Consider the following 55,970-nt stretch of genomic DNA (forward strand, 5'->3'; position numbering starts at 1 on the left):
CTCCGACACCGCCACCTCCGGCGGCGGCACCGGCGCGTCCGACTCCGATACCACCACCTCCAGCGGCGGCGCCTGCGCGCCCAACCCCACCGCCGCCTCCGCCACCGGCGGCAGCTCCCGCTGCGCCGAAGCAGCCGGCGACACCCACGCCGACGCCTCCACCCCCTTCCTCCCAGAAGGGAACGCCGTCTCCCGTGCCGCCGCCCCCGCCGGCCGGCGCAAGGCCTTCGCCGGCGCCGACCGCCACGCCGGCGGCACCGGCTCCAACTACGTCGCCGACGACCGCCCCTCCGCCCGGCGGAAGCACGGCCGCCCCGCCGCGCCCTGGCGCACCGCCCGCAACGCCTCCGGCTGCGGGTGCGCCTACGGCTGCGCCAACCGCGCCGACGGCGCGTCCCGGCACGCCGCCTCCGGGTGCGCCCAGCGGAGCGACGACGACACCCGCGCCGACAACGAGTCCTGCACCCAGTGCCGGAGCCCCCGCCGCGCCGGGCACCACGACCGCTCCCGCAGCACCGACCGCCGTGCCAGGTGCTCCGGCCGCCACGCCGCCGGCCGGCCGGGCCCAGAACGCACCGCCGACCGTTGCGCCGGCCTTCCAGCGTGCACCTCAGGTCACGGCACCATTGCCGGCACCTCCTCCGCCTCAAGAGGGGCTCAGGGTGATCGCCCCGGGCACCCAGGCTACAGGACCGCAGCGCCTCGACGACTTCCGCGGCCAGCGCCGCGAAGTTCAGCAAGGCGGCCGCACGGTCATTACCGAACCCGGCCGGATCATCGTTCGCGATCCCGGCGGACAGGCATATGTCCGTCATAACGAGCTGGAGCGCTTCCGCTATGGCGCACGTGATATCCAGACCCAGACCGTCGGCGGCGAGACCCGCACCGTCGTCATCAGACCCGACGGCACCCAGGTCATCACCGTGATGGGCCGCGACGGCGAGTTGCTGCGCCGGATCCGTCGCGACCAGCGCGGCCGCGAGATTATCATCATCGACAACAGCTACCGCGATCCGCGCGCGGTCGGCGGCTTCTATGTCGCGCTGCCGCCGCCGACGATCCGGATCCCCTACAACCGCTACATCGTCGACGCCGAGGAAGCGGCACCGGAGGTGATCTATGACACCTTGATGGCGCCGCCGGTGGACCGGATCGAACGGCGTTATACGCTGGACGAAATCCGCTACAGCCCGACCGTGCGCCAGCGCATGCCGAGCATCGACGTCAACACCATCAACTTCGAAACCGGATCGTGGGAAATCCCGCCCGATCAGGCGGCGAAGCTGCAGGTGATTGCCGACGGCCTCAACCGGGCGATCCAGCAGAATCCGCGGGCGGTGTTCCTGATCGAGGGTCACACCGACGCGGTCGGGAACGACGTCGACAATCTGTCGCTGTCGGATCGCCGCGCGGAATCCGCGGCCACCTTGCTGACGCAGCAGTTCAACGTGCCGGCGGAAAACCTGACCTCGCAGGGCTACGGCGAGCAGTACCTGAAGGAGCAGACCGACGGGCCGAGCGCGATCAACCGGCGCGTCACCATCCGCAACATCACGCCGCTGCTCAACGGCGGGCAGGCCTCGCTGCCGCCGCCCCCGCCCGGCACCGCGCCGCCGCGCTGAGGCATGCGGTTACAAAATGAAAATGGCCGGGAGCAATCCCGGCTATTTTTATTCGTCATTGCGAGATTCGTAGACCCGTAGCCGGATGGAGCGAAGCGCAATCCGGGGCAGATCGATCCGCATATGCAGAACCCCGGATTTCGCGGAGCCTGTCATCGGGCGCGCATTCGCGCGACCCGTTGGCTCCATCCGGGCTACTGCCGTGAAACTCAGCGCCCGCCTCAGCTCTTGTCGCTCTCGAGCTTGAAGATGTCGGAGCCTTCCGCAGCTGACAGCAAGCCGGTGTCTCCGTAGAGCTTCAGCTTGGCTCTGGTATCCGCGATGTCGAGGTTGCGCATGGTGAGCTGGCCGATACGATCGGCCGGCGAGAACGCGGCATCCTCGACCTTCTCCATGCTCAGCCGCTCCGGCTGATAGGTCAGATTGGGGCTCTCGGTGTTCAGGATCGAATAGTCGTTGCCGCGGCGCAATTCGAGCGTCACCTCGCCGGTGACCGCGCGCGCCACCCAGCGCTGGGCGGTTTCGCGCAGCATGAGAGCCTGCGAATCGAACCATCGCCCCTGATAGAGCAACCGGCCAAGGCGCATGCCGCTGATCCGGTACTGCTCGATGGTGTCTTCGTTGTGGATGCCGGTGACCAGGCGCTCGTAGGCGATGTGCAGCAGCGCCATACCGGGCGCCTCGTAGATGCCGCGGCTCTTGGCCTCGATGATCCGGTTCTCGATCTGGTCGCTCATGCCGAGGCCATGCCGGCCGCCGATGGTGTTGGCTTCGAGAAACAGCGCGACCGGGTCAGTGAATGTCTGGCCGTTCAGCGCGACGGGCTGGCCCTCCTCAAAACGCACGACGACCTGTTCGGTCGTGACGGCGCAGTCGTCGCGCCAGAACGGCACGCCCATGATCGGGTTGACGATCTTGATGCCGCTGTCGAGACGCTCGAGATCCTTGGCCTCGTGGGTAGCACCGAGAATGTTGCTGTCGGTCGAATACGCCTTTTCGGCGCTCATCTTGTAGGCGAATCCGTTGGCGGTCATGAACGCCGACATTTCCGCGCGGCCGCCGAGTTCGTCGATGAACTGCTGGTCGAGCCAAGGCTTGTAAATTCGCAAGCTCGGATTGGTCAGCAGGCCGTAGCGATAAAACCGCTCGATATCATTGCCCTTGAAGGTGGAGCCATCACCCCAGATGTTGACGCCGTCCTCCTTCATGGCCGCCACCAGCATCGTGCCGGTCACGGCGCGGCCGAGCGGCGTCGTGTTGAAATACGCGATGCCGCCGGTAGAGACGTGGAAGGCGCCGGACTGGATGGCGGCAATCCCTTCGTGGACCAATTGGGTACGGCAATCCACGAGCCGGGCCTTTTCGCCGCCGAATTCGAGCGCCTTGCGCGGGATCTCGTCGTAGTCCGCTTCGTCAGGCTGGCCGAGGTTCGCGGTATAGGCAAAGACGCGCGCGCCCTTTTGCTTCATCCAGAGCAATGCCGCGCTGGTATCGAGGCCGCCGGAGAAAGCGATGCCGACTTTTTCCCCCTTGGGCAGGCTTTTCAGGATGGTACTCATCGAGCTTCCAATCGGTCGAAATGGCGGATGTGGTTTGCGGCTTGAGGGCGCGAATATCAAATTTCGCGCTGCTGGGCACGCGTTTAATGGCGTGTCGCGGCTGAGGTCGGGTTATCCCGCCTCGCGGCCGCGCCAGCGCTGCCATAGGCGATAGCCGGGCCGGCCCCAGCGCGCCAGCGCGGCTTCGATTTGCGCATCCGTGAGCCTCGTCGACGGCCAGCGGTAAATCCAGGCATAGGCCAGCCAGATCACAAAAAAACTGACGAGGCCAGCGGCTGCAACATCGGTGAAGAAATGCCCGCCGAACGCCATTCGCAGCACAGAGGTCGTGACACCGAACAGGGTCGCCGCCGCGTAGGCCAAGGGCCGCCAGGCGGGCGGCGTCAGGGCTGCGGGTGCGTAAGTCCAGAACGCTGTGGCGCCCTCGCCAGAGAAGAACGAGCAGTTGCGCCCGCAGGCGCCGCGCGGATCCCACCACGGCTTGAATTCCCAGGGACCGTCGAATTCCGTCACCACCACCGGCCGCGGCCGGCCCCAATAGCTCTTGAAGGTGAGGTTGGTCAGCACGACCGCCGATAGCAGTATCGTGACCAGCAGGAATACCGCCGCGCGTCCCGGAACCAGCATCGGCCGGTCCGGCCGCAGCAGCTTCGCGATGATCGCGATCAGGGCCGGCAGCGCCAGCGCCCACGCGACCCACATCGCTGCATCGCGCGCAAATGCGGCAATCCCGCGTCCCTTCAACGGAAACGAGGCGCTCGCGGCATCGTAAAACAACGCCGCCAGCTTCAGATCGAGTTCGGGAAAAATTCCAAACAGCAGTCCGATGACGAGCGACAAGCCCAACGCGATAATAAGTCCGGTACGGTTCATGGCGCGGGGTTTAGCCGAGGCGATTGGGGATGAAAACCCCCGTCATTGCGAGCGAAGCGAAGCAATCCATTTCCTCATCCGCAGACAGAATTGACTGCTTCCGGCCTCGCTCTTCGAGCTAGGCAGACAAGTCGTCGCTGTCGCTCCTTGCAATGACGGCCGTACTCTGCATCACGACAGCGGCCGCGAGTTCGACGGCAATGGCGGCGGAGGCCGCAACGGAGGCGGCGGTTTGCGCCAGGCGCCGGCGGATCGGCCCGCGATCATCCAGTAGACGACACCTGCCACAATGCCGGCTCCGGTCATGATTTCGAGGTGGCGGTGCACGATGCCGTCGAAGCGCAGCGTTTCGGCGTCGAAGGGAATGAGCCCGAGATAGCAGGCCGCGCCGACGATTGCGCCGCCGACCGCGTAAGCGAGTACGCTGCGGATATGGAACGCTTCGGTGATGAGCACGACCACCAGCGCCGGCAGCAGCGCAAAGCCGGACAGGAAGATGAAGCCGAAGCCGAGCACGACATTCAGTGCGCCCTGATCGATCGGTCCGCCGCCGAGATCGCTGAACTCAGGATACAGCACGGCGCCGACCACGATCATGCCCGCCACGAAGCAGGCGGCGAGGAAAGCGAACAGGACGAGGAAGATGCGGCCGATTAGTGCCATGGCATACGCAGCGTCATTGCGAGGAGCGCAAGCGACGAAGCAATCCAGCTCTCGGCGCGCGGAGAGATGGATTGCTTCGCTTCGCTCGCAATGACGGCGGGACCCATCTCAATCCGTCATCGCCATGGCGCGTAGCGCCTGGCGTTCGCGGGCGGACAGTTTTTCCGTCTCCGACTTCAACTGTCCGCAAGCGGCGAGGATGTCGCGACCGCGCGGCGTGCGCACCGGCGAGGAATAGCCGGCGTTGAAGATATATTCGGAGAACTTTTCGATCTGCTCCCAGTCCGAGCACTCGTAACGCGAACCCGGCCACGGGTTGAACGGGATCAGGTTGATCTTGGCCGGAATGCCCTTGAGCAGTTTGACCAGCAGCTTGGCGTCGTCAAGGGAGTCGTTGACGCCCTTGAGCATCACATATTCGAAGGTGATGCGCCGCGCGTTCGACGAGCCCGGGTAATCGCGGCAGGCCTGCAGCAATTCGGCAATCGGATATTTTCGGTTCAGCGGCACCAGCTCGTTGCGCAACTCGTCGCGCACCGCATGTAGCGAGATCGCCAGCATGACGCCGATTTCCTCGCCGGTGCGGATGATGTTCGGCACCACGCCCGAGGTAGACAGCGTGATGCGCCGGCGGGAAATGCCGATGCCTTCGTTGTCGGCCGTGATCAGCAGCGCATCGCGCACCGCGTCGAAATTATAAAGCGGCTCGCCCATCCCCATCATGACGACGTTGGTGACGAGGCGGCTGCCGGTCGGCGTCTCGCGATCGGCCCAGTCGTTGAGACGGTCGCGCGCCACCATGATCTGGCCGACGATTTCGCCCGCGGTGAGATTGCGCACCAGCCGTTGCGTGCCGGTGTGACAGAACGAGCAGTTCAGCGTACAGCCGACCTGCGAGGAAACGCAGAGCGTGCCGCGATCGGTTTCGGGAATGTAGACGCATTCGACCTCATGCGCCTTCTGGAACGTGTCGCCGCTCGGCAGGCGCAACAGCCATTTGCGGGTGCCGTCATTGGAGATCTGCTCGGCGACCACCTCGGGGCGGTCGACGGTAAAATGCTGCTCGAGCTGCGCGCGCATGTCCCTGGAGACGCTGGTCATCTCCGCAAAGGATTTGGCGCCGCGAAAATACATCCAGTGCCAGAGCTGTTGCGTGCGCATCTTGCGTTGCGCAGGCGCTACGCCGATCTCGCCGAGGCGGTCGGCGATCTCGGCGCGCGACAGCCCGATCAGCGAGGGTTTTGCCGGCGGCACGTAGGTTTCGAGCGGAACCTTCTCCAGCGGCGCCACGGAAGATGAAAGCGTCATTAATTCACACGAGATGTTCGGGCGGCGTAGGGTGGGCAAAGCCACCGGGTCGCGCGAATGCGCGCCCGATGATAAACTCCGCAGTGCCCACCGCAAATATTAATGGTGGGCACGGCGCTTCGCGCCTTTGGCCCACTCTACGAAGCACTTAAATAGGCCTTCCAGAGCCCACAAACAACGTCATTCCGGGTTTAAAAGCCGTCTAGCGCTTGCAATCCTGGGCCAGCCGGTCGAGCGCCTGGGACAGCCCCTTCAGCGAGAACACGTCCGTAGTCTCGGTGCCCTTGGCAGAGATGCCCTTGACGGTGACCTCGGCGGATTTGCGCATGGCATTGACCATCTGCTCTTCCTCCGCGGCGTTCTTGATCCAGAGCCCATCGCCCTGGGTATACATCGCATAGGACGAGCCGCCGACCTCGAGAGAGGATTCCGAGCCCGGCTTCAGCGCGTAGCCGATCATGATCGAAACCTCGTTGAAGACCTTTTCTGCCGGACGCGTCGAGACGAAGGCGTAGGCGGGATCGCGCGGACGATTCGGCGGATTGGTTTTCGACGAGGACGGCTTCGCCAGCGCGAAGCAAACCTTCCTGCCATTCGGCGTCGCCGTGTAGGCGCCCCAGGTGCCGTACTGACCGATCAAGTTAGGCTCGGCGCCGCCTGCGGCCGCGGCTGCAGCCGGTTCCTGCTTCGAAGGTTTGGCGGTCGTTGGCTTTGCCGCCGGTGCGGGCGCGGGCTTGGGCGCTTCCTTGGCCGTTTCCTTGGCGCCCTTCGAAGCAGCGCCCTGTGCCTTTGCGTGGGAGGTCATCCCACACAACGCCGCAATCGCAACCAGAAATGTCAGTATTCGCAACACGGACAACTGGTTCCCTCATCATTGTGACTGGAAGATGGCCCGAGAGCGCATCGCGCCGAGCGGAAATGGATAGCCGGGAAATGCTTTTTTGGGAAGCAGTTACCATGTTACTCACCGCCGTGGTGACCCATCGTCACAAGTCTCTTCAAATTCAGAGCGCAGGTTTCAACTCAGTCCTTGGAACGGCGCTCGCGCTGCTTCTGCCACTGCGCATCGGTCCATTGCAGCAGATCCTCCGCACCGGAACTGCGCAAATGCGCGCCGCCATCCTGCACTACCATCTCGCCATTGATGTAGCCGGCCTGATCCGAAATCAGAAAGCTCGCCAGGTCAGCAAGTTCGCCATGCTCGCCGGCGCGGCCTAGAGGATTACGTTGCGACCAGCTTTCGTCGCGGCCTTCAGGACGAAGCTGACCCGAAGCGCCGGGCGTCGGAAACGCGCCGGGCGCGATCGCGACCGTACGCACACCCTTGGGTCCCCATTCCACCGCGAGGCTTTTGGTCAGCGCGAGCACCGCTGACTTCGCCATCGCCGACGGCACCGTGAAGGCGCGGCCGGTGATCGTCGAAGTCGAGAGTATGCTCAGCACTACACCTTTGCGTTTTCCGTCGATCCAGCGCCTGCCCGCGGCGAGCGTGCAATACATCGTGCCGTGCAGCGTCGGCGCCAGGATCGCATCCGCGGCGCGGAACGACAGGTGCTCGGACTGCGCGATGAAGGTCGCGGCGGCATTGTTGACCAGCACGTCGATCGGCGCCTCACGCCATATCTCTTCCATCATGGCATCGACCGCGGCGCCGTCGCGGATATCGCATTGCGCTACTATGACCTTGCCGCCGAGTTCCGCGCGCATCTGCGCGGCAGTTGCCTCGAGCAATTCGAGCCGTCGGCCGCAGATGACGAGCTCGGCGCCGAGTTCGACGAAGCGGCGTCCCATCGCAGCACCAAGCCCCGAGCCGCCACCGGTGACCAATATCCGCTTTCCCGCCAGCAGACCTTTTTCAAACATCGTTTGAACCCCCTTCACCGGCGCGAGTCATGCGTCCGAATCGGATTGTAGCCCGGCTTCAAATCCGGCATGAAGCAGTCAGCTCCTTGTTGGTCCGAAATCAGGTGTATCCATGAAAGCCATTCTCTGCTCGCAATATTGCCAACCGGACGATCTCGTGCTGGCCGACGTGCCCGATCCCGTAGCCGAACCGGGACAGGCCGTGATCGCGATCAAGGCCGCAGCGTTGAATTTCTTCGATATCCTGATGATCCAAGGCAAGTACCAGATCAAGCCGCCGTTCCCGTTTTCGCCGGCCGCCGAAGTCGCCGGCGTGATCGAAAGCGTCGGCGCTGGTGTGGGCGATCTGAGGGTTGGCGACCGCGTGGTGGCGTCGTGCGGCCATAACGGCGCACGTGAAAAGATCGCGCTGCCGGCAAATTCCATCGTGAAGATTCCCGACAATCTGGATTTTGATCGCGCCGCCGGCATCATCATCATCTACGGCACCGCGCTGCACGCCCTGGAAGATCGCGCCAGCCCGAAACCCGGCGAGACGCTTGCCGTGCTGGGCGCTGCCGGCGGCACCGGCCTTGCGGCCTGCGAGCTCGGCAAGCTGATGGGCCTGAAGGTGATCGCCTGCGCATCGTCGGACGAGAAACTCGAATTTGCCAAGGCGCATGGCGCCGAGCTGACGCTGAACTACAGCAAGGAAGACCTGAAAGAAGGCCTGCGTCGGCTCACCGGAGGCAAGGGCGTCGACATCATCTTCGATCCGGTCGGCGGCACATACGCCGAAGCCGCCTTGCGCTCGATCGCCTGGGAAGGCCGCTTCCTGGTGATCGGCTTTGCGGCGGGCGACATTCCGAAGATGCCGCTCAACCTGGCGCTGCTCAAGGGCTGCGATATCCGCGGCGTGTTCTGGGGCGCCTGGACCAGGGTCAATCCCGAGAAGAACCGCGCCAACCTGGAAAAGCTCGTGAAGTGGACGGCGGAAGGCAAGATCTCCTCGCATGTCGACCGCACCTTTCCGCTGGCGCAAACCGCCGAAGCACTGAAAGTGCTCGCCGGCCGCAAAGCGATGGGCAAGGTGATCCTGCATCCCTGAGGTGCGGGATCAGCTGTCGAATTTGGTCGTTCACTCGGAAGAGGGGGGCGGTCCGTGCGATGCGCGGACCAGCGACGCATGTCTCTTTTCGCGTCAACGGCACGAATTTCATCTCACCGATATAGTTTCTCGGTAACAATGCGTGTTCTGAAACGGCAGGATGCCGCTTCTTCGCCTCAATCATACCAAAATATCTCCCAATTCGCACCGGTTACCGTCGTTTTTTGAACCCATTCCGTGTGCGACTTTACGGGCGGTAAAGGGGCCCCTGTACGTCAACAAGAGCAAGAAGCAGGTGCAGGGGACGCCCGTCGGTTGCGTAAGGTAATGGGGAGCATCACCATGGTGGAGAATACCAGGCCCGTTCAGGCAAGGGATCCGTTCGACAGGTTCGACGAAGCCATCAGCGATCCTCGGTTGTATGAGGCCGATCAATCTCGTTACGAACAGCTTCGGTACGAGCAGCCCCGATACGAACAGCCGCAATACGAACAGTCTCAATATGAGCAGCCCCAATATGCGCAGCCTTTTGCGCCGTCGTTTGAGCGAACCGATGTGCTGCCGGACGAGCTCCCGCCACACGAGCCGGTGCCGCTTTTCCTCTCCAACTACGAGGAGGAGTCGCACCAGCAGCTTTCCGAATATACGTTCGGCAGCGGCAGGTTCGGCAGCGGCGGGTTGAAAAAGGCGCGCGCCGGACGCATCGTGACCGGTGTCGTGGTGGTATCGGCGATCGCGGCCGTTCTCGCACTGTTTTCGATCGACTCGACGCGTGCCGTCATCTTCAACGCCTCGCTCGGCGGCGGTGTCGGCAGCGCCCCGCCAGCCGCCCAGCTCGCCGCGGCGGTACCGGAGCCGGCACCGCAGCCGCGCGTGGCCGCGCCGCCGCTCGCCGCCGAACCATCCGGCGCGGAGATGGCAGCCGCTCGCCGCACGCCGCCCACCGCCCTGGCATCGGCGTCACCGACGCGCGACGAAATTACCGCCGCCTATCAGAGCGCACTGAAGGGCAAGGTCGCCGTGCCTGAGCCGGTGGCGCGCGAGGCTGCCCGTGAGGCATCTCCGGCGACCCCGGTGGCCGCGGTCGCTCCGGCGGTGCGTGAGCCCGTTCCGGTGGCACGCGAGGTGGCTCCGGCGAGACGCATCGATCCGGACGAACTGGCGGCGCTGTTGAACCGGGCGAAGAGCCTGCTTGCGATCGGTGACATCACCTCCGCCCGGCTGCTGCTCGAACGGGCTGCGGACGCGCAGGAGGTGGAGGCCGCGCTGATGCTCGCGGGAACGTATGATCCGCAGGTGCTGGGCAGCCAGGATTTGCGGAGCGTCACGCCCGATCCGGCGCAGGCGAAGCTCTGGTATCAGAAAGCCGCGCAGCTCGGTTCGGCCGATGCGAGGCGGCGACTAGGTCAATTACAGAACTAATCAATCACTCTAGATCAGCGCAGAGGGATACATGCGACAGTTGTTTGGAGTGGCATTGCTTGCCATGACCATAGCTTGCGGCCCGACGGCCCAGGCCGCGGAGACGGAATACGATCCGGCCAAGGTCAGCGAAAGTCTTAAAGCCATTTTCCAGTTCGGTTCGGTCGCAACCAAGCAGGCGCTGAACGCCAATACAGTTACGCTGATCTCGGGAACGATCGGCGGCACCTATGTGCAGTTCGGTGCCGACCTCGCTTCCGTGCTCGACGACGGAAACAAGTTACGCGTACTTCCGATCGTCGGGCGCGGCTCCGTGCAGAGCGTAGCCGACATCCTGTTCCTGCAGGGCGTCGACCTCGGTATCGTCCGTGCCGACACGCTCGACTATCTCGAGAAGAAGGGCTTCGCCAAGGACATCAAGAAGCAATTCACCTACGTGACGAAGCTCTACAATGAAGAGATGTACGTCATCGCGTCGAAATCGGTGACCAACATCAGCCAGCTCAACGGCAAGAAGGTCAGCGTCGACCTTCCCAACGGCGGCACCTTCGTGACCGCCGCGGTCGTGTTCGAACGGCTCGGCCTCAAGCCGAACTTCGTCTACATCGAGCAGCGCATCGCGATGGAGAAAATGCGGGCCGGCGAGATTGACGCAGTGATTGCCGTCGGCGGCAAGCCGTACAAATCGGTCAGCAATTTCAATGACAATCGCTTCCACCTGGTTCCGGTCGACTATGCGCGGCCGTTGCAGGGCGACTATCTGCCCGCGGTACTGACCTCGAAGGACTATCCCAACCTGATCGCCGAAGGAGCGAAGGTCGACACCATTGCCGTCCCTGCAGTGCTCGCAGCCTATAACTGGGCACCCAACACCGACCGCTACCGCAAGCTGGCCCTGTTCGTGGACGCCTTTTTCACAAAGTTTCCGACGTTCCAAAACCCGCCGTTCCATCCGAAATGGAAAGAAGTCTCGCTGGCCGCGCCGTTGCCGGACTGGCAGCGCCTGCCGGTCGCCGAGCAATGGCTGAAGAGCCACAACGTCGAAGCCGTGACGCGCGCCAGGTTCGATGAATTCCTGAAACAGAGCCCGGCCACGGCGGCAAACGTGAAGACGGACGCGGACAAGGAAGCCCTGTTCAAGCAGTTCCAGGCCTGGGAAGCCGAGCGCAATGCCAAGGCGCAGGTCCACTCGCGCTAGCTGGGCGTTGCTATTCCGTCGCTTCAGCAGTGTCGATCCCGCGCTTCAGCGCAGCGCGGGCGGCATCGCGATGCTCCTCGGTGATGTGGCCCGCGACCATGCGGATGGCGGTGGCCAGCACAGCGGCATCATCGGTAAAGCCCAACAACGGCAGCACGTCCGGCATAAAATCGAACGGCAGGATGAAGTAGGCGACAGCGCCGAGCAGCGCCGCCTGCACGTGACGTGGCGTCTCTTTGTCGAACGCACAATAGTAAGCCGCGAGCAAATCCTCGGCGAAGGGAAGCTGCGCCACCACCCGCTTGAGCTTGATCCAGAAGCGCCGGCGCACACTCTCGCGGTCCTGCGCCAGCCGGTCGGCCGGCTCAAAACCCACGGTGTGATCGGACGATGCCATCGCGGCGCTCCCCTCGCATCCGGCGCGGCAGATCGCCGCGGCCAACATGTATGGACGAAGAATTGGGGATGTCCGGCCGCCGCCGCAAGATCGCGGCGAGGTGACCTCAGGTGACTCCCAATTGCCCGGCGATGGCGTTCATGGCCTTGGCCAGATTGATATCGCGCCTGGTGACGCCGCCGGCGTCATGGGTCGCCAGCACCACTTCCACCGTCTTGTAGATGTTCTTCCATTCCGGATGATGGTCGTTCTTTTCCGCCACCAGCGCGGCGCGGGACATGAATCCGAACGCTTCGTTGAAGTCCCTGAAAGTGAACGTGCGGGCAATCGCCTCGCGGCCGGCCGTTTCCGACCAGCCAGGCAGTTCCGCCAGCGCCGATTTTCGCGCTTCCGCCGACAGCCGTTCCGCCATGATCGCCTCCGCGCTTGATCAGCCTGCCACCCTAACACCCAAGGCCGCTTCGGGGATCCCACTCCCAAATAGGCAAGCAAGGCACGTCCAGTGGGGTCCCGCACCCCGGTAACCATGACAGAGATGTAACAAAGGTTCCGCGAGAAAATTTGCTAGAATGCGCGCCGAAGCGTGCCGGCTGCGTAAAATTTCACCCTCAAACGTACAGGGATTGATGACCGACGGCCCCCATTCTGCGGAAACGCCGGCCGCACCCTCGCTCCGCTCTGCGAAAAGACGGCTGACATTCGTGACGCTGGCCGGCGTGCTGGCCGTCATCGGCGCGCTGGCCGCCGGCTATTACTTTGCGATGCGGCCAGTGACGTTGCGCATCGCGGTCGGCCCTGCCAACAGCGATGATCTCAAGGTCGTCCAGAATCTAGCGCAGGCCTTCAATAATCCTCGAAACAGCCAGGTCCGGCTGCGTCCGGTGCAAACTGACGGCGCGCTCGCGAGCGCCAATCTGCTCGGCGAAGGCAAAGCTGATCTCGCCATCATCCGCGGCGATCTCGATGTGCCGAAGAACGCGCAGGCTGTGGCAACGCTGCGCAAGAACGTCGCGGTGTTATGGGTGCCGTCAACCGGCAAGGTCAAGGCTGCCAAGGGCAAGAAGGGCGCGGCCGAAATCACGAAGATTACGCAGCTCACCGGCCGTCGCATCGGCGTGGTCGGCCGCACCCAGGCCAATGTCAATTTACTCAAGGTGATCCTGCGGCAATACGGCGTCGATCCCGACAAGGTCGAGATCGTTCAGTTTCCGGCCAACGAGGCCGCGGAAGCCATTCGCAACCAGAAGGCGGATGCCTATCTCGCGGCCGGCCCGGTCAACAGCAAAATCACTTCGGACGCGATCGCGGCTTCGACGCGCGACGGCGGCACGCCGAAATTCCTGGCGATCGATTCGGCGGAGGCGATTGCGCAGAACCACCCCGCCTACGAGGCTTCCGAAATTCCCGCCGGGACCTTTGGCGGCGCGCCGGACAAGCCCGAGGCAGAGGTCAAGACCATCAGTTTCGCGCATCACATCGTGGCGCGCAGAGGCATTTCGGAATCGACCATCGCCGCCTTTACCCGCCAACTGTTCGCCATCCGGCAAAACCTGAAGAACGAATTTCCGCTCGCCGCAAAGATCGAGACGCCCGACACCGACAAGGACGCCACGATCCCCGTGCATCCCGGCGCCGCCGCCTTTGTCGACGGCGAGGAAAAGACGTTCCTCGACCGCTACAGCGATTATATCTGGTGGGCGTTGATGGCGATGTCGGCGATGGGCTCGGCGGGCGCCTGGTTTGCCGGCTATCTCAAGAAGGAAGAGCGCAACGTCAACACATCGCAGCGCGACCGGCTTCTCGACATGCTCAGCGCCGCCCGCCAGTGTGATGCAATGGACGAGCTCGACCAGATGCAGGCGGAAGCGGACGACATTCTGCGCCACACGCTGCTGTGCTACGAACACGGCACGATCGAAGAAGGCACGTTGACCGCTTTCAACATCGCGATCGAGCAATTCCACAACGCGGTCGCCGACCGCAAGGCGCTGCTGCTGAGCATGCCGCAAAACCTGCAGCGCGCAAGCGCGCAATTCCGCGCGGCCGGCAACGCCTGATCTGCCGATCCGGTAATCGAACCGTCATCAATTCTTTCTAGGTCTGACGGTGCTATCATTGCATCCCCGCCAGATCCGGAAGAGGCCTGCATGAGGTTCAGAAATCCCCACAGCATTTGCCGTCGCGGAATTTCGCGGCGTCGTTTCCTCGCCACCGCGGGCGCCGGAGCTATCGGCGCGCTCGCAATGCCCTATCTCAGCCGCGCCGCCGACCGGCCAATCATTACCTCCGGTGTGCAATCCGGCGATGTCGGCGCTGACGGCGGCGTGGTATGGGCGCGCGCGGATCGGGCCTCCCAAATGCTGGTCGAGGTCGCCACCAACGAATCCTTTGCCGGCGCACGGGCGTTGCCACCGATCGCCGCGCTGCCCGAAAGCGACTTCACTGCGAAAATGCTGCTGGAGAACCTGCCTGGCGGACAGGAGATCTTCTATCGCGTCCGGTTTCGCGACCTCGCGCATACCGGCGTCGAGAGCGAGCCGATGGTCGGGCGGTTTCGCACCGCACCCAGCGACCGCCGCGACGTCAGCTTCGTCTGGAGCGGCGACGTTGCCGGACAGGGCTGGGGCATCAACCCGGATGACGGCGGTATGTTCACCTTCGCCACCATGCGCAAGCATCGCCCGGATTTCCTGCTGCACTCCGGCGATACCATCTATGCCGACGGCCCGATCAAGAGCGAGGTGACGCTTGCCGACGGCAAGGTCTGGAAGAACCTGACGATGCCCGAGAAAGCAAAGGTCGCCGAAACGCTCGACGAATTTCGCGCCGCGCACAAATACAATTTCATGGACGAGCATTTGCGCGCGTTCAATGCCGAGGTGCCGGTTTTCGTGCAGTGGGACGACCACGAAGTCGTCAACAACTGGTCGTCCTCCAAGGAATTGCCTGCCGCCTACAAGGAGCGCAACATCGCCCTGCTCGCCGCCCGCTCAGCGCGCGCCTTCCACGAGATGTATCCGATCCGCGCGAGCATCACGGAGCCGGGACGGGTCTACCGCACGCTCCATTACGGCCCGCTTCTCGACGTGTTCATGTTGGACGAGCGCAGCTATCGCGGACCGAATGGCTCGAACCAGGAGACCGCCTACGGACCCGAAAGCTATTTCCTTGGCCCCGAGCAACTCGCCTGGCTGAAACGAGAGCTGTTGAATTCGCGCGCCATGTGGAAGGTGATCGCATCCGACATGCCGCTCAGCCTCATCGTCTATGACGATGCGCGCAACAAGAAGGGCTCGGAGGCCGTTGCACAAAGCGACGGCCCGCCGCGCGGCCGCGAGCTGGAAATCGCCGACCTCCTGCGTTTCATCAAGGCGTCGGGCGTCGTCAACACCGTGTGGCTGACGGCGGATGTGCACTACGCCGCCGCGCATTATTACAGTCCCGACAAGGCGCAGTTCGGGGAATTCGATCCGTTCTGGGAGTTCGTCGCCGGGCCGCTGCACGCCGGCACCTTCGGCCCGAACGAACTCGACAACACGTTCGGTCCCGAAGTGAAGTTCATCAAGGCGCCGGGGCCCGGCAATCAAAACCTGCCGCCATCGGCCGGAATGCAGTTCTTCGGCCATGTCAAGATCGATGGCGGCAGCGGGCAGATGACGGTGACTTTGCGCGATCGCGCCGATGTTGCGCTGTGGTCGACCACGCTCGATCCTAAGCCGGTGTAGTTGCCGCGCCCGCGGCAACTGCTCAAGGCATCATGCGGCTGTTTTTCAGCAGCGCCTCAAGCGCTTCGGTCGAACAGGGTTTTGGCAGCCGCGGCTTCGCAGCGAATGCCGCCGGCAGCAGAGCGTCCGCGCCATAGCCGGTGACGAAGGCAAACGGAATCTTCAATACCTCCAGCCGCTCGGCGATGGCAAAGCTCTTTTCGCGGATAAGGCTGACGTCGAGCAGCGCAAATTCCGGCGGCCGATGGGCGATCAGTTCGAGCGCCTTGGCCACGTTCGCGGCGATCCGCACCCTCTTCACGCCAAAACCCAGAATGGTATCTTCGAAATCGAGTGCGATGATCGGATCGTCTTCGACGACCAGCACGTCGCAGGGCATGCCATCAAAGGAGGCGCGGTCCATGTTCTCGCCTGTTCCAAGGTTCAGCTTTTGATCGGATTCCAGGCCGAAGGGGATCGGCGGATGGCAAATGCCTCGCAAGAAGCGCATCGCCGGTTCCGGAACTGAAACCATCACATGTTCGTTGTAGCGTCTGTCCACTAGTGAACACATGAGCGGCGACAAACCGATTATAGTCGGATCGGAACAGGAATCCCCTGATGCTCACGAGACCAGACGTGACGGCCGGAGTACGGCCGTTCAACAATCTGCTGCGGCGATTGAATGATGCCGATTACGGATTGGTCGAACCGCACCTTGTCTTCGTTGACGCCCAGCCGAACGACCTTCTCTACAATCCCGGCGACGACGTCGAGATCGTGCACTTTCCCTGCGGCCCCAGCCTCGTGTCCTACATGGTTCCGAACGAGGACGGGCGCGACGTCGAGACCATCCTGATCGGCCGCGAAGGCGCCGTCGGCGGCATCGTCAGCCAAGGGTTTCTACCGGCTTATACCCGCATCACCGTCAAATTCGCCGGACCTTTCGTGCGGCTGCCGGTCGGTAGGCTTGATGCGGCGAAATTAAAATCGCGTTCATTGAACAACATCTTCGCGCGCTATGCCGATTGCATGCTGGCGCAGATCTTCCAGTCCACCGCCTGCAACGCGATCCATTCGATCGAGCAGCGCACCGCGAAATGGATCATTTCGGCGATGGAACGCACCGATGGCGAGGACATCGTGCCGCTGACCCATGAGCAATTGGCGACCCTGCTCGGCGTCGGCCGCTCTTACACCAGCCGGGTTATTCAGACTTTCAGGATGGAAGGCACGCTGGAGACCCGGCGCGGCTCGATCCTGGTCCGTGACCGGAATACGCTGCGGAACAGGTCCTGCCGCTGCAATGAGGCTGTCAAAGCCCATTTCGACGAGGTTTTGCGCGGGGTCTATCCCGACCCCGAAGTGGGCAATTGAGGTCCCGGCCAGGTCCCAAATCGGCTAACCAAATGCCAAACGAACCATTGTTTTTTGGCGTTTTCTGAATATATTGCGCCGCAACGCGCAAGGTGTGCCCGGTCCTTTTGGCCGGGCTTCCTTTTTGGGGCCAGGTTTGAGCCATGGCCCCGTTCGCATTCCAGGCTTTGAGGGCGATCCGGAAAAGTGGGTCCCGGTTTTCCGGTGAGATCGCGCCTCCACATGCACGACCAGAAGAACAGCCATGAACCTTCGCAACGTCGCCATCATCGCCCACGTCGACCACGGCAAGACCACCCTCGTCGACCGCCTGCTGCAGCAATCCGGCACCTATCGCGAGAACCAGAAGGTCACCGAGCGCGCGATGGACTCCAACGATCTGGAGCGCGAGCGCGGCATCACCATTCTGGCCAAGGCCGCCTCGGTGCAGTGGAAGGACACCCGCATCAACATCGTCGACACCCCCGGCCACGCCGATTTCGGCGGCGAGGTCGAGCGTATCCTGAACATGGTAGATGGCGCCCTGGTGCTGGTCGACGCCGCCGAAGGCCCGCTGCCGCAAACCAAATTCGTGGTCTCCAAGGCGCTCAAGGTCGGGCTGAAGCCGATCGTCGTCATCAACAAGGTGGACCGCCCCGACGCGCGTCCGACCGAAGTCATCAACGAGGTGTTCGATCTGTTCGCCGCGCTTGATGCCAGCGAGGAGCAGCTCGATTTCCCGATTCTTTACGGGTCGGCCAAGCAGGGCTGGATGGCCGAGAGCCCGGACGGCTCGCACGATGCCGGCATGCAGCCACTGTTCGACCTGATCGTGCGCCACGTCGCGCCGCCGAGCGTCGAAGAAGGCCCGTTCCGGATGATCGGCACCATTTTGGAAGCGAACCCCTATCTCGGCCGCATCATCACCGGCCGCATCACCTCGGGCGCCATCAAGCCGAACCAGCAGGTGAAGGTATTGGGCGCTGACGGCAAGACCATCGAACAAGGGCGTATCACAAAGATCCTCGCCTTCCGCGGCATCGAGCGCACCCCGCTCGATGAAGCCGAAGCCGGCGACATCGTCGCTATCGCGGGCCTCACCAAGGGCACCGTCGCCGACACCTTCTGCGATCCTTCCGTCGAAACGCCGCTGGTGGCGCAGCCGATCGATCCGCCGACGGTGTCGATGTCGTTCATCGTCAACAATTCCCCGCTCGCCGGCACCGAGGGCGACAAGGTGACGAGCCGTATGATCCGCGACCGCCTGTTGCGCGAAGCCGAAGGCAATGTCGCGCTGCGGGTGGTGGAGGCCACCGACAAGGACTCCATGGAAGTGTCGGGCCGCGGCGAATTGCAGCTCGCGATCCTGATCGAGACCATGCGTCGCGAAGGTTTTGAACTCTCGGTGTCGCGTCCGCGCGTCGTGCTGCAGAAGGACGAAGCCACCGGCCAGTGGCAGGAGCCGATCGAGGAAGTCGTGATCGACGTCGACGAGGAGCATTCCGGCGTCGTCGTGCAGAAGATGAGCGAGCGCAAGGCCGAGATGATCGAGATGCGCCCCTCCGGTGGCAACCGCCTGCGCCTGGTGTTCTACGCGCCGACCCGCGGCCTGATCGGCTACCAGGGCGAACTGCTCACCGATACCCGCGGCACCGCGATCATGAACCGCCTGTTCCACGGCTATGCGCCCTATAAGGGCGACATCCAGGGCCGCCGCAATGGCGTCCTGATCTCCAATGACCAGGGCGAAGCGGTGGCTTACGCGATGTTCAAGCTGGAAGACCGCGGCCCGATGATGATCGAGCCGGGCTGGAAGGTCTACAAGGGCATGATCGTCGGCGAGCACACCCGCGACAACGATCTCGAGATCAACGTGCTCAAGGGCAAGCAGCTCACCAACATCCGCACCACCTCCAAGGACGAAGCGGTGCGCCTGACGCCCCCGATCAGGATGACTCTGGAAAAGGCGCTGGCCTATATCGAGGACGACGAGCTGGTTGAAGTGACTCCGAAGTCGATCCGCCTGCGCAAGAAGTTCCTCGACGCCAACGACCGCAAGCGCGCTGAAAAGGCCAAGGAAGCAGTGGCGTAAGGCTAGAACTGCTGTCGTGCCCCGCGAAGGCGGGGCATCCAGTAATCACGAAATCCTGAGATTGAGCCGAGGGGCCGCGGCGTACTGGATCATCCGCTTTCGCGGATGATGACATCTGTGGATGCGGCGGCTTTAGACCTGCCTCCGAACATGCTAGATGCGACGCATGACCTCCCTCCCCTCTTCCGTCGATGTCGCCATCATCGGTGCCGGCGCCGCCGGCCTCGGCGCCGCGAACGCACTGAAAAATTCCGGCCTCTCCGTCATCGTGCTGGAAGCGCGTGACCGCGTCGGCGGCCGCGCCTACACCATCATGGCGTCGCCTGACGTCACCTTCGACGTCGGCTGCGGCTGGCTGCATTCGGCGGATGAGAATTCTTTTGTCAAAATCGCCGAACAGTTCGGCTTCGAGATCAACAGGTCACTGCCGCCCTGGCGCGAGCGCGCTCACGGCAAGGCATTTCCGCAAGCAGAGCGCGACGACTTCATGCGCGCGCTCAATGCGTTCTACGATCGCGCCGAAGTAGCGGCGGCGGAAGTCGCGAAGAATGGCCACGACTGCGCCGCCAGCCTTTATCTCGAACCCGGCAATCGCTGGAACCCGATGATCGATGCGATCTCGACTTACGTCAACGGCTGCGAGCTCGATCAGGTCTCCGTCCTCGACATGGACGCCTATGAAGATACCGACATCAACTGGCGCATCCGCCGCGGTTATGGCGCGCTGATTGCGGCCTATGGCGCCGCGTGTCCGCTTGCGCTCAATTGCGCCGTCACGTTGATCGATCATTCAGACAACCGCGTCCGCATCGAGACATCACGCGGCACGCTGACTGCCGACAAGGTGATCATCACGGTGCCGACCAGCCTGATCGCCGACGAGGCGATCCGCTTTCACCCGCCGTTGCCGCAAAAAGTCGATGCCGCGCGCGGCCTGCCGCTCGGCCTCGCCGACAAGGTGACGCTGGCAGTGGATGAGCCGGAGGCGCTTCCCGTAGAGGGCAATCTGCGCGCCGCCACCATGCGCACCGAAATGGGCACCTATCACATCCGTCCATTCGGCCAGCCCTGCATCGAAGGCTTTTTCGGCGGACGCTTTGCGCAATGCCTGGAGGACGCCGGCCCCGGTGCGCTGGCTGCAACAAGCATCGACGAGATCGTCTCGATTCTCGGCAACGATTTTCGCCGCAAGCTGAAGCCGCTCGCGGAATCACGCTGGGCGCATGATCCTTTCGCGCGCGGCTCCTATTCCCATGCGCTGCCGGGACATGCGGGGGATCGGGCAGTGCTCGCGGCCCCGGTCGATGGCCGGTTGTTCTTTGCGGGCGAAGCGACCTCGCCGGAGTTTTTCACGACGGCGCATGGTGCGAGGGATTCGGGGGAACGGGCGGCGGAAGAGGTATTGGCTGCGTTGACGAAGCGCTGACGTCGACGTCGTCATTGCGAGCGAAGCGAAGCAATCCATCACGCTGCATAACGGATGGATGGATTGCTTCGTCGCTTTGCTCCTCGCAATGACGGTTGAGGCGACTTTCTTTCCTACTCCATCACCCGCGCCCGAATGTCCGCATCCGGCACGAAGCACTTGTCATACTTCCCAAAGATCCGATACCGATTGCGCGCGACGAGGCTATAGACGGCGTCCCGCAGCGGCTTTGGCACGGCGAAGAACACGCGTACCCAGCCCCACCGCGGCAACAGGCTCAGCACCGTCAACGCCGCGTCGGACTTCAACCAGGCCACCCCGCCGTGCAGCACCGCATTGGTGTCGGGATCCTTGGGATCTATGCCAAACGCCTGCGCCAGCCGCGTGCCATACGCCGACTGGATCGCGGTGAAACGAAATCTCCGCTCGACGTCGCGGTTTGCCACGAAGCGGACCCAGCGCGAGCAGAAGACGCAAACGCCGTCATAGAGGATCACGTCATCATCGGGCCATCGGCTCATGCACACTCCTTGTTTTGACGCGTTTCCTTCACGCGACCGGTTCCCACTTCGCTCGGAAACGCTATCTGTTATCCAATGTCAGCAGCGCCACCAGCATCAGCACAATCGCCGGTCCCGTCTTCACCGGTGCGCCCAGCGGCTCGATCCAGGGATCCGGCGTCAGGATTGCGGCGCCCACCATATAGCCGAGCGACGCAATATATCCGCGATCAGGCCAAATGCCGAGGTGCGGCGGAACGCGATCAGCACGCCGATGCTCTCCGCCGTGCGGGCGATACCTCACGGCTGCGATGGGCCATCAGCAGGAAAAACGCGATACCGGGACCGCGCCTTCAAGGCACGATCGAGTTCAGGTCCGGCTAGGCTTACACCGCCTTCAGTTTCCACCAGCCAATGGCCCTCACTGCCATGGGCCGGCAGCACGCGAAAATCGGCCTTGCCGCCGGCGGCGCGAAACGCATCGGCCAGTTGGCGCGAGAATGCGGGCGAAAAGTAGCTGTCATTTGCAGCCACCAGCCAGGTCACTTTCACGCGCGCGGCCTTGCCGAATTCGCCGGCGGCGGCCATCAGCGTGTGCGGCGCGCAGACGCGGTTGGGAAAATCATTGGCATGCCCGCCGCGCCCCGGCGCGAACGCGACGATGGCAGCAACGTTCTTCGGATCATCGCCGGCCAGCGCCAGGGCTCCCCAGGCACCGGCCGAATGGCCGATCACGACCATGCCCTCGGAGCGGATGAAGGGCTGCTGGCGTATGAAGCCGGTGGCAGTGGCGATCGCATCCGCCGTGGCGCGGCCGGCCTTGGCGTAATCAGCCTCGTCGCAGCCGCCCTGATCCTCGAGGTATTTGCCGCCCGTCGCGCCATGGCCCGGGCGTTCGGGCACCAGCACGGCAAAACCGCGCGCCACGAGCCACGCGGCGAGCGCGCGATATTCGGGTCGCGGCATCTGCGCCCGCCGCAACACGTTCTGGGTGGTGGCATGCGCGATCACGGCCAGTGGAAACGGTCCCTCGCCGCGCGGCCTGAACAGCATCGCGTGCGCGGCAGTTGCGGGATCGGGCGAAGGTACCAGCCAGTGCTGCAGCCGATGAGGCTCGCTTTCCGGTCCTTGCGCGCCAAGGCTCGGCTGCGCCGCCGCGGTGTGCGCGCCGAGCGCAACAACGGCGACCAGCGCGAGAAGCGTGGTTAGCGGAGGCATGGACTGGCCTGGTACAGCCGAGGGAGGGGCTATTGCGAACTCACCAGCAGAATACCGCCGGCGAATCAAATCCAGCGCATTTTTCCGTGAACGGAGTTCACCGTGCCTTTTGGTTGAATGATTCTAACAACGATTCCGCCGCTATTGCCGCGGCAAAACACGTGATGAGACAGCCCCCTTGTCCTCTTTCGGCACAGCAACGTGAGAAACTGATGCAGAAAATCCACAGGTTAACCGATAATTAACGATGGACCTTGAAGCCGACCCGCCGACTTGCTTTGATCAGGATATGAGCACAACCCTGATCGAGGTTCGACCGGCCAAGGCTGCGGACGCAGCCGCGGTGGCGTCTACCCATGATGAAGCCTGGCGCTCTGCCTATCAGGGCATCATTCCCGGCGCCGAGCTCGAAAAACTCATTAACCGTCGCGGCCCGCAATGGTGGGACAGCGCGATCCGCAAAGGCAGCCGCGTCAGCGTGCTGGTGTTCGGTGACAAGGTCGCGGGCTACGCCAATTACGGCCGCAACCGCGCCCGCAGCCTGCATTTCGAGGGCGAGATCTACGAGCTTTACCTGCGGCCGGAATTCCAGGGTCTCGGCTTCGGCCGCCGCCTGTTCACCGCCGCCCGGCGCGATCTGATGCAGAGCGGGCTGAAGAGCATGGTGATCTGGGCGCTATCCGACAACGATCCCGCGACGGAATTTTACCGCGCGCTCGGCGGCCGCATGGTCGCCCGCTCCTCGGAGAAGTTCGGGCCCAAATCGCTCGACAAGGTTGCTTTCGCCTGGACCAACTGAAGCTCCGGCCGTCATTGCCGGGCCTTGACCCGGCAATCCATCGTTCCTAAAGCGCCCTTGAAAGTATGATGGATACGCCGGTCAGGCCCGCGTATGACGATGATGCCTGTCGGCACAACTGCCCAGACCACGGAGCCCCTTTATGCGCATTGACGCCATCCCGATCGGAGTAAATCCGCCACACGACGTCAACGTCATCATCGAGGTGCCGGTTGGCGGCGAGCCGATCAAATATGAGATGGACAAGGAAGCCGGCACGCTGGTGGTCGATCGGTTCCTCTATACAGCGATGCGCTATCCCGGCAATTATGGCTTCATCCCGCACACGCTCTCGGGTGACGGCGATCCCTGCGACGTGCTGGTCGCCAACACCCGCGCGATCGTGCCCGGCGCGGTGATGAGCGTGCGGCCAGTTGGCGTCTTGCTGATGGAGGACGAGGCTGGCGGCGATGAGAAGATCATCGCCGTGCCATCCGCAAAACTGACCCAGCGCTACGACAAGGTCCGGAACTACAGCGACCTGCCCGACATCACGCTGCAGCAGATCCAGCATTTCTTCGAGCACTACAAGGATCTCGAGAAGGGCAAGTGGGTGAAGGTGCTGCGCTGGTGCGGCGCCGAGGACGCCCACCGCCTGATCCTGGAAGGCATTGAACGCGCGAAGAAGAAGTAATTTCTCGTGGCCCGGCTCCCTCGGCGGTGGGCCCCGGCTCAGCAGCGCAGCGCTGTCGAGCTGCGCTGCATCCGGGAACGAGAGCTCCGCATTGCGCACCATAGTTCGCTCGTTTCACTCGCGCCCCGGAACCACGGTAACCAGCTACACCGCCGGCTTTGGCAGCCCGTGAATCGCGCAGGCCGCGCGTAGCGTATTCACCAGGAGACACGCCACCGTCATCTGCCCGACACCGCCGGGCACCGGCGTGATCGCGCCGGCGACCTCAGATACTTCCTTGAAGGCGACGTCGCCGACCAGCCGGGTCTTGCCATCGGACAAGGGCAGACGGTTGATGCCGACATCGATCACGGTGGCGCCCGGCTTGATCCAGCCAGCGCGCACCATTTCGGGTTTACCGACCGCGGCATAGACCAGATCGGCGCGGGCGCAGAGTTGCGGCAGGTCCTTTGAGCGCGAATGCGCGATCGTCACCGTCGCATTTTCGTTCAGCAGCAATTGCACCAGCGGGCGGCCGACCAGATTGGAGCGACCGATGACGAGCGCATTCATGCCTTCCAGCGAGACATGCACGCTCTTGGTCAGGATGATGCAGCCGAGCGGCGTACACGGCGACAACGCGGCAAAGCCGCCGGCCAGCCGGCCGGCATTGTTGGGATGCAATCCGTCAACATCCTTGGCGGGATCGATCGCGTTGATGATGGTTTCGGTATGAAGCGATTTCGGCAGCGGCAATTGCACGAGAATGCCGTGCACGGCGGGGTCGCGGTTGAGCTTTTCGATCAGCGCCAGGAGATCGACTTGGGCGACGTCGGAGGGCAGTTTGTGCTCGAACGAGGCCATGCCGGCGGCCTGGGTCTGCGTGTGCTTGCTGCGGACGTAGACCTCGCTGGCGGGCTCATTGCCGACCAGCACCACCGCAAGGCCCGGCGTCAGTTGATGCTCGCGCTTGACCCACGCGACCTCTTCCGCAACGCGGGCGCGAAGCTCCGCCGCAATGACCTTTCCGTCGATAATGTGTGCCGTCATCTCAATCCTTCATCTTTTCCGCCTTGGGGGCGGTCGCCTTTCGGAGCGTTTCGCCGAGAATTTTGGGATCGCCGCCGACGGCAACCTGCTTCAGGCGCGAGGTCGTCCCTGAAAGAATCTTCACCCTCGCCTTCGGGACGCCGAGCGCCTTCGCCAGCAGTTCCGTGACCGCGCGGTTGGCCTCGCCGCCGTCGGCTATGGCGCGAACGCGTACCTTGACCACCGAGCGGCCGTTGGCGAGCGTTTCAACGCCATCGATATCATCGCGGCCGCCGCGCGGCGTCACCCGCAGCGCGACACTGATCCCGTCGGTGGAGTATCGCCAAGGATCCATCGGGCATCCATCGGCTGTCAGCGCCCGCGATCAGACGACGTTGGGATAGATGTAGTAGAGGATCACCCGCTGGGCGAACATGATGATCAGGATCAGGATGATCGGCGAAATGTCGAGCCCGCCCAGATTGGGCAAGAACCGGCGGATCGGCGCCAGTGCCGGTTCAGTGATCCGGTAGAGGAACTCAGCCACCGCCGCGACAAACTGGTTGCGCGTATTCACGACATTGAAGGCGATCAGCCAGGACAGGATGGCCGAGGCAATCAACAGCCAGACGTAGAGGTCGAGGACGATGATGACGATGTCGAGGATAGCGCGCATGTGGGGGGAGCTCGCGAGGAGGGATGAAGAGCTAGATATCGGTTCATCTCCCCTCAAACAAGGGAAGTTCCCGGCAAAATGACGCCAAAATCGGCAGTTTCACCGTTCTTGACTTGACCTCGGGCCGGACTGTAAATGGCGCCGATTGTCGACCGCTTCGGGTCACCTCGAGGCGGTCGCGACGGGGCCATAGCTCAGCTGGGAGAGCGCGTCGTTCGCAATGACGAGGTCGGCGGTTCGATCCCGCCTGGCTCCACCACGCGTCGCCCTTCGGGCTACGCGTGGCGCAGGCACGTGTTGGCCGAACGGCGAAGCGTGGTGCCCGGCATAGCCCGAAGGGCGAAGACGGGCTGGATCGGCAGGCACGAGCCCCTTCCCCATCACCTCCCCGTAAACCGCGGCGGCCGTTTCTCCACAAAGCTCGCCACGCCCTCCCGGAAATCGCTCCCCTTCAGCGCGATCTGCATTTCGCGGTTGGCATCGATGGTGGCTTCCGCCAGCGTCTGGAATGGCACCTCGTAGAGCTGGCGCTTGATCACCGAAATGGCGCTGGGCGAGACGAAATCGGCGAGATCGCGCGCATAGGCATAAGTTTGCTCGCGCAACTGGTCCGGCGGATAGATCCGGTTGACCAGGCCGATGCGCAATGCTTCCTCGCTCGAGACCCGCCGCGCCGACATCAGCAAATCCAGCGCATTGGCGTGGCCGACGATGCGCGGCAGCATCCAGCTAATGCCGTGCTCGGCAATCAGCCCGCGGCGCGCAAACGAGGTGGTAAAGACGGTATTGTCGGCCGCAAAGCGTAGATCGCAATACAGCGCGTGGACCAGGCCGATGCCGGCGGTGGCGCCGTTGAGCATGCCGATCACGGGTTTCGGGATCGCCGGATAATAGGCGTAGCGCGTCTGCCAGTCGGCCCGGCGGTTCATGTCGAATGGCGGCGTGCTCTCGCCGCGCCTGATCTCGCTGGGATCGATCGCCTGCAACGCCTCCATATCCGCGCCAGCGCAGAAGGCGCGGCCGGCGCCGGTGAGCACGATGACGCGGACATTGTCGTCGGCGCTGGCGGCCTCCATCGCGTGACGCACGTCGCGCTCCATGGTCGCGGTCCACGCGTTCATGCGGTCGGGACGGTTGAGCGTGATGGTCGCGATTCTGTCGCTTACCTCGTAGAGAATTTGCTGATAGTTCACCGCTGATCTCCCTGTTGTCCGTGTCATTGACGCTTTGGGTGCGAGGCAGTCGGCCGCATCGCGGTGAAACAGGTTCTGCATCATATGCGCGATGTCGGCGCGCCCTTTGTGCGGGCCATAGACGTAGTCGTGATAGACGGCGTCTTCGGTGAAGTGATTGGCGAAGCGCGCGCCGTCGCCGGATTCCGCCGACAGGGTGAAATCGCCGAGTAGCCGCGCGAACTCGTCGCCGCTCATGTCGCCTCCCTTTCGCCCAGTCGGAACCGCCGGGCTCAGGAGCGCGACACTATCACATCAGCGGCTTTTGAAAGACGTTTGGACGCGCGGATGAAATTCCGTGGGGCGGCTATTCGGCGGCATCCAGCAGAACCGCGTGCGGAGCGCGCGCGATCCAGCCCGCAATGAAATTCTTCAACCACGTCCGCTCGACGACGTCGTGCTCGGCGCGGCCTTCGAAGTGAAGGTGACGCGGCTGCGCGCCCGGTGAATCCATTCGCAAGCACCCGCTCGTGGTCCAGCGATGCATCATGGCGTAGGTCACGTCGGGATGAAACTGGAAGCCGAACGCGGGGCCGTGCTGAAACGCCTGCACCGGAAAGTCATCGCCTTCGGCAAGCAGTTCGGCGCCATCAGGCAGTTGAAATCCTTCGCCGTGCCAGTGGTAGACGCGCTCCGGCCAGTCCGAACAGAGCGCGTGACCGGCGGTGGTTGGGCGGATCGGATAGTAGCCGACCTCGACCCGGCCTTCACGATGCGGCGCGACCTGCGCGCCCAATTGTTTAGCAAGCATCTGGGCGCCCAGGCAGATGCCGAGAAACGGCCGCTGCTCACGCAAGGGAATTTCGATCCAGTCGATCTCGCGGCGGACATATTCGTCGGAGTCGTTGGCGCTCATGGGGCCGCCGAAGATGACCGCGCCGGCATGCTGGTCCAGCGTTTCCGGCAGCGGATCGCCAAATCGCGGACGCCTGATATCGAGGGAATAGCCGAGCGCCCGCAGCGCATTGCCGACCCGGCCGGGCGTCGAGCTCTCCTGGTGGAGAACGATCAGAACAGGCGATAGGGGCGCGGCGTCAGGCGCAACCAGCGCCCTTCGGCCCGGAAAGGGCACGATGTTGTCGCCATTTTTGCTCGACCGGAACGACATCGACGTTGCTCAGGTGCCTCGAATCGAAACCATACCTGAGTGAGTCTTAATTTCGCGTGAGTTCACGCACACACCCAAAAATGTAAGCAAACTGCGGGCCAGATGCGGTCAGAGCGCCCGATCGCGGTGCGAACGGGCTGGATACCGGAAAAACACGGGATTTCTTCAGCGCTGGCGGAGTTGGAAGCGGCCGACAGCCCCGAGGATAAAGGAGCGCGGAAACAGCCGGAGCAGGAACGGCACAATCTTGATGCCGAGGCCAGGCAGCACTGCCCGCTTGTTCGCCATCAATCCGCTGTAGGCCTGCTGCGCGACATCGGCCGGTAACACGTTGAGGATTGCCGAATCATAGCCGGGTCGAAATCCGGCGCGAGCCTGAAATTCCGAGGGCACGGGACCCGGACACAACACCGTCACGTGCACGCCATGTGGCGCCAGTTCTGCGCGCATGGCTTCGGTGAACGACAGCACATAGGCCTTGGACGCATAATAGACCGCCATTCCCGGCCCTGGCAGAAAACCCGCGATCGAGCCGACATTGAGAAGGCCGCCACGATTGCGGATCAGGTGATCGGAAAACCGCAGTGACAGGTCGGTCAGCGCGCGGATGTTGACGGCGATGATCTCGAGCTGGTTGCACCGATCGCGCTGGATCGCCCTGCCGAACACGCCAAACCCGGCGTTGTTGACGAGGTATTCGACTTCTACGCCGGAAGTGGTCAGGGCCTCGGCAATCCTGTCGCCGCAGTCGGGTTGCGCAAGGTCGCACGGAATGACGATCGGCGCCGCGCCCCCGGCCGTCTTGATTTCACTCGCCAACGCTTCCAGGCGATCGGCGCGCCGCGCCACCAGCGCTACGCGATGACCGTGCGAAGCAAAGACGCGCGCCAGCTCGGTGCCTATGCCCGCCGATGCACCGGTAATCAGCGTCACACGCTCGGTCACGGTAAATACTCTTAAAATCAAATCAGGGTTACGCCGCCAGCACGGGAACGAGAGCATAGGCGCGCGGTGTGGCGCAAGCCATTCTCCAAACATGGCGCCATGCAGGGTTGTGCGCGCCATGCGCCGAAATCTCCATGTTTTCAGGCTTATCGCGCAGTGCCGCCGCCGATTCCGGCGCACATTAAAGTTTCGTCATCTGCAATGATGCGCGACTGCGCCGCTCATTGTCACATCGCCGCGTCTTCGGCCTTCGGCACGCCTGCGGAAGAGGCCGACTGCCGCTCCGCCACCTTGTGCTTGAGATCGATCCGGTCGCGCGAGGAAATGCCAAGCAGGTCAGCCGCGCGCCAGACGACGTTATCCTCGAACTCGCTGACCTGGCCGTCGGCGTATACCAGCTCCCACATCATCTCGATGATGCGAAGCCGGCCCTCCTCATTCACCGAACGCATGATGACGCTGGTGAAATGATAGAGATCGACCGCTTCGCCCTCGGCCCGCGTCGCCGAGGCGATCAAATGATCTGCCGTGCCAGGGTCAAGCTTGAAGCGGCTCTCGATCAAACTGTGCAATTTGCGCTTCTCGATCGCGCTCGGCTCGCCGTCGAGCGAGACGACGTGAACCAGTAGCGCGGTCGCGGCGAGAAGATAGCCGGTATCGTCGAACGCGAAATCCGAATCCGCGCTGGGCGCAACGATGTCGGCAATGAATTGGCGCAGTCCGTCGAGCATCAATCTACCTGCAAAATTCGAAGAAGCTGTTGAGCGAATATGGGCTGAAGATTTGGCCTGCGCAATCCGCACGAAGAGTGGCTGACAACGCGAGCAGATTAAATCGGCGTCAGGTTAGGTATGAAGGTAGCATAACACGGGCACCCGGGGCGCGCGGCCGAAGCTTCAAAACACGCAAACCGTGCCGCTTTCGGAAGACATCGCCTATCGGCCAAAGGCCGATTGCGCGATTCGTCGCGGGCCGCAAGGCCGTCATAGACTGCAAATCACTCACATTTGCAGTGCGAGATCGTGATCGAGTAACGCCTCAAGGTATCTCGTACACCACCATCTTGTCGGCGATGCCGCGCAGCGCGGCTTCCTTCTGGATCGGCCGGATCGCCTGCTTTGCCAGGATTGTGGCGACCGCCGGCGATTCGATCACAGATCCCGTGATGTGGATTTCCTGCGAGGTCGACAGGCTCTGCACTCTTGACGCGATGTTGACGGTCTGGCCGAAATAGTCCTGCCGCTCATTCAGCATCACCGCCAGGCACGGGCCTTCGTGGATGCCGATCTTGACGATCAAGTCCTCGCGGCCGCGCTCGGCATTCAGCGCCGCCATCGCCGCGCGCATGCGCAGGCCCGCGACGATCGCATGCTCCGGCCGGATGAAGGTCGCCATCACGGCATCGCCGATCGTTTTCACAACCGCGCCTTTCTCCGAGGCGATGATTTCGAGCAGCGCGTGGAAATGCGCCCGCACCAGATCGAAGGCAGCGAGATCGCCGACCCGCTCATAGAGCGCGGTGGAGCCCTTGAGGTCAGTGAACAGGAACGTCAGCGAGGTGATCTTGAGGCGTTGATCGACGTTGAGATTATCCGCCTTGAAGACGTCGCGAAAAGTCTGGTTGGACAGCATCCGCTTGGCGGTCAGGATCGGCTTGCGCTTGCCGAGCAGCTCATGGAGCGTGTCGTTGGCGACCCAGACCGCGGGCAGCACCCGGTGGTCGGTCTGGTTCTCGAGCGACAGCCGTAGCGGCCCCGGACGCATCACCGTCGAGCCCGTGGGCGCCTGCAGCTTGTTGAAGACGATCGAAAACTGCTGTCGCTCGCGGGTCGGCTCGCCCTGGACATCAAAGAAATGCGCCGAGTGCGTCACCGGCTCGAACACGATCACGAACTGGTTTGGCAGTTGTAGCGACAGCACCGCCTTTTCGCCCGCCGGTAACTCGATGGCTTCCAGCGAAACCTCATCGACCAGCCGCTTGATCGATTCTTCGCTCAAGTCCATCCCCGAGCTCCAGAATATCTGGCGGTTATATTCCCAGATCGGCAGTGTATGAGGATCGTGCGCGGCGATGCGCCTGACGCGGGGGCTGACCGTGAAAGCGACCTCGACGCGGTCGTCGACGGATGCCTCGTAACCTTGGGCACACAGCGCGCAATTATAGTCGTCGTGACGGAGCGATTTCAGCGTGTTATGCGCGCCGAGCACGCCGCCGCAGCCGGGACACAGCACGTTCCAGGTGAGATCGAACAGCCCGAGCCGCGCCGAATGCAGGAAGGCCGAGATGACCTTTTCCTCGTCGAGCCCGTAGCGCGCGGCAAAATCCAAGAGGTTGATCCGGTTGAGCTCGCGGTCCTCGCCCCTGGCGATCAGTTGCGAGATGGCGTCGACCACCGCGGGATCGGCGGTCTGCTTCAAGACTGCGAACTGGGCCTGGGTATCGCTCATGGTTGACAATCTAGATGACGTTCCAGAGGTGGCTGCGCAAGGCGCGCTTGCTTGCCTGATGCCTTTTCTTCCCTCGACCCGGCAATCCGCCCGATCAAGAAAATGCTACCGGGACGTGATGGCAAACATCGGCGAACGGTCGGGCTGTGTGGTCACCACGCCGATCGGCATCACCGGCTCCTTGTCTATCAGCGTGATGCGAAACGCGCCGATCATCTTGGCCAGCGCCAGCGTGGCTTCGACCAGCGCGAAATGCGCGCCGATGCAGACGCGGGCGCCGACGCCGAATGGCAGATAGGCGAAGCGGTCGGGCGGCGTTCCCGTCATGAAGCGGGACGGGATGAAGGCGCTCGGATCGCGCCAGAGTTTTTCGTGTCGGTGCAACACCCACGGCGCGATCAGAATGACGTCCTTCTTCCTGACCGGCAGGCCCGCGATGGTATCCGGCCCGATCGCCGCGCGTGCGATCAGGAACGCCGGCGGATAGAGCCGCATGGTCTCGTCGACCACCGCGCGGGTGAATTTCAGCCGCTCGATATCGAGCGCGCCGTCGACGGTCGCGCCCTGCACTTCGCTCGCCACCTGCTCCTGCGTGGCGGGATCGAGCGCCAGAAGATAAAGCGCCCAGAACAGTGCGGTCGCCGTCGTCTCGTGGCCGGCGAGAATCATGGTCGCGACCTGATCTCCGAGTTGTTCGTCGGTGAAGGCTTGGCCGGTTTCCGGATCACGCGCCTCACCTATCAGCTCGAACAGATCGCGCGCCGGCCCGCCTGCGGTCTTGCCGGCGGCGCGACGCTCGGCCATCAGCATGCCGATGAATGCGGTCCAGCGCTTGCGGAAGCGGCCGCGCGCAATGTCCTGCGGGCTTGGCCAGCTCAGCGGCAGCAGCAGATCGAGGAAATGCGGGCGCGCCAGCCGTTCGCCATACTCGATCACGAAATCGCGCAAGGCGGCGCCGTGGCGATCCATCCCGAACGAGAACATGGTGCGGCCGGCGATCTCGAGCGCCATCCGCTGCATCGCCTCGCGCAAATCGACGGGTGCATTGCTGGCGGCGCTCAGCTTGGCGATCGTCTCATCGATCGCCGCCAGCATGTGCGGAACGAGCGGCATCACCGCGCGCGGCGTGAACGCCGGCGCCAGCGTGCGGCGCTGATGCTTCCACGCACGTCCTTCCGCGATCAAAAGACCTTCGCCGAGGATTGGACGCAGCACCCGGAAGCCGGCCGGCGTGCGCGTATAATTTTCGTAATTGTCGACCAGCACATGCTTGATCGCATCCGGTGCGTTGAGAATGAACGTGCTGCGTCCGAAGAAGCGGCCCTGAACGATATCTTCCTCATAGGCCCGCTGGCCCCAGCTACCGATCGGGCTTTCGCGGATCGCCTTCATCCGCCCGAACGCCGTCATGTCGTCGGGCGCCCGCGGCGGGCTTGGCGGCACCAATGGTGCGCGCGCAAGCGGCATATCGTAGGCTTCGGCTATGCTCATAGGCCTATCCCGTAGCCCGGATGAGCGGAGCGATATCCGGGATCCTGCCAAGCCCCGCATATCGCTACGCTCATGCAGGCTACGATCGTATCGATGTCTCCGATCCGGGCGCCCCAAAGGCGTATCCGAAGTGGCTACCAGTACAGCTAGTAGGTCAGTTCGGCGACCGCAATCCGGTTCTCGGAGGCCGGCCAAGTCCGCGCCACGATCCGCTCGGTATTGAACATATTTACCACGGGGCGGCCAATCTCCTCCGCCGGAAGCCGCAGGGTCGTGACCGAATCGGTCGGCACGCCGGATCTCACATCCCTCGGCTCCTTGCCGTCGATCAGCACCACGTCCCGCGGCAGGCCGAAATAGCCCCGCGGACGCGACATCAGGACCACGGCGCCGGCACCCGCATCGGCCGGCCCGAGTGGGCGCGCGGCACGCAGATGCACGATGTCGGAGGAGCGCGGAAATGGCGAGCGGTAGAGGTGGGTGGTCGGCGAACCCGCTGACGTCAATACGATTTCGAGAAACCAGGTCGGCTCGACCTGCGCCGGGCCCCAGCGGCCGTCGGCGCCGGTTTGCGAAGAATGGATCGGACCGCCAGTCCGTTCGCCGGTCTCGGGAGAGACCCGATAGATTTCGACTGTCGCGCCGAAGACCGGACGGTTGGTGGCAACGCCGCCCGGCGTGCCCGTCACAAGCCCGCTCAGTCTGACTTCGGCTTCCGGCACGATCTCGATACGCGACGGTTCCTGGCCGGCGATGAATTTGTAGATCTCGCGAAACGCGCGCGGGTGAAAGGCGACCTCGCGGTGATCAAGCGCACCGAGCACCAGATTGGTCGCACCCTTCAGCGCAGGACTATCCGACGTCACGCCGGTCGGCGCGCCCGGTTTACCGACGAAGCGGCCATCGGGCTGTGCATATTTGTCCATGCCCTCGCTGCGCAAGGTGAGGAACGCCGTGCCCGGCGTCACCTCGCTCTCGCCCTCGTTCAGGCCACGCAAAAACGGGCTGCGGCCGTTGAACTCGTTGTTGATGTCGTCATCCCAATCATAGATTCCGTGATTGGGAACGCCGCACAGAACGGCGTGGCTGATGTCGGCCGCGCCGCCATTCCTGATGTAATTGCGGATCGAATAGCCGCCGCGCGAATTACCGACGAGCGCGATGCGCGCCGCGCCGGTGCGACGCTGCAATTCCTTGACGGCCGCGCCGAGTTCGCGGCGCTGGTCTTCTGTCGAGGAACGGTTCGGTTGCTCCATGTTGTCGTCGGTGCGCGCCAGGGGATCAGTAAAGCTGATGGCCATCATTCGCTCGCGCGGTACGCCGTTCGATTCCATGCGCCAGAGGGTGGTGATCCAGAGCGCCGCATGGTCGCCATTGCCATGCACGAACAGGATCGGCGGAACCGCCGCTGGTGCGGTCTGCGCCCGCGCCAGCGAGCCAAAGAGCGGAAGACCGAATGAGCCAGCCAGCAGGGGCACGGCTCCGACGCTTCTCAGGATCAACCGTCGCGACAATCGCATTTCGGAACCTCCCGTCGCTTTTCAATACCTTGGCTGTGCGTTAGCACCGTCGAAGGCGGCGCAACGACTGGACAGGCCATGGTTTTCGCAGGCATCAACTTAAGTTCGAATGGAATCAAGCCGGTGACAGAACGCCAACGGAACTTATCATGACCGACCAGCCGAAGCGCTCGCGCCTTGCGACTGACGGCATTGCAGCACCGTTGCGGCACGCCGTGTTCCGGCGCATCTGGCTCGCCAGCCTCGTTTCCAACCTCGGGATATTGATCCAGGGCGTCGGCGCGGCCTGGGCGATGACGCAGATGACCTCTTCGGCCGACAAGGTCGCGCTGGTGCAGACCGCGCTGATGCTGCCGGTCATGCTGATTTCGATGCCGGCCGGCGCCATCGCCGACATGCACGACCGCCGCATCGTCGCACTGGTCTCGCTCGGGATCGCGCTGATCGGCGCAACCGCGCTGACCGTGCTGGCGTGGCTCGGCCTCGTGACGCCGAATATCCTCTTGGCGCTTTGCTTCGTCGTCGGCAGCGGCATGGCGCTGTTCGGGCCGGCCTGGCAGGCCTCGGTGAGCGAGCAGGTGCCAGCGGAAACGCTGCCGGCGGCGGTCGCGCTCAACGGCATCAGCTACAACATTGCGCGCAGCTTCGGCCCGGCGATCGGCGGCATCGTGGTTGCCACAGCCGGCGCCGTGGCCGCGTTTGCCGTCAACGCCGCGCTGTATCTGCCGCTTATGGTGGTGCTGTTTTTGTGGAACCGCGCCAGCGAGCCGTCACGCCTGCCGCGCGAACGGCTCAACCGCGCCATGGTCTCGGGCGTGCGCTACATCACCAATTCGCCGTCGATCAAGATCGTGCTGACGCGCACGCTGGTCACCGGCATCATCGGCGGCTCGGTCTCGGCGCTGATGCCGCTGGTGGCCCGCGACCTCCTGCATGGCGGCGCGCAAACCTACGGCATCATGCTCGGCGCCTTCGGCATGGGAGCGGTGTTCGGCGCACTGAATATCGGCGAGGTGCGCCGACGCATGAGCGGCGAGGCTGCGGTGCGCGCCTGTGCGATAGCGATGGCCGGCGCGATCGCGGCGGTCGCCCTGAGCACCAACGCCATCCTGACGGCGATTGCGCTCGTGCTCGCCGGCGCGGTGTGGATGCTGGCGGTCGCCCTGTTCAACATCGGCGTGCAGCTTTCGGCGCCGCGCTGGGTTGCGGGCCGCTCGCTGGCGGCCTTCCAGGCATCGATCGCCGGCGGCATTGCGGTGGGAAGCTGGGGCTGGGGCCACCTCACCGACCTCGCCGGCGTGGAGATCGCGCTATTGGTTTCGGCAGGCCTGATGCTGATCTCGCCCCTGCTCGGCATCTGGCTGCGCATGCCGCCGGTCGGCGCGCGCAACGAGGATGCCACGGAGCTGCTTGCCGATCCCGAAGTGCGGCTGTCGCTGACCGGACGCAGCGGACCGCTGGTGGTCGAGATCGAGTATCGCGTCGCACAGGACAACGCCCGCGCATTTCACAATGTGATGCAGGAAGTGCAGCTCAGCCGGCAGCGCAACGGCGCCTATGGCTGGTCGATCGCGCGCGACATCGGCGACCCCGAACTGTGGACCGAGCGCTATCACTGCCCAACTTGGCTCGATTATCTGCGCCAGCGTAGCCGTGCGACGCAGTCCGAGCGCGCCTTGCACCAGCGCGCGATCGACTTTCATCTCGGCCCCGAGCCGATCCGCGTCCGCCGCATGCTGGAGCGACCGTTCGGCTCGGTCCGCTGGAAGGAAGACACCCCCGACCGCGCTGCCAATGAGGTCTTGCCGGTGGTCGCCACGGCGGCAGGCAGCAGCACCTGAGCTGAGGTGGCGCGGCGGCGTGCCGCAATGTTGCGTCGCGTCCTTGCGACCAAAGTCGCATTACCGCGGCCAAACTTGCCAAACCGCGGCGCAAGCCTCTAGACTGGATTTCGTCATCGCACGGTTGAAGCGCCCATAATCCATGCGTCCAGCTTCAGGCTGGAATAAAATACGCAGATCATGGGTTGATGCTTGGAGGCGACCACTTAAAAATTGCCGATAAAAATAGAGCTATCAGACGACAAAAATAATCCAGGGAGGGAAACATGAAATTGCGTCAAGACACGCCAGCAACCCGTCGCGCTGTACTGGGTGGTGCCGCCGTCGCCGGCGCAGCGATCATCAGCGCTCCATATATCCGCAATGCCGAAGCGGCCGAAACGACAACCTGGAAGGTCCAGACTTCCTGGCCGGCCGGCGTCGGGCTCAACACGTTCAAAACCTGGGCCGCATCGATCAAGGAAAAGACCGGCGGCGAGCTCGAGTTCAAGCCGTTCGCCGCCAAGGAAGTGGTCGGCGACTTCGAGTTGCTCGATGGCGTGAAGAACGGCGTGCTCGAGGCGATGAATTCCTTCACGGTCTATTGGGTCGGCAAGGTGCCGGCGACGGCGTTCCTGTCGTCATACCTGATGGGCCTCCGCTATCCGCACGAATGGGACGTGTTCTTCTACGGGAAGGACGGCCTGAAGATGGCGCGCGAAATATTCGCCAAGCAGAACATCATGTATGTCGGGCGCATCCATCATGGCCCGAACATCATCCATTCCAAGAAGCCGATCCGCTCGATCGAAGACTTCAGGGACCTCAAGCTGCGCGTTCCCGGCGGCATGATTGCCGAAGGTTTTGCGGCGATCGGTGCCAAGACCACGCTGCTTCCCGGCGGCGAGGTATTCTCGGCGCTGGAGAAGGGGACCATCGAGGCGGCCGACTACACCGGTCCCGCCGTTAATTGGGACCTCGGCTTCCAGCAGGTCACCAAGTACATCTGGATGGGGCCGGCCGGACTCGAATCGATCTATCAGCCGGTCGACCTGATGGATTTCTGCGTTGGCATGAACCACTGGAACAAGCTCTCGCCGAAGATGAAGGCCTGGGTCGAACTCGAGGTCGAAGCCTACTCGTCGCTGCACCACGCGGCGATCCAGAAGGCCGACATGGAAGCGTGGCCGAAGTTCATCAAGGCCGGCACCGAAATCAATCGTCTGCCGACCTCGGATCTGGAGAAATTCCAGCGCGTCGCCGTTCCGATCTGGTTCAAATGGGCCAACAAGGACAAGGACGCTGCGCGGGTGTTCAAGGCTCAGCTCGAGATCATGGAATCGCCGAGTTACGGCTACGTCACACCCGATATGTATCAGGGTCAGAAGCTCGACCTCTGAGGCTCGAGCGACGGCGGCGCGGGCCTGTGCGCCGCTGTCTCCTGCCCGCGGCAGCGCGGCAGGAGTGTGACCCGTTGTCATTTCACGTCTGAGACGTCCGCCATCCCACGCGGACGTGGGGAAATCCGGGGAAACCGATGCCCAGCCTTCCGTTTGTGCTGCCCCATTGGCTCTACTGGGGCACGCTCGTCGTATTTCCGATCGTCGCCATGTATTTCGTCCAACGCCAGCGCCGGCGCGGCGCTCCGCAAGGTCCGTCGCTCTTCATCGCCTATATGTTCTGGCTCTGCTCGGGCTTCATGGGCCTGCACCGCTTCTACCTCAGGAGCAACTGGGGCCTGATCTTCATTCCGGTCTTCCTCCTTATCCTCCACACCACCGACGTCATTCGCGACAAGCGTGAAGACGTGTCGCGCACGCGAGCCGCCGTTGGCGCCGCCGTCTCCGAACTCGAGCATGCAAAAATTCCGCCCGGCGTGACCGCAACGCCGCAGATGCAGGAGCGGCTGGCTAAGGCCGAGGCGGCGCAACCCAAGGTCAAATCCGATTTTGAAGCGGCCCAAGCCGATTTGACGCAATGGTACAGCTATTCGCGCTGGCTGGCGATCCTGATGGCCGCGATGCTGGTTGGTGATGCCATCCTGTTGCCTGGACTCGTGCGCCGGCAAAAGCTGCGCGAGGCGGCAGAGCGGGCCAACGCACCGCCCGAGGCGGGGGTGCCGGAAGTGCCGCAGATCGGCACGCAGGAAGATCCGACTCTTCGCGTTCATACCCGCCTCACGGACGCGATCGAATGGGTAAACATCCGCGCCGGTGAATATGTCGCCTATTGGGCCGTGATTTCGGTGTTCGGCTATTACTACGAGGTGATCGCGCGGTTCGCTTTCAACTCACCCACCAATTGGCTGCATGAGAGCATGTTTCTGATGTACGGCATGCAGTACATGATCGCCGGCGCCTATGCCTATCAAAGCGATCAGCATGTGCGTGTGGATGTGTTCTACGTAAAATTCTCCACACGCGGCAAAGCCATCGCGGATATCATCACGTCGATATTCTTCTTCATATTCGTGCTCACGCTGCTTTTCACCGGCTGGCGCTTTGCCATGGATTCGTTCAATCCGGGCGGCATCGGCGAGGTCTCCTTCACTGAATGGGGCGTGCAGTACTGGCCGGTCAAGCTGATGATGCCAATCGGCGCCGCGCTGCTGCTGCTGCAGGGAATTTCCAAACTGATAAAAGACGTCATCATCCTGACGCGTGGGAGAGCCTGAGCCATGGGTTGGGAAATCGATATCGCATGGCTCACGCTGCTTCTGTTCGGCTCGCTCGGCATATTACTGGCGCTCGGTCTGCCGATGGCGTTCTGCACCGGCTCTCTTGCGGTGGTGTTCCTGTTCCTGTTCGGGAATTCGGCCATCCTGAACATGATGCCGTCGCGCATTTTCCCGTTCATGACCGACTACCAGCTCTCCGCCGTCCCGCTGTTCATCTTCATGGCGGCGATGCTGGAAAAGGCCGGCATCATCGAGGAGCTGTTCGATGCCGTTTATAAATGGCTCGGTTCGGTCAAGGGCGGCCTTGCGGCCGCGACTGTGCTGGCCTGCACGGCGCTCGCAGCGATGGTCGGCGTCGTCGGCGCGACAGAAGTCACGATGGGAATGATCGCGCTGCCGGCAATGCTCAAGCGCGGCTACGACCAGAAGCTGGCCTGCGGTTCATTGCTGGCCGGCGGAACGCTCGGAATTCTCATTCCACCATCGGTCATGGCGATCGTCTATGCGGTGGTTGCGCAACAGTCGCTTGGCGAATTACTGGTCGGCTCGATATTCCCGGGCTTTCTGCTCTCCGGCCTCTACATCGCTTACATCCTGATCCGTTGCTACATCAACCCAAAGCTCGGACCTGCGTTGCCGCCGGAAGAGCGCGTCAGCACGCGGGAGAAGTTCGCACTTCTCAGGAAGACCATCGCACCGCTGCTGCTGATCATCCTGGTGCTCGGCGTGATTTTTGTGGGTATTGCCACCCCGGTCGAGGCCGCCGGTATCGGCACCTTCGGTGCGCTGTTCGTATCGGCGCTGCATCGACGGCTCAACTGGTTGGCCGTGCAAGAGGCCGCCATCGCCACGCTGAAAGCCACGGCGATGGTGATGTGGATATTTTTCGGCGCAACAATGTTTGTCGGCTTCTTCATCGTGAAGGGCGGACAGACTTTCGTGGCGAACACAATTCTCGGAACGGGCTTGCCGCCTTACGGCATCCTGATGCTGATGATGGTGATTCTGTTCGTGCTGGGAATGTTTATCGACTGGGTCGGCATCCTCTTGCTCACCGTGCCGATCTTCCTGCCGATCATGAAAACCCTCGAATGGGGCGGCCTTTTTGGTTTGCCCGGTGTTCGCACCGAGGACGTGCCGCTCTGGTACGGCGTCATATTCATGGTCAACATGCAGATGGCGTTCCTGTCGCCACCTTTCGGCTATTCGTTGTTCTACCTGAAAAGCGTCGCGCCGCCGGAGATTACCATGGCGACGATTTTCCGCGCGGCCGTGAATTTCATGGCGCTGCAATGGCTGGGCGTTGGGCTGTGCATCCTGTTTCCATCGATTGTCACCTGGCTGCCCAGTTTGTTGTACGCCCGGTAATTGGTGCCGAGAGGCGATATCCGCATCGGGAATGTGCGCACCGTCGCCGACATCGAAACCATCGCGAACGCTGCGTCATCGGCGGCGCTTGGCTGCCGAAACTACTGCACCGCAGTTTGCCCCTGAACGGATTTTTACTGCCCGTGGCTCGCCAGCATCTGCTGGCAGCCCTTGCTGATCTTGGCGCGGTTCTGCTTCAGGCAGGCCAGCACCACCTGGTCGCCATCCTGCATGTGCGCCCGGCAATAGCGCGAGACGTCGCGCGCGCAGGCGTCGTGTCCCTTCTGCCGGTCCTGCTGGGCCGAGGCGGCTGACGTGATCAAAACCAGGGGAATGACGAAAAGAATCTTGGTCATTTGCTATGCCTTTGCACCGGTAGAACGCAATCAGCGCGTTCTATAGCGGTTTCCAGCGACGTGGATACCGGCTCGCCTCAAGAAAACGCGTCAAAACAGGAATCGGGCGCTGAAATCCGGGCGGCAACGCAATTGTGAAGGGGAAAGTGCGCTTTATGGAACGCCTGCGTCGCATCGCCGCAAGCGTCCCCGGGGGAGCCGAAGTGCGCCGATTATTGCGCGGCGAGCTTGCCCTTTTGCGCCGCAAGATCGCGATCCATCACGCTGCGGCAGCCCGCGCTCAGGTCGGCGCGATGCTTGATCATGCAGGCAGTGATCTTCGGAATATTCGGGATTTCCGAGCTGCAGAGGCGGAACGCGTCGCCGGTGCACATCTGCTGCGCTTCAGAGCTGAAGGCGAAGCTCGCGGTCGACGAAGCGGCGGCGAAAGACGCGGTCAAGGCCAGCACTGAACTGACCTTGCGAACGGCATTGAAGAACACTGCGGTCATTGTCGGCTCCTGTTGGCCCGGCAAGGCGGGCCCGTTGTTGATGGCAGGAGCATGCGCCGGGAACCGCCGGGCCGACTGTGACTGACGTCACTCGCGCATAAGGCCCTCATCTCCTTCGCTTAACCGGCGCTTGTTCGCGAGACGTTAAGACATTGTTGGCAGTAATGGCCCGTTGCGTGTGTGTATCCCGAGTATCTGGAAAGAGTAGCGATGCGTAATGCGTTGGGCCTGATGCTGGCTAGTGTAGTGACGGCGCTGGTGATCACCGGCGTTTGGTTCTGGACCTCCTCGCCGCGGGCCGACGCGGCCGCACCTCAAACCGTCGCCGCCCGCGCGGCCGAGCCGCTGCCGGCGCCCGCCGCGGCCAAGCCCGCACTGAGGGACGACGTCGAGATCACGGCCTCTCTCTCGAAGCCGGCCCCTGCCCCCGTGCCGGTTCCCGCAGCCCAGCCGATGCGATCAGCCTGCGCCAATCCCGACGCACTCGGCGTCAGCCGCACTGTCGTGATCGACACCACCGGCGGCCCCGGTTTTGGCTTCCTGCAATACAAGCAGTTCGACTTCCTCACCGACAAAGAGGTCGTGCTGACCTTCGACGACGGCCCGTGGCCGACCACGCCCGCCGTGCTCAAGGCGCTATCGGATGAATGCACCAAGGCCGTGTTTTTCCCGGTCGGCAAGCACACGACTTATCATCCGGAGATTCTCAAGCAGGTCGCCGCTGCCGGCCACACCATCGGCTCGCACACCTGGTCGCACAGCCATCTCGACAGCAAGAAGCTGACCGAGCAACAGGTCAGGGAAGAAATCGAGAAGGGTTTTAGCGCCGTGAAGATGGCGCTGGGTGCGGCGCCCGCGCCGTTCTTCCGCTTCCCCGCGCTCGCGCACACCCAAGCCGCGCTCGGCTATCTCGGCACGCGCAACATCGCGATGTTTTCCTGTGACGTCGATTCCAACGACTTCAAATCTTCCGGACCCGACCAGGTGATCCAGAACGTCATGACCAAGCTCGACAAGCAGGGCAAGGGCGTTATCCTGATGCACGATCTGCAGAAACATACCGCGCTGGCTTTGCCGACGCTGCTGCGCCGCCTCAAGGCCGGCGGCTACAAGGTCGTGCAGATGAAGGCCAAGGAGCAGCTCGAAACCCTGCCCGAATATGACGCGATGCTGGTGAAGGACCAGAAGATGCCGGCGGTTGCCAGCCGCCCGATCAGCAGCGTGGTGCAGACGGTTTCGCAGTAAGCCGACAGCTCAGTGTCATTCTGCAAAGGCGCGCGCCCTCGGAATAGTCCCTAGGGCGCGTTTTGCTTTGGCAATATCACCAGTAGATCCCGTGCCGATGCAGCTCGCGGACGATGCGCGCTTCGATCCAGTGGTGTCTGCTGCGCGGCTTCATACTTCTGGACATTAACGCCGTTCTCCGAACAAAAGGCCTTGCGGGCGCGGCTCTCGAACGCTCAACGGCGCGCGGCTCAACCTTCGCCGCCTTGGGCGCCCCGGCTTTAGGCGTCTCGGCTTTGGGTTCAACGATCGCCGGCCGCTCGGTATATTTCGGCGCTTCCGTAGCCTGCGGAGCCTCCGCGGTTCGCGGCGGCTCGACCGCCTTCGACGGCGCCGGAGCGGCCTGCGTCTCGCTGCCGGCCAGCGACAAACTCCGATCGCCAGCTTGAGCCGCAGCGGAGGCCAAAACGAAGCCTGCAATGAGAATGAGTTTACGCATGCTGGTGTCTCCCCTTGAAGTCCAGGCGGAGACTAGGCCGGGCGGGCGGCCCATTATGTGAGACAGGTCACACACAGGTGCACCGGTCGCCGAAGATCTACCGACGTGCCTAGGACCGGGTCTGATCCACCCGCCGCAGGATCTCTATCCCGTTGATATTCTTCACCAAGGCATAGGATTTCAGGAGTTGGGAGAGTTCGGGGTCGGCCGCGGCCCAACTCCCCCAGTCGCTATCCTGATTGTCGATCACAACAACGTCCGGCGGTTGCTTCCTGAAATCCTCAATCAGGCCGGCGCGCTCGCGCGCCACGTAGCCCGCGAGGCGGTCCGCCGTCGCCTGGTCGATGGACCCGTCCAGACGAGCGCGGCGGACGATCTCTCGTACCCAAAGCGCCTCCTGACGCGAGACCCATGTTCCCTGGAGCTCGCGCACCATCGGATGACCGATGACGGCTGCGGCACTCAGCATCAGGATCTTCGGCCGCGGTCCTATCAGGGTGACCTCTTCCTGGACGCGCCGCATATCGACACTCGCGTTGAACCAGAGGCATGCGTTCGCGAAGATGAGGGCGACGACGAGCATCGCGCCCGCGCGCAGCCTGCGCGATCCCGCCCGCTCATCTTGGCTGGCCGCAATCGCCCAGCCCGCCGCCAGCAATCCAAGCGCAACCATCGGATAGGCGTGATAACCCCAGCCCTTGCCCTGCACGAAAAACGAAATCGCAAAACCGAGCGATCCGGCCATCATCACGACAGCTGCAGCGTCCACTTTTCGCCGCTGGCTTTGCATCGCCAGCACGACCATGATCGCCACGAGCCACAACAGGGTCGCAGAAGTCAGCAAGATGGCAAGGAGCGGCGCTTTCAGGAGCAGATAGACGTCACGCACCAGCGGATAGACGAGCGTAAAATACTCCGGATAGAACGCGACAATGCAGAGCGCGTGGATCACAACCAAAGCTGCGGCGATCCAGTTCTCCGGCGCAAACAGCACCCGCCAGTCTCGCGCATGGGCGGCTGCCGTCAAAATGCAAAAGCCGACCGCAAAGACGAAGTACGGCTTGAAGTTCATGGTTGTCGCTGCGCACAGGCCGGCGATCAGGATCGCTGAGGGCGTAACCCGCTCGCCATTGGCGCGCAGAACATAGACCGCAAGTGCCGGCAGCAGCAGCACCAGCGCCAGGTGTTCGCGCTGGCCGAAATCATACATCGGCAGGATGGCCAGCAGCGCGGCCGCCCATACGGCAGCCGCGCGACGGGCACGCTCGCCGAACGAGGAGAAACGCAAGGCTCGCCACGTCAGCGCCAGCGATGTCGCGATCGATAGAAAGATCAGCCCGTTGGTCACGACTTCCGGCCGCGCGTGGATTGCGCGCGCCAGCGCCACGCCGAGGAAGTAGACCGCTCCCGCCATCGGCGGATTGGTCTCGAGAATGTCGACATACAGACGCTGACCGTCGAGCATGCGCTCGCAAACAATCAGCCACCAGCTGACATCCACGTTGAAGGGCAGAATCCCTCGCAGGATGATCGCCACCATGAACACGGCGACGACCGCGTGCAGGGGAGTCACGGTCCAGGCTCCCTGACGGGCGGTCTCATCCCCGGGAAGGCCCAGGCCGATATCGAGCGACATGCAAGATCCTGCGGAAAATGTGCAGGCAAGCTAGAAGGGGCCAGTTAATAAGAGATTTCAGGGGTGGACACGCGCTCGCCAGGCACATGGCCATTAAGCTGAAGGCGGCGATCGGCTGCGAGGAAGCGCTCCGGAGAGAGCGCGCCAAAAAAGCGTGGTGCCGCAAACAGGACTCGAACCTGTGACCCCGTCATTACGAATGACGTGCTCTACCAACTGAGCTATTGCGGCGGACCGAAGCGGCGTTCGGGGGCGACCCCGAAACGCCCGAACCTGATATCGGGCACGGCCGCGATTGGCAAGAAAAACGCTAGGCCCAGCGAAGCGTTTTGAAGCGAGGGGACATCGGTTCGCGTCAAGAATACCCCTCAAAGTAAGAAACTGAGCGCCTAGCTGCCGCCCCAGCGTGACAAAAATCCCCGCCAGCCGCCGGCCTGCGCCTTGGGCGGGGCGAGTTGTTCCGCGAATTCGTCCGCTGGGCCGTCCTCATCGATACCGGGGTCGTCCGGGGCCCGAACAAGCGGGATCACGGCGGGAATCGGGTTCGGAACCGCCTTCGGAATATCCTGCCGCGAACGGAACAGCGGCGCCGGCTGGTTTGGTGCCGGTTCGGCCGGCTTGGGCGGGGCCGGCGCCGGAGCGGTTGTCGCTTCCGGGTGGTTGGCCTCGGCGGGGGACACTTCGGCGGCAGCAGCCGCTGGCGGCACATTGTCCTGCGCGGCTGATGGTGCGGGCGTGACGGGGGCGGCGGGCTCGGCCGCCCGCTCGTCCACAGCCTCGGGCGGCGCAATCACCACGGCGCGGCGCGGGGTCGCCAACATGGCTTCTTCGAACGGCGAGGATTCGATTGTGCCGCCCTTGTCGGACGGCAGCGCCGCGACCGGCGTTTGCCACTGGAAGGCATCGAGCCGCCCGGTGACCGGAGAAACCGGCCGCCAGCGATCACTGACATAGCCGTCCGCAGTCCAGGACGGATCGTGCAGCGCGCGCACCGCGCGCAAGGTCCACGCGCGCGCCCGCCCCGAATCACCGTGTTCGGTTCGCTCGAGCTCCGCCATCAATAGCGCGACGCGCTGCGTCGGCTGTGCGATGAAGGGCGCCAGTGCTTCGCGCGCCTTGGTAAATTCGGAGGCATCGATCGCGGCGCGCGCGATCGCCAGCGCGCCCTCAATATGGCCGGGCGTTTTCGCAGCCAGCGTCTCGACCCGCACCAGCCGTTGCCGTGCGGAATCCCCTAACTTCACGTGAGCATAGGCATCAGCAAGATCGGGATGCGGCTGCGCCAGCCACGCCGTTTCGACGAGGCGCATCGACCGCCGCACCTGATGCGCTTCGCTCTCGAACTTGCTCGCCAGCACCGCGGCGGGCACCAGCGTCGGCGCCAGCTTGACCGCTTCCATCACGCTGTCGCGCGCCAGATCCCGATCGACCTTTTCAAGTTCGAGCGCGCGCGCCGTCAGCAGCACGCCGCGCTGCCTTCGATAGGTTGCCTTGTCGATCAGCCCGGCACTTTGATTATTATCGAGGATTTTCAGCGCGCCGGCCCAGTCGCCCTTGGCGCAGCAGAAGCCGAGCACGGCGTGCGACGCCCATGACGACGACGGCGACAGCTTCAGCGCTTCCTCGGCGAGCATGACGGCGGCGACGGGATCATCGGCGCGCTGCGCCTCGATGAACAGGCCACGCAGGCCCAATAGCCGCGTGTCTTCGCGCTCGGCCATGGCGCGGAAGGCGCGCTGCGCGCCCCCGCGGTCGCCATCGAGCTGCGCCGATTGCGCATGCAGCAGCAGGGCCAGCGGATCATGCGCCGCATGCTTGCGCGCGGCTTCGGCATGCATGCGGGCGGCGGAGGAATCGCCATGGCCGATCGCCAGCAATCCTTGCGTGATCGCGTGCCGGCCGCGGGCCTGACGCCGTTCGCGCCGGCTGCGGCGGATGCGTTGCGGCGTGCGCCACAGGCCGCGCAGGATCGCCCACAACATCATCGCCGCAACGATGATGATGCCGAGCGCCAGCAGGAACACCGGCAGCGTGGTCTGGACGCGATAGCCGCCCCACGACAGCACGACATCGCCGGTCTGCTCGGCAATCCAGGCCGCGCCAGCTGCACCGAGCGCGATCAACAGCAGAAACAGAATAATCCGAATCATTGAAATCCTTATTCCGACGGTTTGGCGAGCACAGCCATGGCGTCGGCCGCAAATTGACGGGATGCGGCCAGCGCGGCGTCGCGCGCGTCGGCCCGCTCAAGCCATGATTGCGCCGCAGCGCGATCGGCCGGCTCCAACGTCTTCAATTCCCGCCGCGCTTCGTTGAAATCGTTGCGCAGCGCAGCCGCCGTGATCCGCGCCACCACAGCGCCTCGGTCCGTGCCGGCGGTATCGGTGCGTTCGATCTTGACCAGTTTGGCCGCGCCCGCCTGCAGGCGGTCGACGATGCCGGTGCCGGACGTGGCGGCGCTCTGCTGCGCCGGCAACAGTTTTGGCACCAGCGCCAACAGTTCCGTGCTCAGCTTACCGGCGTTCGGTACGCCCTTCTCCGCAAACTGATCGAGCGGCTTCAGCGCATCGGGATTCGGCGCCAGCGCCCTGGCTGCGGCGAGCGCCGTCGGATAGGGATCGCCGATCCGCACCAGCACATCGAGCAGCGCTGCCGAGACCAGACGGCGCAGCGGCATATCATCCGCAGGTTTGGCATCGGCCTTCGTATCAGCGATCTTGCTGCCTTGTTGCGCGATTTCCGCGCTCTGCGCCCGTATCTGGTTCTCGACCTTGCCGATGCGTTCGGCGAAAGCGGCGAGATCAGGCGACACGTTGCCGTCGCCACGCGGCGCCGACTTCACCTCATTGATGGCGGATGCCAGCTTCTCGCTTTGCGCGCGCGCCGCGGCGAGCTCACCGCGCAGCGTCGCGACAGATCTTTCCAGGGCGTCGCTGCGCGCGGCAGCGGCAGGATCGGCCACCGGTTTGCCTACCTTCGCCTCGAGATCGGCGACGCGCGCGATCAAACCGTCCATAGCGGCGGCGTTGAGCTGTGCGGTCTGCGACACCGAGGCCGGCTGAATCGCGGGCCAGCCCAGCATCCAGCCGACGCCGATCACCAGCGCCGCCGCGACCGCGCCGGAGACCGGCGCGACGATCCAGGGAGACACAGGCCGAGACGGCGGCTCCGCAACCCGCGACTCCTCAATTGGAGACTCCTCAGCCGGCGCTTCGGCGACCTCGGGCGCGGGTTCAGCCACGGGCTCGGACGGCGCCTCGCCAGCGCTCTTGGTCTCGCTCGATACTTCGGAGGCATCGAGATCGATGGTCGGCGCCTCACGCTTCGGCCGGCCCGAGTCGGGCAATGATCCAGTGTCTTCGGGCCTGTCATCGACCATCACAGCGGTTCCCTTGAATGGTTAGGTGCCGAAACTTAGCAGAATCGGGACGTCTTAGAGCATGATCCGGCCGTGGCGGCACCGGTTTTCCGATAAGACCATGCTCAGACTTAAAGATTAGGGCCCGATCGGGCCTGCAACGCCCGGTTCAGCGCCTCGAACAGGGCGTTTTCGTCCGGCGAAGCCGCCGTCGTGACCTGGGTCGCGCCGGCGTCCCGCAACACCGCGGCGACGCCTGCCGAAATGCAGCATTGTGGCAGCGCCAGTGCCGAGATCTCGACGCCGCCGGAGCGCGCCGCCTCCAGAAACGCACGCGCGCTCCGCCGTGAGTAATGCAGCACGGCCTCGACCTCGTGCGCCACGAAAGCGTCACAGATTTCCCGCGGCAGGCTGGGCACAGGCACCATCCGGTACGTGGTATGCGTCACCACCGTAAAACCCTTTTCGCCGAGTTCGCCGGCAAGGTCGCGCGCGAGATCGGTGCCGGCAAGATACAGGATCGCCCTCGCCTGGTTCAGTTGCTTCGACTTCGCACTGGCCAGCACCAGATCGCGCAATGCGCCGGCGTCACCCTTCGAGGCGATCACCTCGCTGAACCCCGCTGCGCGCGCTGCAGCCGCGGTAGTTTCTCCGACCGCGAACAGCGGCAGCTTCAGGAGCCAGCTGTCGGCCAGATGGGGCGCGATGGCACGCAGCGCGTTGGCGCTGGTGACGATGAGGGCGCCAAAGGTCACGTCCGCGTCATCCTGGAACGGCACCGGCTCGAACCGCAGCATCGGCGCGCGCAGCACGTCGAAACCCCGCGCGCGGAGAGCCTTCGCGGTCGTCTCATCATCCGGACTTGGTCGCGTCACGAGAACGGCCATATTTCAGATCTCCGCCAAGCCGATTTCGGCACGCCTAGGCGATTGCACGTCGCAACCTCCTAGTGCTACCCGGTTACGGAAGCGTTGTTTTTGGCGATAGCGCAAGGGTTCAAATTGGACAACGACAAGCCGATGCTGGTGCTGGGTATCGAGACCACCTGCGATGAAACCGCAGCCGCCGTGGTCGAGCGCCAGCGCGACGGCAGCGGGAAGATTTTGTCCAATATCGTGCGCTCGCAGACCTCGGAGCACGCCCGCTTCGGCGGCGTGGTGCCGGAGATTGCGGCGCGCGCCCATGTCGACCTGCTCGACGGTATCGTCGGCCAGGCCATGAAGGATGCAAACGTCGGCTTCGCGCAACTGTCCGCGGTCGCGGCCGCCGCAGGTCCCGGTCTGATCGGTGGCGTGATCGTCGGGCTCACCACTGCGAAAGCGATTGCGATGGTGCACGATACGCCGCTGATTGCGGTCAATCATCTCGAAGCGCACGCGCTGACGCCGCGGCTCACTTGCGCGCTCGCTTTTCCCTATTGCTTGTTTCTCGCCTCCGGCGGTCACACCCAGATCGTGGCCGTAGTCGGCGTCGGCAAATATGTGCGGCTCGGCACCACCGTCGACGACGCGATGGGCGAAGCCTTCGACAAGGTCGCAAAGATGCTGTCGCTGCCCTATCCGGGCGGGCCGGAGGTCGAGCGCGCGGCGGCAGGCGGCGATGCCAAGCGCTTCGCCTTTCCGCGGCCGATGCTCGGCCGGCCGGATGCGAATTTCTCGCTGTCGGGATTGAAGACGGCCGTGCGCAACGAAGCTAACCGCTTGACGCCGCTGGAGCCGCAGGATGTCAGCGACCTCTGTGCCAGTTTTCAGGCCGCGGTGCTGGAATCGACGGCGGACCGGTTGAGCGTCGGCTTGAGGCTGTTTCACGAACAGTTCGGCCCGCCCCGCGCGTTGGTCGCCGCTGGCGGCGTCGCGGCCAACCACGCCATTCGCGGCGCGCTGCAGGATGTCGCCTCGAAAGCGCAGACCACGCTGATCATTCCGCCACCCGCACTCTGCACCGATAACGGCGCCATGATCGCCTGGGCCGGCGCGGAGCGAATGGCGCTGGGATTGACCGATACGATGGATGCGCCGCCGCGGGCGCGCTGGCTGTTAGATGCCAACGCAACCGCGCCGGTAGGCTTCGCCAACACCCGCGCAGGATTCTGACATGACGTCCTTTAATTCGGTCGCGGTGATCGGCGCGGGCGCATATGGCACCGCGCTCGCGTGCGCCGCGGTACGGGCCGGCCGCGACGTCGTGCTGTATGCGCGGAGCGCCGATGGTGCCGCGCAGATGCAGGCGACGCGAAACAATCCAAAGCTACCCGGCGTGAGCCTCGATAGCAGTATCGGGGTCACGGCCGAGATCGCTGCAGCAGGGCGCGCGGACATCGTCCTGCTTGCGACGCCTGCGCAAAATTTGCGCGAAGCCGCGGCGGCACTTGCGCCGCATCTCGAACCGAAGACACCCGTCGTCGCCTGTGCCAAGGGCATCGAACGGGGCACACACCGGTTCATGACTGAAGTCATCGCTGAATCCATACCGGATGCAATCCCTGCAATCCTGTCGGGACCGAACTTCGCCGATGACGTCGCGCGAGGCCTTCCGACTGCCGTGACGCTTGCCGCAAGAGATGAAAAGCTGGCGAGCGATCTGGTGCAGGCGCTGGGCTCGTCAACTTTCCGGCCCTACCACACTTCTGATGTCCGCGGCGTCGAGATCGGCGGCGCGGCCAAGAACGTGCTGGCGATCGCCGCCGGCATCGTCGTCGGCCGGCAACTCGGCGCCTCGGCGCTGGCGGCGCTCACCACGCGAGGTTTCAGCGAACTCGCGCGCCTCGGCCGCGCTTGCGGCGCGCGCAGCGAAACGCTTGCGGGTCTGTCGGGCCTCGGCGATCTGGTCCTGAGCTGCTCCAGTCCGCAGTCTCGCAATTTGGCATTCGGCATTGCGCTTGGCCGCGGCGAAGCGCCGAACAGCGACAAGCTTGCCGAAGGCGAATTCACTGCGCCGGTCCTGATCGAACTGGCCGCTTCGCAAAATGTTGATATGCCGGTATCAAATGCCGTCGCGGCGATCCTGAACGGCAAAGTGACGATCGACGCAGCGATCGAAGGCCTGCTGACGCGGCCGTTCAAGGCGGAGGAATGACGATGGCATACTGGCTGGTGAAATCCGAACCGTCGGCCTGGTCATGGGACCAGCAGGTTGCAAAAGGAGCAAAAGGCGAAGCCTGGACCGGCGTGCGCAATTTCACCGCGCGGCAGAATCTCATTAACATGAAGAAGGGCGACAAGGCCTTCTTCTATCATTCCAATGAGGGCAAGGAGATCGTCGGCATCGCCGAAGTCATCAAGGAAGCCTATCCCGATCCGACCGACAAGACCGGAAAGTTCGTCTGCGTCGACATCAAGGCCGACAAGCCGTTGAAGACGCCGGTGACGATGGCCGCGATCAAGGCCGACAAGAAGCTCGCGGATATGGCGCTGGTGAAATATTCGCGGCTGTCGGTGCAGCCGGTGACGGCGGAGGAGTGGAAGCTCGTCTGCAAGATGGGCGGGCTGTAGGCAGTAAGTCCTCATCCCTGAGGGGGCGCGTCAGCGCCGTCTCGAAGGATGACCGCAGCGGGGGCCTCACCATGAGGAGATAGATATTACGCAGCCGCCGCGGTCACCACCTGCGCCAACAGCGCCTCGCGCTTCGCCTGGGTGCGATAGCCTTTCATCGTCGCGGCAAAGCGTTCGAGGATGCCGTCTTCGAAGGCGGTGACGATGGTGTCGTGGACGTAGCTCTTGCGGCAGATCGCGGGCGTGTTCGAGAGTTCGTCGGCTGCGGCGCGCACGGCTTCTAGTACCTGCTTCTTGCGGCCGCGGGCGCTCGCCGCCGGCGAAATCCGCGACAACGATTCCAGCACCACGGCCGAGGCCACCAGCGTGCGGAAATCCTTCAGCGAAATCTTGATGCCGGCGATCTCGCGCAGGAACGCGTTCACGGCCGTGGTCGAGGCTGCGCGCACGACCCCAGACCTGTCGCGGTACTGGAACATGCGCTTGCCCGGCACGGTGCGTAGGATGCCGATCGCGCGCACCAGCTTGGCGGCGTCGCATTCCTTGCGCACGGCCTTGCCGCCCTTGGCCTTGAAGATCAGCACGAGGCAATCATCTTCCAGCGTGACGTTCGATTTCAACAGCGTGGTGGCGCCGCGGGTGCCGTTGAGACGCGCATATGATTCGTTGCCGGGACGGATCGCGGTACGCGCGATCAGCTCGATCACGGCCGAGAGCGCAAACTCCCGCGTCGGCTCGTCGTCCGACAAGTACGCAGAGACCTTGCGCCGGATCTTGGGCAGCGCCGCGACCAGCTTGGCCAGGCGATGCGCCTTGCGGTGCTCGCGGACCTTTTCCCAATCGGCATGGTAGCGGTACTGCAGCCGCCCCGCCGCGTCGATGCCGACGGCCTGCAGATGCGAATTCGGATCGGCGGAATAGCGGACATCGCGATAGGCCGGCGGCACCGCCATCGAATGCAGGCGGCGGATGGTGCTGGCGTGGCGGATCTGCGTGCCGTTGGCGCGAATGAATGAATAGCCTTTTCCGCGCTTGATGCGGCGGATGGTCAGCCCGTTCTGGTCGCCCAGCTTGAGGCCAAGTTCCTGAGCCAGCTCTGCGACGGAGGTCTTGGGGGCGGTGTGCGGCTTTGCCGCGGAAGACTTGAGCCGCGCCTTGGCCGGTTCCTTCGGCAGTTGCCCGAGCGCTTCGGCCAATGCAACGGCGGGATCGGCGGAAACGGGCCGCGTAGCCTCGAAATTCTGCTGATCCATCATGACCGTTGTCGCCTTGCTCCGCCTGTTTCGCCGGTAATGCCGCTTATTGTGGCTTCGTTCCGGAGGGCCGCCGCCCCGGGGAGGCCATTTAGGGGGTACTGAACCGCTTTGCGAGTCCCGATTCCGTCATTGCTGGTTATCAGATACCTTTCATGGGAGCCATTCCGGCGATAACGTTGATTTCGCCCTGAGCAGGCTCGCGAAAAGTGAGACACTTTGATCCGTGACAAGGCCGGGAACCGGCTGCCCGACCAAGGTCGCAAACGTTCCGCCTTGTCCGGGTATCGCCCCGCGACGCATAATCGCTGCAAACAATTCAGGACGACTTGCGACCGGCCCAGTGCAGGCGTCGGGGTCGCAATGAGTGGGAGGGTAAAGATGTCCGAGAAGATTTACGACGTATCCGCCGATTGGGCCAAACGCGCCTATGTCGACGACGCCAAGTACCGCGAAATGTATGCCCGCTCGGTCTCGGACCCCAACGGTTTCTGGGCCGAACAGGCCAAGCGGATCGACTGGATCAAGCCCTTCCACAAGGTCGAAAACGTCTCCTTCGCCCCCGGCAACATCTCGATCAAATGGTTCGAGGACGGCGTCCTGAACGCCGCCTGGAACTGCGTCGACCGCCATCTCGACAAGCGCGGCAATCAGACGGCTATCATCTGGGAGGGCGACGATCCCTCGCAGTCCAAGCACATCACCTACCGCCAGTTGCACGACGAGGTCTGCAAGATGGCCAACATCCTGCGCACGCGGAACGTCAAGAAGGGCGACCGCGTCACCATCTATCTGCCGATGATCCCGGAAGCGGCCTACGCGATGCTGGCCTGCGCGCGGATCGGCGCCGTCCATTCGGTGGTGTTCGCCGGCTTCTCGCCGGACAGCCTCGCCCAGCGCATCACCGACTGCCAGTCCAAGGTGATCATCACCGCCGACGAAGGATTGCGCGGCGGCAAGAAGGTGCCGCTGAAGGCCAACGTCGATGCCGCGATTGCGAAAGCCGGCGGCGTCGATTGGGTCGTCGTAGTGAAGCGCACGGGTGCTGCCGTCGACATGAATCCCTCGCGCGATTTCTGGTACCACGAAGCGGCCGCGATGGTGACGACGGAATGCCCGGTCGAGCACATGCACGCGGAAGATCCGCTGTTCATCCTCTATACGTCGGGCTCCACCGGCCAGCCGAAGGGCGTGCTGCACACCACCGGCGGCTATCTCGTCTTCGCGTCGATGACGCATCAATACGTGTTCGATTATCACGATGGCGACATCTACTGGTGCACCGCCGACGTCGGCTGGGTCACGGGCCACAGCTACATTCTCTATGGGCCGCTGGCGAACGGCGCCACCACGCTGATGTTCGAAGGCGTGCCGAACTACCCCGACAATTCCAGGTTCTGGAACGTCATCGACAAGCACAACGTCAACATCTTCTACACCGCGCCGACCGCGATCCGCGCGCTGATGCAGAGCGGCGACGGCCCCGTTCAGAAGACCTCGCGCAAGAGCCTGCGCCTGCTTGGCTCGGTCGGCGAGCCGATTAATCCGGAAGCGTGGGAATGGTATCACCGCGTGGTCGGCGACGGGCGCTGCCCGATCGTCGATACCTGGTGGCAGACCGAGACCGGCGGCATTTTGATCACGCCGCTGCCGGGCGCCACAAAACTCAAGCCGGGTTCGGCGACGCGGCCGTTCTTCGGCGTGGTACCTGAGATCGTTGACGCCGAGGGCAAGGTGCTCGAAGGCGAATGCACCGGCAATCTCTGCCTCGCTAAATCCTGGCCCGGGCAGATGCGCACGGTCTATGGCGACCACGCCCGTTTCGAGCAGACCTATTTCTCCACCTACAAGGGCAAGTACTTCACCGGCGACGGCTGCCGGCGCGATGCCGACGGCTATTACTGGATCACCGGCCGCGTCGACGACGTCATCAACGTTTCGGGCCACCGCATGGGCACAGCCGAAGTCGAAAGCTCGCTGGTGGCGCATGCCAAGGTGTCGGAAGCCGCGGTCGTCGGCTATCCCCACGACATCAAGGGCCAGGGCATCTACGCCTATGTGACGCTGATGGCCGGCACCGAACCGACCGAGGAGCTGAGGAAAGAGCTGGTCGCCTGGGTGCGCAAGGACATCGGCCCGATCGCCTCGCCCGACCAGATCCAGTTCGCGCCCGGCCTGCCGAAGACCCGCTCCGGCAAGATCATGCGCCGCATCCTGCGCAAGATCGCCGAGGATGAGCCCTCCAGCCTCGGCGATACCTCGACCCTCGCCGACCCCGCCGTGGTCGACGATCTCGTCAAGAACCGGCAGAACAAGAAGAGCGCGCCGGCGTAGGCTGGCGCACCTCACGCCTCCAGCTTCGGCTTCGGAGCCGCCCACGCTTCCTACGTCGTCATGGCCGGGATTGCCCGTCTTCGCTAAAGCTTCGCCGGACTAATATCGTATGTCCGGCGAAGCCTTGGCGTAGCGGGGTGCCGGCCATCCACATTCTTTCATGCGGAGACCAAGAATGGATGCCCGGGACAAGCCTGGGCATGACGAGTTTGTGGACCGATCCCGGTACACCGAAGCAGCAGAACCTGGCCGGCAGTCCCACCGCTCACGCGGTTGTCAGTAGCGAGCCCGCCTCGGTGGGCATTTCGCTACCCGGTGTTGTTTTCAGGTCATTTACTTTATTTCGAACATTTTCTTTGTTCCCCCCACCGAAACCGGTCTCGAGAGCCGTCGTCGAAACCGTTCGGTGAATGCACGCGACCAACAATGCGTGGCGAGACAATGAGCCGCCAAGGCTTCAACGCCACGGCTTGAAAGGACATTTGAGAGCCCTTGAAGGGCTGGCAAAAGTGGAGCTGGGGAATGTTGAAGAGATTTGCGGCGGCATTGGCCGTCACCATGGCTGTGTGCATTGTGATGTCGTCGGCGGCGCAAGCGCGGCCGGAACTGGTGGGCATCAGCGGCGATTACACGCCGGGCACTATCGTGGTGAAGACCCATGAGCGACATCTTTACCTCATTCTCGAATCCGGTCGCGCCATGCGCTATCCGGTCGGGGTCGGCAAGGCCGGCAAGCAGTGGTCCGGCACCACAAAGATCGACGGCAAGTATCTCAACCCGGCATGGTCGCCGCCGAGCGAAGTCAAGCGCGACAAGCCCGACATGCCCGACGTGATTCCCGGCGGCTCGCCCCGCAATCCGATGGGGGTCGCGGCGATGACGCTAGCCGGCGGGGAATATGCCATTCACGGCACCAACGTGCCGGGCTCGGTCGGCGGCTTCGTATCCTACGGTTGCATCCGCATGCTCAACGACGATATCTCCGATCTTTATCAACGCGTCCCTGTCGGAACCACGGTGACGGTAACGCGCTGATCGACCGAAATAGACTGAATGCAAAAAGCCGCTCGGTTCGCGCGACTTTCATCTAGGCATCGACTGCCCTGCGTTCGCGCACCAGCCGCTGCGGTGGCCGCCGCCATAACTGCGGGCATGACCGGCAGCGAGCATCGCCAGCGATAGATTGCTGGTCCGCTTTGTCGCGGCGTCAGCCACGACACGGCCACCATATTTGTCCGGCCCGATATTGTAGATCGCGACGTCGCCCTGCCCGAG

The 55,970-nt window shown here is 63.5% G+C and carries 51 protein-coding genes, 2 tRNA genes and 1 pseudogene (1 of these 54 running past the window's edge); 22 read left to right on the forward strand and 32 right to left on the reverse strand.

Annotation, left to right across the window (positions count from 1 at the left end):
* On the forward strand, positions 1-1,622 hold a 1,622-nt coding region (locus tag HCN58_RS07120), incomplete at its 5' end, for an OmpA family protein (RefSeq protein ID WP_171578672.1).
* 221 nt (positions 1,623-1,843) lie between these two features.
* Here the strand turns inward: HCN58_RS07120 and argG are convergent.
* The 6 genes from argG to HCN58_RS07150 all read right to left on the reverse strand — a co-directional run bounded on the left by argG (position 1,844) and on the right by HCN58_RS07150 (position 7,888).
* Positions 1,844-3,181 carry an argininosuccinate synthase gene (gene argG, locus HCN58_RS07125; RefSeq protein ID WP_171578673.1) on the reverse strand — a complete coding sequence of 446 codons (1,338 nt, stop codon included), beginning with the start codon at positions 3,179-3,181 and terminating at the stop codon, positions 1,844-1,846.
* 111 nt (positions 3,182-3,292) lie between these two features.
* Complete coding sequence (locus tag HCN58_RS07130) at positions 3,293-4,054, reverse strand: phosphatase PAP2 family protein (protein WP_171578674.1); 762 nt, start codon at positions 4,052-4,054, stop codon at positions 3,293-3,295.
* Between the two features lie 171 nt (positions 4,055-4,225).
* Complete coding sequence (locus tag HCN58_RS07135; protein ID WP_171578675.1) at positions 4,226-4,717, reverse strand: hypothetical protein; 492 nt, start codon at positions 4,715-4,717, stop codon at positions 4,226-4,228.
* 108 nt (positions 4,718-4,825) lie between these two features.
* Positions 4,826-6,025: a dual-specificity RNA methyltransferase RlmN gene (gene rlmN, locus HCN58_RS07140; protein WP_171578676.1), complete on the reverse strand. Its 1,200-nt coding sequence runs from the start codon at positions 6,023-6,025 to the stop codon at positions 4,826-4,828.
* Positions 6,026-6,227: 202 nt separating this feature from the next.
* Positions 6,228-6,830, reverse strand: coding sequence for an invasion associated locus B family protein (locus HCN58_RS07145; RefSeq protein WP_171578677.1), 603 nt, complete (start codon positions 6,828-6,830; stop codon positions 6,228-6,230).
* A gap of 218 nt (positions 6,831-7,048) precedes the next feature.
* Positions 7,049-7,888 (reverse strand): SDR family oxidoreductase, encoded by an 840-nt coding sequence (locus tag HCN58_RS07150; protein ID WP_171578678.1) that lies wholly within the window; start codon positions 7,886-7,888, stop codon positions 7,049-7,051.
* Between the two features lie 112 nt (positions 7,889-8,000).
* Here HCN58_RS07150 and HCN58_RS07155 point away from each other — a divergent pair, with 112 nt between their 5' ends.
* The 3 genes from HCN58_RS07155 (at position 8,001) to HCN58_RS07165 (ending at position 11,595) form a co-directional block, all read left to right on the forward strand.
* Positions 8,001-8,975 carry an NADPH:quinone oxidoreductase family protein gene (locus HCN58_RS07155; RefSeq protein WP_171578679.1) on the forward strand — a complete coding sequence of 325 codons (975 nt, stop codon included), beginning with the start codon at positions 8,001-8,003 and terminating at the stop codon, positions 8,973-8,975.
* Positions 8,976-9,212: 237 nt separating this feature from the next.
* On the forward strand, positions 9,213-10,397 hold the full coding sequence (locus tag HCN58_RS07160; RefSeq protein WP_171578680.1) for a sel1 repeat family protein: 1,185 nt from the start codon (positions 9,213-9,215) through the stop codon (positions 10,395-10,397).
* Positions 10,398-10,461: 64 nt separating this feature from the next.
* Positions 10,462-11,595 carry a TAXI family TRAP transporter solute-binding subunit gene (locus tag HCN58_RS07165; RefSeq protein WP_376701156.1) on the forward strand — a complete coding sequence of 378 codons (1,134 nt, stop codon included), beginning with the start codon at positions 10,462-10,464 and terminating at the stop codon, positions 11,593-11,595.
* 10 nt (positions 11,596-11,605) lie between these two features.
* On the opposite strand, the gene HCN58_RS07170 is transcribed toward HCN58_RS07165, so the two are convergent.
* Both HCN58_RS07170 and HCN58_RS07175 read right to left on the reverse strand, forming a co-directional pair.
* Positions 11,606-11,992, reverse strand: coding sequence for a YkvA family protein (locus HCN58_RS07170; protein WP_171578682.1), 387 nt, complete (start codon positions 11,990-11,992; stop codon positions 11,606-11,608).
* Positions 11,993-12,098: 106 nt separating this feature from the next.
* On the reverse strand, positions 12,099-12,404 hold the full coding sequence (locus HCN58_RS07175) for a 4a-hydroxytetrahydrobiopterin dehydratase (RefSeq protein ID WP_171578683.1): 306 nt from the start codon (positions 12,402-12,404) through the stop codon (positions 12,099-12,101).
* A gap of 214 nt (positions 12,405-12,618) precedes the next feature.
* Between HCN58_RS07175 and HCN58_RS07180 the strand changes: the two genes are divergently transcribed.
* Positions 12,619-14,049 carry a TAXI family TRAP transporter solute-binding subunit gene (locus tag HCN58_RS07180; RefSeq protein ID WP_171578684.1) on the forward strand — a complete coding sequence of 477 codons (1,431 nt, stop codon included), beginning with the start codon at positions 12,619-12,621 and terminating at the stop codon, positions 14,047-14,049.
* A 90-nt stretch (positions 14,050-14,139) separates the two neighbouring features.
* Positions 14,140-15,717 carry an alkaline phosphatase D family protein gene (locus HCN58_RS07185; RefSeq protein WP_171578685.1) on the forward strand — a complete coding sequence of 526 codons (1,578 nt, stop codon included), beginning with the start codon at positions 14,140-14,142 and terminating at the stop codon, positions 15,715-15,717.
* A 22-nt stretch (positions 15,718-15,739) separates the two neighbouring features.
* Here the strand turns inward: HCN58_RS07185 and HCN58_RS07190 are convergent, their stop codons facing one another.
* A complete protein-coding gene (locus HCN58_RS07190; RefSeq protein ID WP_171579505.1) occupies positions 15,740-16,120 on the reverse strand; it encodes a response regulator in 381 nt (126 codons plus the stop codon).
* A gap of 197 nt (positions 16,121-16,317) precedes the next feature.
* Between HCN58_RS07190 and HCN58_RS07195 the strand changes: the two genes are divergently transcribed.
* From HCN58_RS07195 to HCN58_RS07205, 3 genes are all read left to right on the forward strand, one after another.
* The gene (locus tag HCN58_RS07195) at positions 16,318-17,073 is read left to right on the forward strand and encodes a Crp/Fnr family transcriptional regulator (RefSeq protein WP_171578686.1); all 756 of its coding nucleotides are present in this window, start codon (positions 16,318-16,320) and stop codon (positions 17,071-17,073) included.
* A gap of 244 nt (positions 17,074-17,317) precedes the next feature.
* A complete protein-coding gene (gene typA, locus HCN58_RS07200; RefSeq protein ID WP_171578687.1) occupies positions 17,318-19,144 on the forward strand; it encodes a translational GTPase TypA in 1,827 nt (608 codons plus the stop codon).
* Positions 19,145-19,310: 166 nt separating this feature from the next.
* A complete protein-coding gene (locus tag HCN58_RS07205) occupies positions 19,311-20,570 on the forward strand; it encodes a flavin monoamine oxidase family protein (protein ID WP_171578688.1) in 1,260 nt (419 codons plus the stop codon).
* Positions 20,571-20,683: 113 nt separating this feature from the next.
* Here HCN58_RS07205 and HCN58_RS07210 read toward each other — a convergent pair whose 3' ends face one another.
* The 3 genes and pseudogenes from HCN58_RS07210 to HCN58_RS07220 all read right to left on the reverse strand — a co-directional run bounded on the left by HCN58_RS07210 (position 20,684) and on the right by HCN58_RS07220 (position 22,288).
* The gene (locus HCN58_RS07210) at positions 20,684-21,091 is read right to left on the reverse strand and encodes a thiol-disulfide oxidoreductase DCC family protein (RefSeq protein WP_171578689.1); all 408 of its coding nucleotides are present in this window, start codon (positions 21,089-21,091) and stop codon (positions 20,684-20,686) included.
* Positions 21,092-21,152: 61 nt separating this feature from the next.
* Positions 21,153-21,349, reverse strand: a pseudogene (locus tag HCN58_RS07215) (DoxX-like family protein); the annotation flags it as partial.
* A gap of 21 nt (positions 21,350-21,370) precedes the next feature.
* Positions 21,371-22,288 (reverse strand): alpha/beta hydrolase family protein, encoded by a 918-nt coding sequence (locus HCN58_RS07220; protein WP_171578690.1) that lies wholly within the window; start codon positions 22,286-22,288, stop codon positions 21,371-21,373.
* A gap of 289 nt (positions 22,289-22,577) precedes the next feature.
* On the opposite strand from HCN58_RS07220, the gene HCN58_RS07225 reads away from it, so the two are divergent.
* Complete coding sequence (locus HCN58_RS07225) at positions 22,578-23,087, forward strand: GNAT family N-acetyltransferase (protein WP_108520852.1); 510 nt, start codon at positions 22,578-22,580, stop codon at positions 23,085-23,087.
* 142 nt (positions 23,088-23,229) lie between these two features.
* Entirely contained in the window at positions 23,230-23,760 is a 531-nt protein-coding gene (gene ppa / locus HCN58_RS07230; protein ID WP_171578691.1) for an inorganic diphosphatase, read from the forward strand.
* A 144-nt stretch (positions 23,761-23,904) separates the two neighbouring features.
* Here the strand turns inward: ppa and folD are convergent, their stop codons facing one another.
* From folD to HCN58_RS07245, 3 genes are read right to left on the reverse strand one after another with little or no spacing between them, the layout of a single operon-like run.
* Positions 23,905-24,789: a bifunctional methylenetetrahydrofolate dehydrogenase/methenyltetrahydrofolate cyclohydrolase FolD gene (folD, locus tag HCN58_RS07235; RefSeq protein WP_171578692.1), complete on the reverse strand. Its 885-nt coding sequence runs from the start codon at positions 24,787-24,789 to the stop codon at positions 23,905-23,907.
* 1 nt (position 24,790) lies between these two features.
* Positions 24,791-25,123, reverse strand: a complete 333-nt coding sequence (locus HCN58_RS07240; RefSeq protein ID WP_171578693.1) for a DUF167 domain-containing protein — start codon at positions 25,121-25,123, stop codon at positions 24,791-24,793.
* Between the two features lie 30 nt (positions 25,124-25,153).
* Positions 25,154-25,444, reverse strand: coding sequence for a YggT family protein (locus HCN58_RS07245; RefSeq protein ID WP_171578694.1), 291 nt, complete (start codon positions 25,442-25,444; stop codon positions 25,154-25,156).
* 183 nt (positions 25,445-25,627) lie between these two features.
* Between HCN58_RS07245 and HCN58_RS07250 the strand changes: the two genes are divergently transcribed.
* Positions 25,628-25,703, forward strand: a tRNA-Ala gene (locus HCN58_RS07250).
* A gap of 121 nt (positions 25,704-25,824) precedes the next feature.
* Here HCN58_RS07250 and HCN58_RS07255 read toward each other — a convergent pair.
* The 7 genes from HCN58_RS07255 to HCN58_RS07290 all read right to left on the reverse strand — a co-directional run bounded on the left by HCN58_RS07255 (position 25,825) and on the right by HCN58_RS07290 (position 34,188).
* Positions 25,825-26,637, reverse strand: coding sequence for an enoyl-CoA hydratase (locus HCN58_RS07255; RefSeq protein WP_171579506.1), 813 nt, complete (start codon positions 26,635-26,637; stop codon positions 25,825-25,827).
* A 346-nt stretch (positions 26,638-26,983) separates the two neighbouring features.
* The gene (locus HCN58_RS07265) at positions 26,984-27,784 is read right to left on the reverse strand and encodes a glutamine amidotransferase (RefSeq protein ID WP_171578695.1); all 801 of its coding nucleotides are present in this window, start codon (positions 27,782-27,784) and stop codon (positions 26,984-26,986) included.
* Positions 27,785-27,949: 165 nt separating this feature from the next.
* Positions 27,950-28,729, reverse strand: a complete 780-nt coding sequence (locus HCN58_RS07270; protein WP_171578696.1) for an SDR family NAD(P)-dependent oxidoreductase — start codon at positions 28,727-28,729, stop codon at positions 27,950-27,952.
* Positions 28,730-28,956: 227 nt separating this feature from the next.
* Complete coding sequence (locus HCN58_RS07275; RefSeq protein WP_171578697.1) at positions 28,957-29,460, reverse strand: tellurite resistance TerB family protein; 504 nt, start codon at positions 29,458-29,460, stop codon at positions 28,957-28,959.
* A gap of 307 nt (positions 29,461-29,767) precedes the next feature.
* Positions 29,768-31,177, reverse strand: coding sequence for an adenylate/guanylate cyclase domain-containing protein (locus HCN58_RS07280; RefSeq protein ID WP_171578698.1), 1,410 nt, complete (start codon positions 31,175-31,177; stop codon positions 29,768-29,770).
* 105 nt (positions 31,178-31,282) lie between these two features.
* Positions 31,283-32,668, reverse strand: coding sequence for a cytochrome P450 (locus HCN58_RS07285; protein ID WP_171578699.1), 1,386 nt, complete (start codon positions 32,666-32,668; stop codon positions 31,283-31,285).
* A 146-nt stretch (positions 32,669-32,814) separates the two neighbouring features.
* Positions 32,815-34,188, reverse strand: coding sequence for a hydrolase (locus HCN58_RS07290; protein ID WP_171578700.1), 1,374 nt, complete (start codon positions 34,186-34,188; stop codon positions 32,815-32,817).
* A gap of 149 nt (positions 34,189-34,337) precedes the next feature.
* On the opposite strand from HCN58_RS07290, the gene HCN58_RS07295 reads away from it, so the two are divergent.
* The 4 genes from HCN58_RS07295 (at position 34,338) to HCN58_RS07310 (ending at position 40,053) form a co-directional block, all read left to right on the forward strand.
* On the forward strand, positions 34,338-36,029 hold the full coding sequence (locus tag HCN58_RS07295) for an MFS transporter (RefSeq protein WP_171578701.1): 1,692 nt from the start codon (positions 34,338-34,340) through the stop codon (positions 36,027-36,029).
* A gap of 266 nt (positions 36,030-36,295) precedes the next feature.
* Positions 36,296-37,408 (forward strand): TRAP transporter substrate-binding protein DctP, encoded by a 1,113-nt coding sequence (gene dctP, locus HCN58_RS07300; protein WP_171578702.1) that lies wholly within the window; start codon positions 36,296-36,298, stop codon positions 37,406-37,408.
* Positions 37,409-37,545: 137 nt separating this feature from the next.
* A complete protein-coding gene (locus HCN58_RS07305) occupies positions 37,546-38,682 on the forward strand; it encodes a TRAP transporter small permease subunit (RefSeq protein WP_171578703.1) in 1,137 nt (378 codons plus the stop codon).
* A gap of 3 nt (positions 38,683-38,685) precedes the next feature.
* Positions 38,686-40,053 carry a TRAP transporter large permease gene (locus HCN58_RS07310; protein WP_171578704.1) on the forward strand — a complete coding sequence of 456 codons (1,368 nt, stop codon included), beginning with the start codon at positions 38,686-38,688 and terminating at the stop codon, positions 40,051-40,053.
* A 134-nt stretch (positions 40,054-40,187) separates the two neighbouring features.
* Here the strand turns inward: HCN58_RS07310 and HCN58_RS07315 are convergent, their stop codons facing one another.
* The gene (locus tag HCN58_RS07315; protein ID WP_171578705.1) at positions 40,188-40,409 is read right to left on the reverse strand and encodes a hypothetical protein; all 222 of its coding nucleotides are present in this window, start codon (positions 40,407-40,409) and stop codon (positions 40,188-40,190) included.
* A 212-nt stretch (positions 40,410-40,621) separates the two neighbouring features.
* The gene (locus HCN58_RS07320) at positions 40,622-40,900 is read right to left on the reverse strand and encodes a hypothetical protein (RefSeq protein ID WP_171578706.1); all 279 of its coding nucleotides are present in this window, start codon (positions 40,898-40,900) and stop codon (positions 40,622-40,624) included.
* 210 nt (positions 40,901-41,110) lie between these two features.
* Between HCN58_RS07320 and HCN58_RS07325 the strand changes: the two genes are divergently transcribed.
* Positions 41,111-42,145 (forward strand): polysaccharide deacetylase family protein, encoded by a 1,035-nt coding sequence (locus HCN58_RS07325; RefSeq protein ID WP_171578707.1) that lies wholly within the window; start codon positions 41,111-41,113, stop codon positions 42,143-42,145.
* Positions 42,146-42,221: 76 nt separating this feature from the next.
* Here HCN58_RS07325 and HCN58_RS07330 read toward each other — a convergent pair whose 3' ends face one another.
* The 6 genes from HCN58_RS07330 to HCN58_RS07355 all read right to left on the reverse strand — a co-directional run bounded on the left by HCN58_RS07330 (position 42,222) and on the right by HCN58_RS07355 (position 48,504).
* A complete protein-coding gene (locus HCN58_RS07330; protein ID WP_235983483.1) occupies positions 42,222-42,554 on the reverse strand; it encodes a hypothetical protein in 333 nt (110 codons plus the stop codon).
* 178 nt (positions 42,555-42,732) lie between these two features.
* Entirely contained in the window at positions 42,733-44,259 is a 1,527-nt protein-coding gene (locus HCN58_RS07335; RefSeq protein WP_171578709.1) for a TgpA N-terminal domain-containing protein, read from the reverse strand.
* Positions 44,260-44,414: 155 nt separating this feature from the next.
* Positions 44,415-44,490 (reverse strand) — tRNA-Thr (locus HCN58_RS07340).
* Positions 44,491-44,648: 158 nt separating this feature from the next.
* Complete coding sequence (locus HCN58_RS07345; RefSeq protein ID WP_171578710.1) at positions 44,649-46,409, reverse strand: heme biosynthesis protein HemY; 1,761 nt, start codon at positions 46,407-46,409, stop codon at positions 44,649-44,651.
* Between the two features lie 8 nt (positions 46,410-46,417).
* A complete protein-coding gene (locus HCN58_RS07350; RefSeq protein WP_171578711.1) occupies positions 46,418-47,638 on the reverse strand; it encodes a COG4223 family protein in 1,221 nt (406 codons plus the stop codon).
* A gap of 110 nt (positions 47,639-47,748) precedes the next feature.
* A complete protein-coding gene (locus HCN58_RS07355) occupies positions 47,749-48,504 on the reverse strand; it encodes a uroporphyrinogen-III synthase (protein WP_171578712.1) in 756 nt (251 codons plus the stop codon).
* Positions 48,505-48,636: 132 nt separating this feature from the next.
* On the opposite strand from HCN58_RS07355, the gene tsaD reads away from it, so the two are divergent.
* The 3 genes from tsaD to HCN58_RS07370 are packed head-to-tail and all read left to right on the forward strand — an operon-like array spanning position 48,637 to position 51,108.
* Positions 48,637-49,710: a tRNA (adenosine(37)-N6)-threonylcarbamoyltransferase complex transferase subunit TsaD gene (tsaD, locus tag HCN58_RS07360; protein ID WP_171579507.1), complete on the forward strand. Its 1,074-nt coding sequence runs from the start codon at positions 48,637-48,639 to the stop codon at positions 49,708-49,710.
* A 1-nt stretch (position 49,711) separates the two neighbouring features.
* Entirely contained in the window at positions 49,712-50,692 is a 981-nt protein-coding gene (locus HCN58_RS07365) for an NAD(P)H-dependent glycerol-3-phosphate dehydrogenase (RefSeq protein WP_171578713.1), read from the forward strand.
* Between the two features lie 2 nt (positions 50,693-50,694).
* On the forward strand, positions 50,695-51,108 hold the full coding sequence (locus HCN58_RS07370) for an EVE domain-containing protein (protein ID WP_171578714.1): 414 nt from the start codon (positions 50,695-50,697) through the stop codon (positions 51,106-51,108).
* 86 nt (positions 51,109-51,194) lie between these two features.
* Here the strand turns inward: HCN58_RS07370 and HCN58_RS07375 are convergent, their stop codons facing one another.
* Positions 51,195-52,364 carry a DNA topoisomerase IB gene (locus HCN58_RS07375; RefSeq protein WP_171578715.1) on the reverse strand — a complete coding sequence of 390 codons (1,170 nt, stop codon included), beginning with the start codon at positions 52,362-52,364 and terminating at the stop codon, positions 51,195-51,197.
* A gap of 378 nt (positions 52,365-52,742) precedes the next feature.
* On the opposite strand from HCN58_RS07375, the gene acs reads away from it, so the two are divergent.
* On the forward strand, positions 52,743-54,695 hold the full coding sequence (gene acs / locus HCN58_RS07380; protein WP_171578716.1) for an acetate--CoA ligase: 1,953 nt from the start codon (positions 52,743-52,745) through the stop codon (positions 54,693-54,695).
* Positions 54,696-55,217: 522 nt separating this feature from the next.
* Positions 55,218-55,730, forward strand: coding sequence for a L,D-transpeptidase (locus HCN58_RS07385; protein WP_171578717.1), 513 nt, complete (start codon positions 55,218-55,220; stop codon positions 55,728-55,730).
* Between the two features lie 48 nt (positions 55,731-55,778).
* Here the strand turns inward: HCN58_RS07385 and HCN58_RS07390 are convergent, their stop codons facing one another.
* A protein-coding gene (locus HCN58_RS07390) for a thermonuclease family protein (protein ID WP_171578718.1) crosses the window boundary here: on the reverse strand, positions 55,779-55,970 show its 3' end. The gene runs 408 nt beyond the window's last position; the window shows 192 of its 600 coding nt (coding positions 409-600); the start codon falls outside the window, past its right edge; it ends in the stop codon at positions 55,779-55,781.

The sequence above is a fragment of the Bradyrhizobium australiense genome (assembly GCF_013114825.1).
Classification (GTDB): Bacteria; Pseudomonadota; Alphaproteobacteria; order Rhizobiales; family Xanthobacteraceae; genus Bradyrhizobium; species Bradyrhizobium australiense.

Excerpts from the sequence above, each read along its gene's own strand:
- HCN58_RS07375 (WP_171578715.1), bottom strand. The coding sequence starts at position 52,364 with ATGATGGATCAGCAGAATTTCGAGGCTACGCGGCCCGTTTCCGCCGAT.
- HCN58_RS07275 (WP_171578697.1), bottom strand. The coding sequence starts at position 29,460 with ATGCTCGACGGACTGCGCCAATTCATTGCCGACATCGTTGCGCCCAGC.
- HCN58_RS07320 (WP_171578706.1), bottom strand. The coding sequence starts at position 40,900 with ATGACCGCAGTGTTCTTCAATGCCGTTCGCAAGGTCAGTTCAGTGCTG.
- HCN58_RS07130 (WP_171578674.1), bottom strand. The coding sequence starts at position 4,054 with ATGAACCGTACCGGACTTATTATCGCGTTGGGCTTGTCGCTCGTCATC.
- HCN58_RS07285 (WP_171578699.1), bottom strand. The coding sequence starts at position 32,668 with ATGAGCATAGCCGAAGCCTACGATATGCCGCTTGCGCGCGCACCATTG.
- HCN58_RS07370 (WP_171578714.1), top strand. The coding sequence starts at position 50,695 with ATGGCATACTGGCTGGTGAAATCCGAACCGTCGGCCTGGTCATGGGAC.
- rlmN (WP_171578676.1), bottom strand. The coding sequence starts at position 6,025 with ATGACGCTTTCATCTTCCGTGGCGCCGCTGGAGAAGGTTCCGCTCGAA.
- HCN58_RS07385 (WP_171578717.1), top strand. The coding sequence starts at position 55,218 with ATGTTGAAGAGATTTGCGGCGGCATTGGCCGTCACCATGGCTGTGTGC.
- HCN58_RS07145 (WP_171578677.1), bottom strand. The coding sequence starts at position 6,830 with ATGACCTCCCACGCAAAGGCACAGGGCGCTGCTTCGAAGGGCGCCAAG.
- HCN58_RS07245 (WP_171578694.1), bottom strand. The coding sequence starts at position 25,444 with ATGCGCGCTATCCTCGACATCGTCATCATCGTCCTCGACCTCTACGTC.
- HCN58_RS07265 (WP_171578695.1), bottom strand. The coding sequence starts at position 27,784 with ATGTCGTTCCGGTCGAGCAAAAATGGCGACAACATCGTGCCCTTTCCG.
- HCN58_RS07365 (WP_171578713.1), top strand. The coding sequence starts at position 49,712 with ATGACGTCCTTTAATTCGGTCGCGGTGATCGGCGCGGGCGCATATGGC.
- HCN58_RS07155 (WP_171578679.1), top strand. The coding sequence starts at position 8,001 with ATGAAAGCCATTCTCTGCTCGCAATATTGCCAACCGGACGATCTCGTG.
- HCN58_RS07205 (WP_171578688.1), top strand. The coding sequence starts at position 19,311 with ATGACCTCCCTCCCCTCTTCCGTCGATGTCGCCATCATCGGTGCCGGC.
- HCN58_RS07195 (WP_171578686.1), top strand. The coding sequence starts at position 16,318 with ATGCTCACGAGACCAGACGTGACGGCCGGAGTACGGCCGTTCAACAAT.
- HCN58_RS07240 (WP_171578693.1), bottom strand. The coding sequence starts at position 25,123 with ATGGATCCTTGGCGATACTCCACCGACGGGATCAGTGTCGCGCTGCGG.
- HCN58_RS07175 (WP_171578683.1), bottom strand. The coding sequence starts at position 12,404 with ATGGCGGAACGGCTGTCGGCGGAAGCGCGAAAATCGGCGCTGGCGGAA.
- argG (WP_171578673.1), bottom strand. The coding sequence starts at position 3,181 with ATGAGTACCATCCTGAAAAGCCTGCCCAAGGGGGAAAAAGTCGGCATC.
- HCN58_RS07345 (WP_171578710.1), bottom strand. The coding sequence starts at position 46,409 with ATGATTCGGATTATTCTGTTTCTGCTGTTGATCGCGCTCGGTGCAGCT.
- HCN58_RS07280 (WP_171578698.1), bottom strand. The coding sequence starts at position 31,177 with ATGAGCGATACCCAGGCCCAGTTCGCAGTCTTGAAGCAGACCGCCGAT.
- HCN58_RS07315 (WP_171578705.1), bottom strand. The coding sequence starts at position 40,409 with ATGACCAAGATTCTTTTCGTCATTCCCCTGGTTTTGATCACGTCAGCC.
- HCN58_RS07150 (WP_171578678.1), bottom strand. The coding sequence starts at position 7,888 with ATGTTTGAAAAAGGTCTGCTGGCGGGAAAGCGGATATTGGTCACCGGT.
- folD (WP_171578692.1), bottom strand. The coding sequence starts at position 24,789 with ATGACGGCACACATTATCGACGGAAAGGTCATTGCGGCGGAGCTTCGC.
- HCN58_RS07135 (WP_171578675.1), bottom strand. The coding sequence starts at position 4,717 with ATGGCACTAATCGGCCGCATCTTCCTCGTCCTGTTCGCTTTCCTCGCC.
- HCN58_RS07295 (WP_171578701.1), top strand. The coding sequence starts at position 34,338 with ATGACCGACCAGCCGAAGCGCTCGCGCCTTGCGACTGACGGCATTGCA.
- HCN58_RS07225 (WP_108520852.1), top strand. The coding sequence starts at position 22,578 with ATGAGCACAACCCTGATCGAGGTTCGACCGGCCAAGGCTGCGGACGCA.
- HCN58_RS07325 (WP_171578707.1), top strand. The coding sequence starts at position 41,111 with ATGCGTAATGCGTTGGGCCTGATGCTGGCTAGTGTAGTGACGGCGCTG.
- ppa (WP_171578691.1), top strand. The coding sequence starts at position 23,230 with ATGCGCATTGACGCCATCCCGATCGGAGTAAATCCGCCACACGACGTC.
- HCN58_RS07350 (WP_171578711.1), bottom strand. The coding sequence starts at position 47,638 with ATGGTCGATGACAGGCCCGAAGACACTGGATCATTGCCCGACTCGGGC.
- HCN58_RS07190 (WP_171579505.1), bottom strand. The coding sequence starts at position 16,120 with ATGGACCGCGCCTCCTTTGATGGCATGCCCTGCGACGTGCTGGTCGTC.
- HCN58_RS07185 (WP_171578685.1), top strand. The coding sequence starts at position 14,140 with ATGAGGTTCAGAAATCCCCACAGCATTTGCCGTCGCGGAATTTCGCGG.
- HCN58_RS07335 (WP_171578709.1), bottom strand. The coding sequence starts at position 44,259 with ATGTCGCTCGATATCGGCCTGGGCCTTCCCGGGGATGAGACCGCCCGT.
- HCN58_RS07165 (WP_376701156.1), top strand. The coding sequence starts at position 10,462 with ATGACCATAGCTTGCGGCCCGACGGCCCAGGCCGCGGAGACGGAATAC.
- HCN58_RS07310 (WP_171578704.1), top strand. The coding sequence starts at position 38,686 with ATGGGTTGGGAAATCGATATCGCATGGCTCACGCTGCTTCTGTTCGGC.
- HCN58_RS07210 (WP_171578689.1), bottom strand. The coding sequence starts at position 21,091 with ATGAGCCGATGGCCCGATGATGACGTGATCCTCTATGACGGCGTTTGC.
- HCN58_RS07305 (WP_171578703.1), top strand. The coding sequence starts at position 37,546 with ATGCCCAGCCTTCCGTTTGTGCTGCCCCATTGGCTCTACTGGGGCACG.
- HCN58_RS07290 (WP_171578700.1), bottom strand. The coding sequence starts at position 34,188 with ATGCGATTGTCGCGACGGTTGATCCTGAGAAGCGTCGGAGCCGTGCCC.
- HCN58_RS07355 (WP_171578712.1), bottom strand. The coding sequence starts at position 48,504 with ATGGCCGTTCTCGTGACGCGACCAAGTCCGGATGATGAGACGACCGCG.
- acs (WP_171578716.1), top strand. The coding sequence starts at position 52,743 with ATGTCCGAGAAGATTTACGACGTATCCGCCGATTGGGCCAAACGCGCC.
- dctP (WP_171578702.1), top strand. The coding sequence starts at position 36,296 with ATGAAATTGCGTCAAGACACGCCAGCAACCCGTCGCGCTGTACTGGGT.
- HCN58_RS07220 (WP_171578690.1), bottom strand. The coding sequence starts at position 22,288 with ATGCCTCCGCTAACCACGCTTCTCGCGCTGGTCGCCGTTGTTGCGCTC.
- tsaD (WP_171579507.1), top strand. The coding sequence starts at position 48,637 with ATGCTGGTGCTGGGTATCGAGACCACCTGCGATGAAACCGCAGCCGCC.
- HCN58_RS07170 (WP_171578682.1), bottom strand. The coding sequence starts at position 11,992 with ATGGCATCGTCCGATCACACCGTGGGTTTTGAGCCGGCCGACCGGCTG.
- typA (WP_171578687.1), top strand. The coding sequence starts at position 17,318 with ATGAACCTTCGCAACGTCGCCATCATCGCCCACGTCGACCACGGCAAG.
- HCN58_RS07180 (WP_171578684.1), top strand. The coding sequence starts at position 12,619 with ATGACCGACGGCCCCCATTCTGCGGAAACGCCGGCCGCACCCTCGCTC.